53 protein-coding genes (1 of these 53 only partly in view) are annotated in these 56,796 nt (G+C 65.3%); 28 read left to right on the forward strand and 25 right to left on the reverse strand.

The genetic code is table 11. The features are described 5' to 3' along the window. Window positions 1-345 precede the first annotated feature (345 nt). Entirely contained in the window at window positions 346-627 is a 282-nt protein-coding gene (locus DVS29_RS22610) for an AbrB/MazE/SpoVT family DNA-binding domain-containing protein (RefSeq protein ID WP_118182749.1), read from the forward strand. A gap of 12 nt (window positions 628-639) precedes the next feature. Beyond that, a complete protein-coding gene (locus DVS29_RS22615) occupies window positions 640-978 on the forward strand; it encodes a type II toxin-antitoxin system PemK/MazF family toxin (RefSeq protein WP_118182750.1) in 339 nt (112 codons plus the stop codon). A 59-nt stretch (window positions 979-1,037) separates the two neighbouring features. Here DVS29_RS22615 and DVS29_RS22620 read toward each other — a convergent pair whose 3' ends face one another. Then, window positions 1,038-1,448: a VOC family protein gene (locus DVS29_RS22620; RefSeq protein WP_118182751.1), complete on the reverse strand. Its 411-nt coding sequence runs from the start codon at window positions 1,446-1,448 to the stop codon at window positions 1,038-1,040. 296 nt (window positions 1,449-1,744) lie between these two features. Here DVS29_RS22620 and DVS29_RS22625 point away from each other — a divergent pair, with 296 nt between their 5' ends. Continuing rightward, window positions 1,745-2,050, forward strand: a complete 306-nt coding sequence (locus tag DVS29_RS22625) for a hypothetical protein (RefSeq protein ID WP_118182752.1) — start codon at window positions 1,745-1,747, stop codon at window positions 2,048-2,050. 126 nt (window positions 2,051-2,176) lie between these two features. Beyond that, window positions 2,177-2,665 carry a cupin domain-containing protein gene (locus DVS29_RS22630; RefSeq protein ID WP_118182753.1) on the forward strand — a complete coding sequence of 163 codons (489 nt, stop codon included), beginning with the start codon at window positions 2,177-2,179 and terminating at the stop codon, window positions 2,663-2,665. A 19-nt stretch (window positions 2,666-2,684) separates the two neighbouring features. On the opposite strand, the gene rbsK is transcribed toward DVS29_RS22630, so the two are convergent. The 4 genes from rbsK to DVS29_RS22650 form a co-directional block, all read right to left on the reverse strand. Next, complete coding sequence (gene rbsK, locus DVS29_RS22635) at window positions 2,685-3,617, reverse strand: ribokinase (protein ID WP_118182844.1); 933 nt, start codon at window positions 3,615-3,617, stop codon at window positions 2,685-2,687. 41 nt (window positions 3,618-3,658) lie between these two features. Next, entirely contained in the window at window positions 3,659-4,660 is a 1,002-nt protein-coding gene (locus tag DVS29_RS22640) for an ABC transporter permease (RefSeq protein WP_118182754.1), read from the reverse strand. Window positions 4,661-4,663: 3 nt separating this feature from the next. Beyond that, window positions 4,664-6,259 carry a sugar ABC transporter ATP-binding protein gene (locus DVS29_RS22645; RefSeq protein WP_118182845.1) on the reverse strand — a complete coding sequence of 532 codons (1,596 nt, stop codon included), beginning with the start codon at window positions 6,257-6,259 and terminating at the stop codon, window positions 4,664-4,666. A gap of 201 nt (window positions 6,260-6,460) precedes the next feature. After that, entirely contained in the window at window positions 6,461-7,426 is a 966-nt protein-coding gene (locus DVS29_RS22650; protein WP_118182755.1) for a sugar ABC transporter substrate-binding protein, read from the reverse strand. 203 nt (window positions 7,427-7,629) lie between these two features. Here DVS29_RS22650 and DVS29_RS22655 point away from each other — a divergent pair, with 203 nt between their 5' ends. Beyond that, window positions 7,630-8,499, forward strand: a complete 870-nt coding sequence (locus DVS29_RS22655; protein WP_118182756.1) for a LysR family transcriptional regulator — start codon at window positions 7,630-7,632, stop codon at window positions 8,497-8,499. A 45-nt stretch (window positions 8,500-8,544) separates the two neighbouring features. Here the strand turns inward: DVS29_RS22655 and DVS29_RS22660 are convergent, their stop codons facing one another. The 5 genes from DVS29_RS22660 to DVS29_RS22680 all read right to left on the reverse strand — a co-directional run bounded on the left by DVS29_RS22660 (window position 8,545) and on the right by DVS29_RS22680 (window position 13,359). Then, complete coding sequence (locus DVS29_RS22660) at window positions 8,545-8,910, reverse strand: response regulator (protein ID WP_118182757.1); 366 nt, start codon at window positions 8,908-8,910, stop codon at window positions 8,545-8,547. Between the two features lie 32 nt (window positions 8,911-8,942). Further along, the gene (locus DVS29_RS22665; protein WP_118182758.1) at window positions 8,943-9,482 is read right to left on the reverse strand and encodes a hypothetical protein; all 540 of its coding nucleotides are present in this window, start codon (window positions 9,480-9,482) and stop codon (window positions 8,943-8,945) included. Beyond that, the gene (locus DVS29_RS22670) at window positions 9,479-10,210 is read right to left on the reverse strand and encodes a methyl-accepting chemotaxis protein (protein ID WP_118182759.1); all 732 of its coding nucleotides are present in this window, start codon (window positions 10,208-10,210) and stop codon (window positions 9,479-9,481) included. Before DVS29_RS22670 ends, DVS29_RS22665 begins: the two co-directional genes overlap by 4 nt. A 63-nt stretch (window positions 10,211-10,273) precedes the next feature. Beyond that, window positions 10,274-12,664, reverse strand: coding sequence for an ATP-binding protein (locus DVS29_RS22675; RefSeq protein WP_118182760.1), 2,391 nt, complete (start codon window positions 12,662-12,664; stop codon window positions 10,274-10,276). A gap of 407 nt (window positions 12,665-13,071) precedes the next feature. Next, window positions 13,072-13,359 carry a hypothetical protein gene (locus DVS29_RS22680; RefSeq protein ID WP_124800683.1) on the reverse strand — a complete coding sequence of 96 codons (288 nt, stop codon included), beginning with the start codon at window positions 13,357-13,359 and terminating at the stop codon, window positions 13,072-13,074. Between the two features lie 340 nt (window positions 13,360-13,699). On the opposite strand from DVS29_RS22680, the gene DVS29_RS22685 reads away from it, so the two are divergent. Then, the gene (locus DVS29_RS22685) at window positions 13,700-14,791 is read left to right on the forward strand and encodes an AraC family transcriptional regulator (RefSeq protein WP_118182762.1); all 1,092 of its coding nucleotides are present in this window, start codon (window positions 13,700-13,702) and stop codon (window positions 14,789-14,791) included. 93 nt (window positions 14,792-14,884) lie between these two features. Here the strand turns inward: DVS29_RS22685 and DVS29_RS22690 are convergent, their stop codons facing one another. Beyond that, complete coding sequence (locus tag DVS29_RS22690) at window positions 14,885-16,213, reverse strand: MFS transporter (protein ID WP_118182763.1); 1,329 nt, start codon at window positions 16,211-16,213, stop codon at window positions 14,885-14,887. 194 nt (window positions 16,214-16,407) lie between these two features. Between DVS29_RS22690 and DVS29_RS22695 the strand changes: the two genes are divergently transcribed. After that, window positions 16,408-17,274, forward strand: coding sequence for a S66 peptidase family protein (locus tag DVS29_RS22695; protein ID WP_118182846.1), 867 nt, complete (start codon window positions 16,408-16,410; stop codon window positions 17,272-17,274). Here the strand turns inward: DVS29_RS22695 and DVS29_RS22700 are convergent. Next, complete coding sequence (locus DVS29_RS22700) at window positions 17,271-18,191, reverse strand: GNAT family N-acetyltransferase (RefSeq protein ID WP_205962504.1); 921 nt, start codon at window positions 18,189-18,191, stop codon at window positions 17,271-17,273. The two genes, DVS29_RS22695 and DVS29_RS22700, sit on opposite strands and share 4 nt — an antisense overlap. 327 nt (window positions 18,192-18,518) lie before the next feature. Between DVS29_RS22700 and DVS29_RS22705 the strand changes: the two genes are divergently transcribed. The 3 genes from DVS29_RS22705 to DVS29_RS22715 all read left to right on the forward strand — a co-directional run bounded on the left by DVS29_RS22705 (window position 18,519) and on the right by DVS29_RS22715 (window position 20,283). Next, on the forward strand, window positions 18,519-18,968 hold the full coding sequence (locus tag DVS29_RS22705; RefSeq protein ID WP_118182764.1) for an Hsp20/alpha crystallin family protein: 450 nt from the start codon (window positions 18,519-18,521) through the stop codon (window positions 18,966-18,968). A gap of 26 nt (window positions 18,969-18,994) precedes the next feature. Further along, window positions 18,995-19,402: an Hsp20/alpha crystallin family protein gene (locus DVS29_RS22710; RefSeq protein ID WP_118182765.1), complete on the forward strand. Its 408-nt coding sequence runs from the start codon at window positions 18,995-18,997 to the stop codon at window positions 19,400-19,402. A 248-nt stretch (window positions 19,403-19,650) separates the two neighbouring features. Continuing rightward, entirely contained in the window at window positions 19,651-20,283 is a 633-nt protein-coding gene (locus DVS29_RS22715) for a LysE family translocator (protein WP_118182766.1), read from the forward strand. Window positions 20,284-20,398: 115 nt separating this feature from the next. On the opposite strand, the gene DVS29_RS22720 is transcribed toward DVS29_RS22715, so the two are convergent. Then, window positions 20,399-20,752: a hypothetical protein gene (locus tag DVS29_RS22720; protein ID WP_118182767.1), complete on the reverse strand. Its 354-nt coding sequence runs from the start codon at window positions 20,750-20,752 to the stop codon at window positions 20,399-20,401. Further along, on the reverse strand, window positions 20,724-21,143 hold the full coding sequence (locus DVS29_RS22725; RefSeq protein ID WP_205962505.1) for a helix-turn-helix transcriptional regulator: 420 nt from the start codon (window positions 21,141-21,143) through the stop codon (window positions 20,724-20,726). Before DVS29_RS22725 ends, DVS29_RS22720 begins: the two co-directional genes overlap by 29 nt. A 157-nt stretch (window positions 21,144-21,300) precedes the next feature. Here DVS29_RS22725 and DVS29_RS36965 point away from each other — a divergent pair, with 157 nt between their 5' ends. From DVS29_RS36965 to DVS29_RS22760, 8 genes are all read left to right on the forward strand, one after another. After that, window positions 21,301-21,624 carry a hypothetical protein gene (locus DVS29_RS36965; RefSeq protein WP_124800684.1) on the forward strand — a complete coding sequence of 108 codons (324 nt, stop codon included), beginning with the start codon at window positions 21,301-21,303 and terminating at the stop codon, window positions 21,622-21,624. A gap of 269 nt (window positions 21,625-21,893) precedes the next feature. Further along, on the forward strand, window positions 21,894-22,628 hold the full coding sequence (locus tag DVS29_RS22730; RefSeq protein WP_118182769.1) for a helix-turn-helix domain-containing protein: 735 nt from the start codon (window positions 21,894-21,896) through the stop codon (window positions 22,626-22,628). Between the two features lie 138 nt (window positions 22,629-22,766). After that, the gene (locus DVS29_RS22735; RefSeq protein WP_118182770.1) at window positions 22,767-23,276 is read left to right on the forward strand and encodes a DUF6622 family protein; all 510 of its coding nucleotides are present in this window, start codon (window positions 22,767-22,769) and stop codon (window positions 23,274-23,276) included. A 20-nt stretch (window positions 23,277-23,296) separates the two neighbouring features. Next, window positions 23,297-24,313 (forward strand): sterol desaturase family protein, encoded by a 1,017-nt coding sequence (locus DVS29_RS22740; protein WP_118182771.1) that lies wholly within the window; start codon window positions 23,297-23,299, stop codon window positions 24,311-24,313. After that, complete coding sequence (locus DVS29_RS22745; RefSeq protein WP_240655746.1) at window positions 24,310-25,425, forward strand: sensor histidine kinase; 1,116 nt, start codon at window positions 24,310-24,312, stop codon at window positions 25,423-25,425. The genes DVS29_RS22740 and DVS29_RS22745 overlap by 4 nt, the downstream gene beginning before the upstream one ends. Continuing rightward, complete coding sequence (locus DVS29_RS22750; protein WP_118182772.1) at window positions 25,425-26,279, forward strand: LytR/AlgR family response regulator transcription factor; 855 nt, start codon at window positions 25,425-25,427, stop codon at window positions 26,277-26,279. The genes DVS29_RS22745 and DVS29_RS22750 overlap by 1 nt, the downstream gene beginning before the upstream one ends. A 169-nt stretch (window positions 26,280-26,448) precedes the next feature. Further along, window positions 26,449-28,827, forward strand: coding sequence for a DNA polymerase II (locus DVS29_RS22755; RefSeq protein ID WP_118182848.1), 2,379 nt, complete (start codon window positions 26,449-26,451; stop codon window positions 28,825-28,827). A gap of 109 nt (window positions 28,828-28,936) precedes the next feature. Beyond that, a complete protein-coding gene (locus DVS29_RS22760) occupies window positions 28,937-29,998 on the forward strand; it encodes a phytoene/squalene synthase family protein (RefSeq protein ID WP_118182773.1) in 1,062 nt (353 codons plus the stop codon). Between the two features lie 106 nt (window positions 29,999-30,104). On the opposite strand, the gene DVS29_RS22765 is transcribed toward DVS29_RS22760, so the two are convergent. Then, a complete protein-coding gene (locus tag DVS29_RS22765; protein ID WP_124800685.1) occupies window positions 30,105-30,308 on the reverse strand; it encodes a hypothetical protein in 204 nt (67 codons plus the stop codon). A 397-nt stretch (window positions 30,309-30,705) separates the two neighbouring features. On the opposite strand from DVS29_RS22765, the gene DVS29_RS22770 reads away from it, so the two are divergent. Next, window positions 30,706-30,897 carry a hypothetical protein gene (locus DVS29_RS22770; protein ID WP_118182775.1) on the forward strand — a complete coding sequence of 64 codons (192 nt, stop codon included), beginning with the start codon at window positions 30,706-30,708 and terminating at the stop codon, window positions 30,895-30,897. A gap of 85 nt (window positions 30,898-30,982) precedes the next feature. Here DVS29_RS22770 and DVS29_RS22775 read toward each other — a convergent pair whose 3' ends face one another. Further along, on the reverse strand, window positions 30,983-32,413 hold the full coding sequence (locus DVS29_RS22775) for an MFS transporter (RefSeq protein ID WP_118182776.1): 1,431 nt from the start codon (window positions 32,411-32,413) through the stop codon (window positions 30,983-30,985). A gap of 541 nt (window positions 32,414-32,954) precedes the next feature. Between DVS29_RS22775 and DVS29_RS22780 the strand changes: the two genes are divergently transcribed. Continuing rightward, on the forward strand, window positions 32,955-35,159 hold the full coding sequence (locus DVS29_RS22780) for a DUF6600 domain-containing protein (RefSeq protein WP_118182777.1): 2,205 nt from the start codon (window positions 32,955-32,957) through the stop codon (window positions 35,157-35,159). Window positions 35,160-35,696: 537 nt separating this feature from the next. Here the strand turns inward: DVS29_RS22780 and DVS29_RS22785 are convergent. The 5 genes from DVS29_RS22785 to DVS29_RS22805 all read right to left on the reverse strand — a co-directional run bounded on the left by DVS29_RS22785 (window position 35,697) and on the right by DVS29_RS22805 (window position 41,821). Further along, entirely contained in the window at window positions 35,697-37,124 is a 1,428-nt protein-coding gene (locus DVS29_RS22785) for a glycosyltransferase family protein (RefSeq protein ID WP_118182778.1), read from the reverse strand. A 398-nt stretch (window positions 37,125-37,522) separates the two neighbouring features. Then, a complete protein-coding gene (locus DVS29_RS22790) occupies window positions 37,523-38,968 on the reverse strand; it encodes an NAD-dependent succinate-semialdehyde dehydrogenase (RefSeq protein ID WP_118182779.1) in 1,446 nt (481 codons plus the stop codon). A gap of 200 nt (window positions 38,969-39,168) precedes the next feature. After that, the gene (locus tag DVS29_RS22795) at window positions 39,169-40,224 is read right to left on the reverse strand and encodes a sulfonate ABC transporter substrate-binding protein (protein WP_118182780.1); all 1,056 of its coding nucleotides are present in this window, start codon (window positions 40,222-40,224) and stop codon (window positions 39,169-39,171) included. Between the two features lie 184 nt (window positions 40,225-40,408). Then, window positions 40,409-40,972 (reverse strand): hypothetical protein, encoded by a 564-nt coding sequence (locus tag DVS29_RS22800; protein WP_118182781.1) that lies wholly within the window; start codon window positions 40,970-40,972, stop codon window positions 40,409-40,411. 72 nt (window positions 40,973-41,044) lie between these two features. After that, window positions 41,045-41,821 carry a DinB family protein gene (locus DVS29_RS22805; protein WP_118182782.1) on the reverse strand — a complete coding sequence of 259 codons (777 nt, stop codon included), beginning with the start codon at window positions 41,819-41,821 and terminating at the stop codon, window positions 41,045-41,047. 187 nt (window positions 41,822-42,008) lie between these two features. Here DVS29_RS22805 and DVS29_RS22810 point away from each other — a divergent pair, with 187 nt between their 5' ends. Beyond that, entirely contained in the window at window positions 42,009-42,398 is a 390-nt protein-coding gene (locus DVS29_RS22810; RefSeq protein ID WP_118182783.1) for an MAPEG family protein, read from the forward strand. 67 nt (window positions 42,399-42,465) lie between these two features. Continuing rightward, window positions 42,466-43,155 (forward strand): alpha/beta hydrolase, encoded by a 690-nt coding sequence (locus DVS29_RS22815; RefSeq protein ID WP_118182784.1) that lies wholly within the window; start codon window positions 42,466-42,468, stop codon window positions 43,153-43,155. Between the two features lie 16 nt (window positions 43,156-43,171). Here the strand turns inward: DVS29_RS22815 and DVS29_RS22820 are convergent, their stop codons facing one another. The 3 genes from DVS29_RS22820 to DVS29_RS22830 form a co-directional block, all read right to left on the reverse strand. After that, complete coding sequence (locus tag DVS29_RS22820) at window positions 43,172-44,608, reverse strand: glycosyl hydrolase (RefSeq protein ID WP_124800686.1); 1,437 nt, start codon at window positions 44,606-44,608, stop codon at window positions 43,172-43,174. Window positions 44,609-45,073: 465 nt separating this feature from the next. Continuing rightward, window positions 45,074-45,667, reverse strand: coding sequence for a DUF4337 domain-containing protein (locus tag DVS29_RS22825; protein WP_118182786.1), 594 nt, complete (start codon window positions 45,665-45,667; stop codon window positions 45,074-45,076). Between the two features lie 152 nt (window positions 45,668-45,819). After that, on the reverse strand, window positions 45,820-46,383 hold the full coding sequence (locus DVS29_RS22830) for a TetR/AcrR family transcriptional regulator (protein ID WP_118182849.1): 564 nt from the start codon (window positions 46,381-46,383) through the stop codon (window positions 45,820-45,822). A gap of 171 nt (window positions 46,384-46,554) precedes the next feature. On the opposite strand from DVS29_RS22830, the gene DVS29_RS22835 reads away from it, so the two are divergent. Together DVS29_RS22835 and tssF are read left to right on the forward strand one after the other, a co-directional pair. Next, window positions 46,555-47,343, forward strand: a complete 789-nt coding sequence (locus tag DVS29_RS22835) for an SDR family NAD(P)-dependent oxidoreductase (RefSeq protein ID WP_118182787.1) — start codon at window positions 46,555-46,557, stop codon at window positions 47,341-47,343. Between the two features lie 223 nt (window positions 47,344-47,566). Further along, the gene (tssF, locus tag DVS29_RS22840; protein WP_118182788.1) at window positions 47,567-49,384 is read left to right on the forward strand and encodes a type VI secretion system baseplate subunit TssF; all 1,818 of its coding nucleotides are present in this window, start codon (window positions 47,567-47,569) and stop codon (window positions 49,382-49,384) included. Window positions 49,385-49,486: 102 nt separating this feature from the next. Here tssF and DVS29_RS22845 read toward each other — a convergent pair whose 3' ends face one another. Next, a complete protein-coding gene (locus DVS29_RS22845; protein WP_118182789.1) occupies window positions 49,487-50,422 on the reverse strand; it encodes a hypothetical protein in 936 nt (311 codons plus the stop codon). A gap of 127 nt (window positions 50,423-50,549) precedes the next feature. Here DVS29_RS22845 and DVS29_RS22850 point away from each other — a divergent pair, with 127 nt between their 5' ends. From DVS29_RS22850 to DVS29_RS22865, 4 genes are all read left to right on the forward strand, one after another. Beyond that, window positions 50,550-51,416: a M15 family metallopeptidase gene (locus DVS29_RS22850; protein ID WP_118182790.1), complete on the forward strand. Its 867-nt coding sequence runs from the start codon at window positions 50,550-50,552 to the stop codon at window positions 51,414-51,416. 153 nt (window positions 51,417-51,569) lie between these two features. Then, window positions 51,570-55,454 carry a type VI secretion system membrane subunit TssM gene (tssM, locus tag DVS29_RS22855; protein ID WP_118182791.1) on the forward strand — a complete coding sequence of 1,295 codons (3,885 nt, stop codon included), beginning with the start codon at window positions 51,570-51,572 and terminating at the stop codon, window positions 55,452-55,454. Next, window positions 55,451-56,440 carry a type VI secretion system-associated protein TagF gene (gene tagF, locus DVS29_RS22860; RefSeq protein ID WP_118182792.1) on the forward strand — a complete coding sequence of 330 codons (990 nt, stop codon included), beginning with the start codon at window positions 55,451-55,453 and terminating at the stop codon, window positions 56,438-56,440. Before tssM ends, tagF begins: the two co-directional genes overlap by 4 nt. A 10-nt stretch (window positions 56,441-56,450) precedes the next feature. Next, window positions 56,451-56,796, forward strand: the start of a protein-coding gene (locus tag DVS29_RS22865) for an OmpA family protein (protein ID WP_118182850.1). 611 nt of this gene lie beyond the right edge of the window; the window shows 346 of its 957 coding nt (coding positions 1-346); its start codon is at window positions 56,451-56,453; the stop codon falls past the right edge of the window.

Raw genomic sequence — 56,796 nt, forward strand, 5'->3', positions numbered from 1 at the left:
GCTGCGCCGCCCCAACCCCAGAACAAAAGAAAAAGCACAGCAAAACCGGACATTTCTATCTAGCCAGCACCCCGACATTTGAATCTGGCTTTGACACACACACACACACACACTGTAGGTCCCAAATAGAAATGTCGGGTTTCCGCTAAATAGAAATGTCCGACTTGCTCGACGTATCTACGCGTTGACACATCCCGAACCGCGACGTACGATCAATGTATCGACGCGTATCAACGCGACTTGTCTGGTGCGTGGAAGATCCGCCGGGGTCGACCGGCGGCAATAAGTTTTCGTTGAGCCATTCGGCCTGAAGGCTCGACGGATATCGGAAAAGGCGGACATCTAATGGCTACGCAAACCCTCAAGCGCTGGGGGAATAGCCTTGCGGTGCGAATTCCGGCGAGCGTCGCCACGGAGGCGGCGTTTTCGGAAGGACAGGAGGTCGACGTGGAAGTTGAGGATGGACAGGTGCTGATCCGGCCGCATCAAGGTATCAAACGGTTCTCACGCGAGCGCTATCTGCAGCAGTTGCGCGAGGCACGGTTGCAGCAGCACGATCTCGTCGACTTTGGTGAACCCCAGGGCTCGGAGCTGGGAGGCCCCGACGACCCGACGCGCTTCGAATGATGGTGAGTGGCAATGATCAACGAAGTACCTGAAACAGGCGACATTATTCGGCTATACACAGGACCAGCAAAGGGCACAGAACAGGACGGCTATCGCGCTTTCCTGGTCCTGACCGACAACGAGTTGAACGAACTGACGGGGCGCGTATCGGGCGTACCGATCACCACCACGGTCAGAGGCTGGGAAACGGAAGTTCCGATCGCCAGCCTGGAGCGTCCTGGCGTCGCTCTTTCGGATCAGATAACCACACTGGACTTCCGCGCTCGCGGCTTCAAATTCCGCCGCGAACGCGCGACGGGAGAGGAACTCGACGCAATACGCTACGCGGTCCGATCCTATCTGGGCTTGTGACGACCAAGGCACCCTCGCGGTGCCTTTTCGTGTCTACGCATCGTCACGACACCCTCACCTCACCCCGGCACCACATCAAACTCCACCCGAATTCCACCCGGCTCATAAATCATCATGTGCCGCTTCGGACCTTGGCCGAGCAGTTCCGGCGGAAACTCCACCTTCACGCCGGGCCAGTTCGACACGCGTTGCAGGATCTCGTCGAACGCGCGTTCGTCTTTGGCACGTAGTGCGACGTGATGCAGCCCGATGTGCGACCGCCGGTCGAACTCCGAACCGGGCTCCGCGTTCTTCAACTGCCACAGCGTCAGCATGATCCGGCCGTCCGATACGAACACGGCCGGATAGTCCGGCTTCTCGCCAACCTTCTTCCAGCCCAGGCATTCGATGAAAAACGCGCTGGTCACTTCGATATTTCTGACGGTGAGACCGAGGTGGTCGATCCCGCTCGTGAGCGAATCCGGATTCATGTCGTCACTCCTCGTGATATAGCAGATCGTGAGCCAATCAGCGTAGCCGCATCGCGTCACCGCACGTACGCTCGTACGGCTCAAAAATACGCTCATTCGTCTCGAATCCGCAGGATACGTACGAGCGACCGGCGAGACGCGCGAGAGAAACCCGCTAGCGCAAACCCTCCCCCGCTGTCATCAAAACGCCGCCACGCGCCGCTAGCCTTGACGATTAAGCCAAACGCCGAATTGGCGGGGAAAGTGTGCTCGTTTTGCGCGATCGAAATGCCCTGCGCCAGCGTACATTGACAACCATGATGCAGTGGCACGCAAGGGCGGCGCCGCTGCCGGCAAACCAGATTTCCGAGAACCAGCCAGACATGTTTACCAGCAGACCTTGCAAGGCGACGTGCGTCGTCGACGGCTCCGCCGTACAGATCAGTTTTTACTCGGACACGGGCGTTCTCCGTATCGCCGATGCGGCTCGCGCGTCGGTGCGCGAAACGCGCTGGGGCGCGTCGTGGAACGAGCTGCTCAAAGCTTTCGCTGAATTCAGCCATCGCGGTCAGGACGACCTCGCAGTCGAATCGCTTTTCTCCGGCGTGCTGTTGGCCCAGTAACTGGTCCACACGCGCCGCGTTGCGCGGCAGAAAGAAAGCAAGGAAGCAAGGCAGCAGCCCTCGCCGCCCGGCATTTTCGTCCGGTCGCAATGCCGCTACCATGGCGGATCCCACAAGGAGATCCCGATGGAGCGACCATCCTTCATTCGCCACTGGCAAGAACTGGAAGGCGAAGACAACGCGCATTACACCGGCGACACCGAACTGCTCGCGATCGGCGCACCGCTCGCCGCCCGCCTCGGTTTGACCCGCATCGGCATTCACCATAACCGGCTTCCGCCGGGTCGCCGCACGTCCTATCCGCACGCCGAAAGCGCCGAAGAAGAGTTCGTGTTCGTGCTGGAAGGCCACCCCGACGTGTGGATCGACGGACATCTGCACCGGCTCGCGCCTGGCGACTCCGTCGCGTTTCCGGCGGGTACCGGCATCTGCCATACGTTCATCAACAACACGGACGACGAAGTGCGGCTGCTCGTGATCGGCGAAACGCCGAAGGACGAGAACCGCATCCGCTATCCGATGAACGAGGCGCACGAAGCGCGTCGCAAGGACCGCTGGCTCGACTGGCCGACGCGCCCGCTCGGCCCGCACGACGGCAAGCCGGAACCACGCTGACGCGCTGCCGCGTTTTTGGCTACGCGAAGCGCTCGACTTCTTCCCGCGTCGGAATCGACGGCTGCGCGCCGGCGCGCGTCACCGAAATCGCGGCCGCGCGTTGCGCGAGGCCGATCGCCGCGTCGAGCGGCTGACGCGCCGCGAGCTGCGACGCGAACACGCCGATGAACGTGTCGCCGGCCGCGGTGGTATCCACCGCCTGCACTTCGGGCGCGGCAAAATGCGCGCCCTCGCCGCCTTCGCGCAGCAGATACGCGCCCTGCGCGCCGAGCGTGACGATCACGTTGCGCGCGCCCGCGCGCTGCAGTTCCATCGCGGCGCGCCGCGCGCCGCTTTCCGATTCCACCGGCAGACCCGCGAGGATCGCCGCTTCCACTTCGTTCGGCACGAGGTAGTCGATCAGCGGCATCCATTCCGCCGGCAACGGCTCGGTGGCGGGCGCCGGGTTCAGCACGGTGGTCTTGCCGAGGCGCCGCGCGAGCGCGAGCGTTGCGTGCACCGCGTCCCACGGAGATTCGAGCTGGCACACCACCACGTCGGCCGCGCGCAGCATCGCTTCGTGCCGCTGCACGCCTTCCGGTGTCAGCTCGCCGTTGCTGCCCGCCACCACGACGATCGTGTTCTGCCCTTCATCCGATACCGTGATCAGCGCAACGCCGGTGGGTTGCGATTCGCTCGTTTCGATGCCCGCGCAGTCGATGCCCTCGGCTTCGAGATCGCGCAGCCGCTGGTCGCCGTTCGCATCGCTGCCCACGCAGCCCACCATCGCGACGTGCGCGCCGATGCGGGCCGCCGCGACCGCCTGATTCGCACCCTTGCCGCCCGCCACCTGCGAAAACTCCTGCCCGCTGATGGTTTCGCCCGGACGCGGCAGATGCGGCGCGCGCGCCACCAGATCGGTATTGATGCTGCCGACCACGACAACCCGGCCCTGCTTTGCTGCTTTAGACACGATCAATCTCCTGACAGACAACCATGACGGTCACCGGCCGATTATGCGGCACGGCGCCGGCTCCGGTAGGTATCCAGCACGACCGCGATCACGATCACCGCGCCGGTGATGATCCGCTTGGTCGGCTCGCTCGCGCCGATCTGCGCGAGGCCCGCGGCCAGCACCGAAATAATCAGTACGCCAAAGAACGTGGTGATGACCGAACCGCGCCCGCCCATCAGGCTCGTGCCGCCGATCACGACCGCCGCGATTACCTGCAGCTCGATGCCGGAGCCCGCATTCGGGTCGGCGGCTTCGAGGCGCGAGATCTGGAACAGCGCGGCGAGCCCGGACAGCAGCCCCATCAGCGCGAACACCGCGACCTTGTACGGACGCGTATTGACGCCCGCGAGCCGCACCGCTTCCTCGTTGGTGCCGATGCCGACCAGATAGCGCCCGAACACGGTGCGCGTCAGCACCCACTGCGCGACGACGATCACCGCGATCGCGATGATGAACGCGGGCGAGATGCCGAACGCGATCGGGTTCGACAGGAAATCGAGCGAATCGCCGATGTACGCGGTGCGCGAGTTCGTCAGCTGGTACGCGATGCCGCGCGCCGCTTCGAGCACGCCGAGCGATACGATGAACGACGGAATCCGCCACGCCACGGTGATCGTGCCGGTCACGCAGCCGGTCAGCGTCGCGCCCGCCATGCCGAGCAGCGCGGCCGGAATGGCCGGCCAGTGCCACTGCAGCGCGGCGACGCTGGTCAGCGCCGCGCCGAGCGCGAGCACCGAGCCGACGGACAGATCGATGCCGGCGATGATCAGCACGAAGGTCATGCCGACCGACATCACCACGAGATCGGGAATCTGGTTTGCGATCGTGCTGAACGTGTCGTACGTGAGGAAGTGCGAGCTCAGGCACGAGAACAGCACGATCATGCCCGCAAGCGCGCCGATCAGGCCGATGTAGTTCGAGAAGCCGAAGCGCGTCCGCGTGGGCTTCGACTGTTCGGGCGGTTCGTTCTGCACCGTCGGCAGGCTGGTTTGTGCTGTCATACGTCATTGCTCCATCAGGTTCTCGGCGGGCGCCGCGCCCGCTTCCGTCATCTGTTCCGCGCTCGCGTAGCCGGCGAAGGCCGCGGCCAGCAGCGCATCCTGGCTCCACGCGCCGCGCTCGAAAACGCCGGTCATCCGGCCGGCCGACATCACGCCGATCCGGTCGCAGATCGCCATCAGTTCTCGCAGGTCGCTCGATACGACCACGAGCGCACGGCCCTCGCGCGCGAGCGCGCCGAGCAGCATGTAGATGTCGAAGCGCGCGCCGACATCGATGCCGCGGGTCGGTTCGTCGAACAGCAGCACGTTGCAGTCGCGCGCGAGCCAGCGGCCGATCACCACCTTCTGCTGGTTGCCGCCCGACAGTTCCGCGACCGCCTGCGCCGGGCCCGCGGTGCGGATCCGCATCGCGTCGATCATCTTCTGCGCGAGCGCGGCTTCACGGCGGCTGTCGATCACGCCGCGTTTCGATACCGCGCCCAGGTTGCCGAGCGACACGTTCGCCGCGATCGGCTGCGGCAGCAGCAGGCCTTCGCCCTTGCGGTCTTCGGTGATCAGCGCAATGCCCTGCTGCACCGCGTCGACCGGCGAACCCAGCTTCGCGGGCACGAGCGGGCCGCCATTCTGCGCCAGCGACACGGTGCCCGCGTCCGCGCGATCGGCGCCGAAGATCAGCCGCAGCAGTTCCGTGCGGCCCGCGCCGATCAGTCCGCTGATGCCGAAAATCTCGCCGGCCTTCACTTCGAACGACACGTCGCGCACCGCATGGCCGCGCGTCATGTGCTCCACTTTCAGCGCGACGCCGCCGATACGCCGCTCGCCGAGATCGATCTGCTCGCCGATCTCGCGCCCCACCATCAGCGTGACGAGCCGCTCGCTGGTGAGGTCCTGCATCGGCCCGATGTGCACGAGCCGGCCGTCGCGCAGCACCGCCGCGCGCTCCGCGATCCGTTGCAGCTCTTCGAGCCGGTGCGAGATGTAGGCCATCGCGACGCCGCGCGCCTTCAGTTGCGCGATCTGTCCGAACAGCAGGTCGACTTCGCGCGCGGTCAGCATCGCGGTCGGTTCGTCGAGGATCAGCACGCGGCAATCGCCGATCAGGTTGCGTGCAATCTCGACCATCTGCTGATGGCCGATGCCAAGCTCGCCGACGAGTGTATCCGGATCCATCGCATCGAGCCCGACCTGCGCCATCGCGCGGCGCGCGTCGTCGCGCAGCTTCGCGCGGTCGATACGGCCCGGCAGGCCGCGGCGCGGCAAGCGGTTCAGGAACAGGTTCTCGGCGATGGTCAACGTAGGCAGCAGGTTCAGCTCCTGCATCACCATCCGCACGCCGAGCGCCTCGGCTTCCGTGCGGCTGGCTGGCGCATACGGAACGCCTGCCAGCGTCATCGAGCCGTCGGTGGCCGTGACGAGCCCGCCGACGATCTTCGACAGCGTGCTTTTGCCCGCGCCGTTCTCGCCCGTCAGCGCGAGCACTTCGCCCGCGTAGAGCGGCAACGAGATATCGGCGAGCACGGGAGCAGCGTAGGTCTTGCCGACGCCCTGCACGCTCAGCACGGGCGCGGCATCGTGAGAGGACTGGAATGAAGTAGGCATCGCGTAACGGCTGCGAAAGTGCGGGTAGAACGGGATCCGGACGCTGGCGCTGCGGTGTGCCGCGCTTCGATTGCGCAGGCGCCACGCGGACGGCTCCGGCAAGGCGCCGGAGGTGACCTGCAACGCGGCCGGCTGGCCGCGTCACACGATGGTCAGATGCGCGTGAATGCGCCCGGATGCGGGAGGCTTACCTGGTGACGGTTACTTCGTGACGAGATCGACCGGCGTTTCCACCACGCCCGCCAGATCCGACTGCTTCCTGTGCTCGGACAGCGCCTTCAGCGCCGTATCGATACCGAACACCGCCTGCTTCGCCGCATACTGGTTCGCGGTGGCGAGCACGCGGCCATCCTTCAGCATCGGCTTGATCGCGTCGATGTCGTCGTAGCCCACCACGTACACCTTGCCTGCCTTGCCGGCCGCACGCACGGCGGAGACTGCGCCGATCGCCATGTTGTCGTTGCCGCACAGCAGCGCCTTGATGTTCGGGTACTCGTTGAGCATCGCGGAAGCCACCGCATTGCCCTTGTCGATCTCCCATTCGCCCGACTGCACCGAGTCGATCTTCGCGCCCACCTTCTGCATCGCTGTCTTGAAGCCGGCCGTGCGCTGCTGCGCGTTGGTCGTGGTCGACACGCCTTCGACGATCCCCACCTCGTCACCCGACTTCAGCTTCTTCGCGAGAAAATCGCCGACCTTCTCGGCGCCCTTCGCGTTGTCCGGGCCGACGAACGGCACGTTCAGGTCCTTCGACTTCAGCACGTCCGGATCAAGCCGGTTGTCGATGTTCACGACGATGATGCCCGCGTCCACCGCCTTCTTCACCACCGGCACCAGCGCCTTCGAGTCGGCCGGCGCCAGCACGATCGCATCCACCTTCGACACGATCATCTGCTCGACGATCTGGATCTGCGCCGCGGTATCGGTCTCGTTCTTGATGCCGTTCGTCACCAGATCGAACTTGCCGGTGTTGTGCGCCTGGTAGTCTTTCGCGCCGGTTTCCATCGTCAGGAAGAACTCGTTCGCGAGCGACTTCATCACGAGCGCGACTTTCGGCTTGTGCGGCGTCTGTGCGAAGGCGGAGCTTGCCGGCAGGACCGTGCAGGCGAGGAGCGTTGCGGTTGCCACGAGGGCGCGGCGGCGTGCGGGTTTGAATGTGCGATTCATTGAAGTCTCCGTGTCGCCCGTGCGTTTCTACCGGGTGGTAGTGACGAGTCGTCTGATGGATTCGAGTTGCGAGCCAGGGCGCCGTGCGCGTGCAGCACCCCTGAACGCTTGCTACGGCAACGGCCGGGGCCCGACCCGGAGTGAATCCTATCCCCGCAAATCGGGTTATGCTATGCCCGTTTTCAAAACGGGCCGTTACAAAAATGGAACAGCTGGACTGGGACGATCTGCGGATTCTGGTCGCGATCGCCCGCGGCGGCACGATGCGCGCGGCCGCCACGGCATGCGACCTGAGCGCGCCGACGCTGTCGCGCCGCCTCACCGATCTCGAGCGCCGCCTGGGGGAACCCCTGATCGATCGCGTGCCGTCAGGGTGTACCCCTACCGCGTTCGGCGCGAAGGTGCTCACGTGGGCCGAGCAGATGGAAGACCTTGCGCACCGCATCGCGCGCGCGGCCGATGCGACGGACGGCGGACCGCGCGGCACGGTGCGGATCAATGCGCCGGAGTGGCCGTCGTACATGCTGCTGAAGCTGCTCGGTTCGTTCCAGGACCGGCTGCCCGGTCTGTCGATCGAGGTGCTCACTTCACGCCGCCCGTACAGCCTCGCAAGACGCGAAGCGGACATCGCGCTATGGCCGGAATGCCCGGACGAAGGCGATCTCTACGTGCGCCGCATCGGCCGGATCCGCTTCGGGCTCTATGCGTCGCGCGACTACTCCCTGCGTCACAAGCAGGCGATTGCGCGCAAGGAATGGGACAAGCTGTCGTTCGTCGGGCTCGACGACCGTCAGGCCGATCACAAGGTCACGCAGTGGCTGAAGAGCCTGCCGGGCGCGCCGGCGCCGTCGCTGCGCAGCAGCTACGGGATGGGTGTGTTCGACGGCGTGCTGGGCGGCTCGGGGCTCGGCGTGCTTGCGCAGCTCGCGGGCAGCACGACGAGCGAACTCGTCTGCGTCGAGAAACACATCAAGACGCTCGACGAAGACGTGTGGCTCGTGCAGCATCCGGCGCTGCGCGACAGCGAACGGATGCGCACGGTGGCCAACCTGCTGGTGGAGATCTTCCGCTAGTGCGACGCGCGCTTGCGTGATCCCGCACGCGGCCTGGGCGTGAACTTATGCGGCCAGCTTCCTGAACGTTTCCAGCACCGCGTCGCCCTTGAACGGCTTCACGATCCAGCCTTTCACGCCCGCCGCCTTGCCGCGCTCCTTCATCGCCGGGCTGCTTTCCGTGGTCAGCATGATCACGTTGACGGTCTTGTTCGCGAGTTCGCCGCGAATCTTCTCGACCATCGTCAGGCCGTCCATGTTCGGCATGTTTACGTCGCTCACGATCAAGCGAATGCCCGCATCCGCCTTGAGCTTCGCGAGACCGTCCTTGCCGTCGACGGCGATCGCCACGTCGAGGCCCGCTTTCTTCAGAAAGCCCGCCACTTCGTCGCGGACCGTGCTCGAATCGTCTACTACCAGAACCTTGGCCATGTTGATGTTCCCTGTTGCAAATACCTGATCGTTCAGAAAAGCTCGAGTTCGCCTTCGCTCTGCGCTTCGTCGGCCACGTTGGCGACGAAGTCGAGCCGCGCCTTCGCGCACACGCACAGCGTGACGCCGAGCCGCGCCGCGCCACCCATCTGCAGGTCGTACGCCCACACGTGGTCGGGCTTCAGCTCGCCGAGATGGTCGACGCAGCGGCTCGCGAGCTCGTACGGCGTCGACATGCCAAGATCAGGGAAGTACGTCACGAGCTGCTGGTTGATGTAGCCGCAGCACAGGTTGCCGGTTTCGGTCAGCACCTCGGGCAGCGTGCGGCTCGTGTCGTTGCCCACGTAGTACGCGCGGGTCGCGTCGTCGTCGCTGAAGTGCAGCACGAACAGCAGACGGAATGCGATCGACGAGATCGTCAGCACGATCGCGCGCGGGCCGAGCGTATCGGCGCGTCCTTCGACGGCCACCGGCGTAGTCGTGCAGCTGTCGCCGGCCGTCGCGGTCAGACGGCTCTTCGCCGCCTGTTCGAAGATCGCTTCGATGCTGCGTTTCGCTTCGTTCGTGATCACGCTGCAACCTGCTCGAGCTTCGACTGGAACTGGTTCGCCAGCATCTCGACGCTGCCGAGCGACGCCGTGATCATCTTGCCGCCGGCCTGGATGTCCTGGAACGTCGCGGCCGTCGTCAGATCGTTGCGATGCAGGCTGTCGCGGTAACTCTTCGACAGTTCCTGCGAGCGCGACGCCAGCGTGCGCACCTCGCTCGCGACGATCGAGAAGCCCTTGCCCGCCGCGCCCGCGCGCGCCGCTTCGATGGACGCATTCAGCGACACGATCAGCACATGCTGCACGATCGACGACAGCTCCTGGTTCTTCGCGTGCATGTCGCGGTTCTGCGCCATCAGCGAGATCATCTGCTCGTGCCAGCGCTCGAACGTGATCGACAGCGCTTTCAGACGCGCCGCTTCGCCCGAGATGCGCGCCGCGTGCTGCAGCCACTCGTCGTTCTGCGTGCTCACGGTCGCGAGCGCCGTGCGCAGCTCGTGCCCGTCGTGTTCGTTGCGCTCGAGCTGCGCCTGCAATGCGGCGAGCTGCGCTTCGAGCGCCGCGCGTTGTGCGGCTTCTTCGCCAAGGCGCGCCTGCTGTGCCTGCTCGGCGCTGCGCGCGCGTTCGTCGTCTGCTGCGATCAACGCCTGCCGCGCACGCGCCGACTGCGCGCGATGCCAGCGATCAAGACCCCACGCCGCGAGGGCGACGAGTGCGCCCGCGGCGCAGGATGCCACCAGATAACTGTTCATGCCTGACTGCTCCCTAACCCTGCAAATGCTGCTTGCTGTGTCTAGTGTGTCTGCGATTACCGCTTACGTAGCCGCGCGTTCGTTGCGCCCGGCCACGTCCTGCCGTTCCTGTTCCGCTTCAGCCGAATCAAGACTATCGACCGCCCACGTCTCCGGCAGCCAGACCACCGTCTGGAAGCGGCGGAATTCCGCGCCCACGCGGTCGTCGGTGAAGCGCAGTTCGATGCGGCCGTGCTCGCGGCGGATGAAGTCGCGCACCGCGTCCATGCCGACGCCGCGCCCGGACACTTCGCTCACCGTCGACGCCGTCGAAAAACCAGGACGGAAGATGTAGCCGGCAATCGTCTCGTCGCTCGCGGCTTCGTCTTCGTCCAGCCAGCCGCGCTCGATCGCCGCGCGGCGGATTTTCGCGAGCGCGAGGCCGCGGCCGTCGTCGCTGATCGTGATCTGCAGCGCGCGGTCGTCGACGCCCATTTCCAGCTCGATCGCGCCGGCTGCGGCTTTGCCTTGCGCAACGCGTTCGGCCGCCGGCTCGATGCCGTGGTCGACGCAGTTGCGCAGCAGGTGCGTGAACACGTTGCGCAGCGTGCCACCCGCCTGGCTCTTCACGCGGTAACCGTTGTCGTCGATCCGAACGACGGGCGCGTCCTTGCCGAGCTCATGCGCGAGCGACGGCAGCGAGCCCAGCACGCCGCCGAGCGCTTCGCCGAGCGTCTCGGTACCGAGCAGGCGCAGCGTGCGGTGCATCGATTCGCGCATCGACAGCAGCGCGTCGGTGTCCGACGGATCGGCGCTTTCGAGCATCTGGATGTGCTGCTGGATCAGCTGGATATCGACCATCAGGTAGCGCTCGGCACTCGTCGCGCCCTTCGCGCCCTTGCGGCCGAGGCTCACTTCGCTGATCGTCGCGTACGCTTCGAGCGCCGCCTTCACGCGCTCCAGATCCCCGATCAGCGCCTGCTGGTCCCACTCGTGACCGCCTTCCGCCTGGCGCAGCGCGTCGTAGCGCTGCTCGGCGTCGTGCACGATGCTCGTCAGGTGCTGGAAGCTGTAGGTGCGCGCATTGCCCTTCACGGTGTGCATGTTGCGGAACAGTTTCGCAACCGCTTCGAGGTCCGGCGTGTCGTGCTGGCGGATGATGCGTTCGTTCTCGTGGATGAAGCAGTTGGCGCTCTCCACGAACTGGTGGAACTTCTCTTCGCTCACCGCGAGAATCTCGCCGATCATCTCGAGGCGGCGGCGCTGCTCTCCCGCTTCGGCGGCAAGCGCGCGCAGTTCGGTCACGTCGCGCACGCACAGCATCAGACGCACGACGATGTCGTCTTCATCGGTAATCGCGGACCAGCTGAGGTCGAGGATCTTCACGCGGCCGTCGGCCATCGGCTTCGAGATCTCGTTCACGAGCAGGTGCTCGTTGAACGCGAAGTTCATGCTGTCTTCGCCGAGGCACGCATCGAGCGCGGCTTCGATCTGCGAGCGCGCGTCGCTGCCCACATCGGTGCCGTCGAATACGAGCGACAGCAGCGGCTGGCCGGCAATCTCGCTGGTCTCGAAGATCGCTTCGAGGTACGCCGAGTATTCCGGGTGCACGATGCCGCCGTCGACCACCGTCAGGATGCCCTGCTGCATGTTCTGCAGCATCGCCTGGATGTCGGCGGTCTTCTGCTTCAGTTGCAGCGAGCTCTGCTGGATCTTCTCGATCATGCCGTTGAACGCGACGATCGAATGCCCGATCTCGTCCATCCGGCCCACCGGCACGCGGCGCGTGAAGTCCTGGCTCGACGCGATCTCGCTCATCATCGTCTGCATCCGCGACAGCGGGCGCGTGATCTGGCGATACAGCAGCAGGCTGATTGCGATCAGCAGCGCGATCGCGGCGCCGGTGGCGGCGGCGATCGCCGTCGTCGTGGTGGCGAGCGTGCCGTTCAGCGTGGAGATCGCGTCGTCTTTCTGGCGGTTCTTCTCGATGCGCAGCGTCTCGACGATGCCTTCGAGTTCGTCCCGATACTGCGCGACGTTCGCGAACAGGAACGCCTGCGCGAGTTCGTTCTTGCCGGCGGCCTTCATCTGCGCGGTCTGGTCGATCGCATCGAAGTAGTTCGCGAGGCTCTCGCGCGCCTGCGCGACGAGACCCGTCTGCGCCTGGCCCTGTGCGGCCTTCGCCTGCACGTCGAGCGCGGCTTGCAGCGATGCCTTCTTGCTCTTCAGCTGGTCCTGCGCCTGCTGGACCATGTTGGCGTCCGGCGCGTAGACGAGCGTCATCGTCGCGAGCTGCACGTCCTTCACCTCGGACACGAGGTCGGCGGATGCGAGCGCGCTCGGCACGACGCCTTGCGTGACCTGCCGTACGTCGACGGCACTGTTGCGTGTCTGAAGCACCGCGTAGCCGCCGATGGCGGACAGCGCGACGAGCATCAGCACGACGAGAAGCGTAATACGGTGACGGATAGTCATCTGTGTTTCCCCGAAGTCGGTCGTTTCGACCTGTGTTCGCCCGGTCTGGCGACGTGCCCGCTGTGGTTATGTTTGTCGGGCGCCGGGATTATCGACGGTGGGGTATGACAGAAGCGTGTCCGTTCTGGTGCAACGCGGCAAAAACTTGGCGTGTTGCGAACATGCATCGTTACCGCATGTTTATTTGCTGCCTCACCCTAAAGTCCGCACGGAAACAGCCGTTAAGCAGTGAGGTTTCGTGCGTACGTTCCGTACGTGCAAAGCGCGATGGTTGCGGGAGCAGCGGTCCGCCCGAAGCATTCGAGGGACCGCGTTCGCGGATGCAGTGAAATGCGGAGTGCGGGGTAAAGCGGAAGGAAGTGCAGGGTAAAAAATGCGGGGTAAAGCGGCCACGCCGCGTGCGGGCGTCAGATCGACTTGAAACGGCGCGCCTTGATGGTCGCGGTCTGCTCGAGCAGTTCGAGCAGCCGCTCGGCACGGCGCCGCTGGATCTGCACGAGGTCGTGCGTCGCGAGCAGTTCGCGCACGCGGTTCTCCCAGTAACGGTCGCCGAGTGCATCGAACACCGTGGCCGCATCCCCGCGCGCCACGTTCTGCACCATGCGTTCGAGATGGTCCAGCTGGCTGTCCACGAGGCTGGCGGGCAGGCGTCCGCCAGCCTTCGGGACAGGTTTCTTGTGGGTGGCGGTACTCATCGTTCTCTCAGGTCTTCTCTTGGTTTGGCGGCAATCCGGGACATCGGGCGCCGGTCCGCGCGGCTTCGAGGCTGCGCAGGTTTGTTTTTGACCGGCTACGCTGGGTCCGGTCGACGCGGCCTGATGGCCAGCCGTCGCCCGAAGAGCATGGCTCGAACGATAGCAGTTGCCTGCCGCGCGACTTGACCGTGCGTCTCACTTCGCATTCGACGAATCCCTCAAGTTGCCGCACGCGGCTGCCGACTATCCGGTATCGTGTCGCTTCGCCGCCAGGGTCGGGACTGGCGCCGAATTCGTTCCGTAACAACCCGAGTACGTATTTCCGCAAGCCGCTTTTCGCATGAACCCGCGCCGTTCGCCTTCGCCTCCTGATGCCGTAGCCGGCCCCTCCGCCGCGCGCGGCAGGCACAGCGCGTCCGTCGGCGGCGCCGCTACCGCCCAGCGCAGTCCCGCCATTGCCCATAGCCGCTTCAGCACCGCGACGTTCGCGCGCGGCGAGCAGGCGCTTGCGTGGCGCCAGCGGGTCGGCCACGTCGTCGACATGTTGCCCACTCAACAGCAGCTCGCCGATGGTTTTTACGGCGAGATCGAACGCTACGCGGTCGGCGACTTTTCCCTCACCGATGCACGCACCGATGCGATCCTGCTCGACCGGCCAGTCGCGCGCGTGTCCACCGACGGCCGGCGCGACTACGCGTTCCACGTGTATGTGGAAGGCGAAAGCGGCTACGTGAGCGGCATGCAGCGCAAGCGCAGCGCGCCGGGCTCGGTGCGCGGCATCGTCGCGCTGGACCTGAACCAGCCGTTCAGCACCGATCGCGCGGCCTGTCGCGTGCTGACGCTGTTCGTGCCGGAGGCACGCGTGCACGAAGCGTTCGCGGATGGCGAGTCGCTGCATGGGCGCATCATCGAATACGGCGCGCCGCTGACGAACCTCGCGTTCGCGCATCTTTCCGCCACCTTTGCGGACCTCGGATCGCTCGATGGCAACGAGGCGATGGAGTCGTTCGAGGCCGGCGCGCAGCTACTGCTGGCCGCGTACCGCAAGGATGCGAGCCTCACCGGCGCGGGCCGCGCCGCGATGCGGGTCGCGGTGATGGGTCAGGTGCGCCGTTACGTCGAAGCCAATCTGCACGATCAGGACCTGACGCCGACGAGCGTCGTCGACGCGCTGCAGCTGAAGCGCGCGACCATCTACCGCTGGTTCGAGCACGAGGGCGGACTGGGCACGTACATCCGGAACCGGCGGCTGCGCGAGGCGGCCCGCGAACTCGCGGCGTTTCCGCATCTGCGGGTCGCGGAAATCGCGTACGGGCTGGGCTTCAAGAGCCCGTCGGATTTCACCCGCGCGTTCCGGCGCGCGTTCGACATCAGCCCGCAGGACATGCGCGAGCAGGCGCTGAGTCTGCGTTACGCCCGCGAGGCGGCCTGAAAGCGGCTTGAAGCGGCTTGAAGCGGCTTGAAAGCCGCGGTCGCGCGTCGAACCTCAACCCCTCCGTCAAGCACGCAGTGCGCGACCCACACGTCAGCGCACCACAGCGCCCCACTCCCCCGCCCGCCCGTCGCGTTCCGGGAACCGGTTCAGCGCGAACAGCGTGAGCACGGTCGCACCGAGCAGATACCACGCGGGCATCATCGCGTCGCCGGTACGCGCGATCAGCCACGTCACGATGAACGGCGTGAAGCCGCCGAACAGCACCACGCCCACGCCGTAGATCACCGCCAGCGCGGAGGCGCGCCGGTGTGGCGGAAACGCTTCGAGCACCATCACCGAGTTCGGCCCTGCGTTGTTGAGCGCGAGCGCAACGTAACCGGTGATGATCGCGACCGACGCGACGGTGCCCGCGCCATGCGTGAGCGCCGTGAACGCCGGCCACGTGGCGACGAGACACGCGAACAGACCCGCGTACTGCAACGGCTTGCGGCTCTCGAAACGGTCGGCGAGCACGCCGACGAGCGGCGACATCACGAAGATCACAAAGCCCGACAGGCACGCGGTGAAGAGACTGATCGGCGCCGGCCGGTGCAGCGTGTGGACCAGATAGCCCGGCATGTAGAACACCGCGAGATAGATGCTCGTCGAGGTCGCGGCCATCATCAGCACGCCGTAGACGAGCGGCCGGATCGCGCCTTCGAACGGCCCCTGCGCGGGCGCGCCGGCGGCCGCGTTCGACGGCACCACCGGCTCGCCCTGCATGCGGCGGCGCAGATACCAGCCGACCGGCCCGATCAGTCCGCCGATCATGAACGGAATCCGCCAGCCCCACGCGTGCATCTGATCGGCAGACAGCCCCCAGGTGGTCAGCGCGCCCACCAGCGCGGCGACGCACGCGGCGGCGCCCTGGCTCGCGCCGCGCCAGCTCACCATGAAGCAGCGCAGCCGGTACGGCACGGATTCCATCAGCGAAGCGGACGCGGGCCCGATCTCGCCGCCGGCCGCGAGCCCCTGCAGCAGCCGCGCGGTCACCATCAGCCAGGTCGCGGCGGCGCCGATGGTCTGATAGCTCGGCAGGCACGCGATCGTCCAGGTGCCGGCGGTCATCAGCGCGAGCGCGACGATCATGCCGGCGCGCCGGCCCTGGCGGTCCGCGATGCGGCCGATCAGATACGCGCCGACCGGCCGCATCACGAAGCCCGCGCCGAAGGTGCCGAGCGACAGCAGCAACGACGACAGCGGATTGGCCGCCGGAAAGAACAGCCGGCCGATCAGCGCGGCGGAGAAGCTGTAGACGGTGAAATCGTAGGTGACGAAACCGTTGCCGATCACGATCGCGACGATGATGCGGGTGAGATCGGCTTTCGACTTCGGGGTCGGCGGATTCCATGAATGCGGGTGCTGCGGTGGATTCGACACGGCTGGAATGTCTGGGTGCTTGAGTGTTTTAGTGCTTGCGCGGCGTACGGCTGATCGATGTAGTCAACCTTATCAAGCGTTGACGGCCATTGCGCTGAAAACTTGACCCGTTGCGCATTCGCGATCGAAGGCACAATGCGTGATGCGATCGCGGCGCCTGGTTGCCGCACGACTTTCCGGATGGAGACACCGACGTGACATTGCAAGGCAAGACCGTAGCCGTCGTCGCCCCGGCGGGCATCCCCAACATGGACAACATCGCGCAAGCCGTGGCGCTGCTCGAAAGCTGGGGGCTGCGGGTGACGCTCGGCGCGCACGTCGCGGAGCGGTTCCGCCATCTCGCCGGGCCGCTCGAACATCGCGCCGGCGACCTGGCCGCGGCGCTCGCGGACCCCGCGGTCGATATCGTGTGGATCGCGCGCGCCGGTTATGGCTGTGCGCACGTGCTGCCGTCGCTGCCGGATGCCATCCCGCCCGGCAAGACCGTGATCGGGTTCTCGGACGTGACCGCCCTCTTCTGCGCGCTGCGGCACGTGCCCGGCATCCGGCTGATTCACGGGCCGACGCTGAACAGTCTCGCCGCTCAGGTCGACGACCTGTCGCGCCAGAGCGTGCACGACGCGCTGACCGGCGCGGCGCGGGCGCCGATTGCGCTCGACCTTCTGCACGGTCCCGCCGATGCGGTCGAAGGGCCGATCGCCGGCGGCAACATCACGGTGCTGGCGAGCATGGGCGGCAGCCGCTGGCAGCCGCAATTCCGCGACGCGATCGTCGTGCTCGAGGACGTCACCGAGCTTGCGTACCGGCTGGACCGCAGCATCATGACGCTGCGTCACGCGAGCATGCTCGACGGCGCGCGGGCGATCGTGCTCGGCGAATTCGTGCGCTGCCCGGTGCCGCCCGGCGCCGACTACACACTGAACGACGTGCTGCTCGACGTGCTCGGTCCGCTCGGCCTTCCGGTGTACGGCGGTCTGCCGGTCGGGCATGGCGACCGGAATCTGTCGTGGGTCTACGGGCAGCACGCGGCGATTCGCGATGGCGCGTTGCGGCTGGGTTAGGTCGGGTTGGCATTGCTCATGCCGGCGGGCTGTGCGTTTTCATCACGCTGCGGCGCGGGCTCAATATCGAGCTCCGGCATGCGGCACAGACTCGCTAGCCGGCCCTGCGCGCGAAAGCCCAGCGCTTCGTAGATGCGGCCGGCGTGGTAATCCTCGTCGGCAACCATCACCAGTTGGCTCGCGCGCTGTTCGCCTTGCGCGGTGGCCTTCGCAATGCGGATCGTTTCGCTGACCAGCGTCCGGCACACCTTGCGGTTGCGATACCGCTCGTCCGTCAGCACCGACTGGAAGCGCGCGATGCCGCCGACGAAAAACAGCCCGAGGCTACCCACCTGCTCGCCGTCGATGAACGCGCCCCACCAGTCGCCCAGTCCCCGCTCGATCATGCGGCGATACGCGCGCTGCTTGTGCGCGAGATAGCGGCGCGAACTGTCTTCGTGGCCGCGCGGCATGTCGTCGAAATGCATCCGCGTCCACGTGTCCCAGTCGATCTGCGATGTCAAGCGCCGCACCTGCACCGACGGATTCGTCTCCACGGCACGCACGTCACTCCATTCCGCGACGAGCACGCGACACAGCATCGCGTCGTATCCGTGTGCGGCGAACGCATCCAGCTTCAGGGCCTCGTCGTCGACAGACTCGGGATCGGGCGGCCAGCGCTCTGCCCAGATGAAGGTGCGATGCGCGATGCGCGGCGGCGCGCCCACCAGCGACGCGAAATCCGACTCGATATGCGAAAGATCGGCTTCGTGCGGCCGCTTCTGCAGTACGAGCATGTTGCCGAAGAAGTAGTCCGGCGCATCGTCGGTGCGAACGACGACGTAGTCGCCATGCGGCTCGACCGTGCCTTCCTGCGCGTGCAGCAGGAGGTCGGTTGCGAGGCCGAGGTTGGAGTGGAGGTCCGGCGTATCGTGCATGTCGTATGGAAACGGCGGATTCGGAGCAAGCCCGTACGCTATCAGAACGCTGTGGATTTGCGATACGTAGTGCGCCAGCCGATCATCACCCGTCGCCCAGATATCTAGTTGTACGGACGATCCAGAACCACCCTGAATCACGACACATAGTGGCATTTTCGCGCATTTCAAGAGCACAAAATTCGCACTAAAAGCTCTTGAAACCCGTCCGCCCCACTCCCATTTTTCGAACCAGACGACGGCGGCCCGTGACGACACAGCCGCCTCGACCTTCAACCTGTATGCGCGGCGTGGCACCGAAGCCGGCCGCCAGACGGAGATGGAACCATGAGCGATCTCTACTTCAGCACCGATCTGTTCGGTGAACTCGACCGTCTGCAGCGGCAGATGTCGGGCGTTTTCGGCGGCTTCCCGGCGAGCCTGCGCGCAAGCCGTTTCAGCTTCCCCCACATCAACGTCGGCACCACCGAAGATTCGATCGAGATCGTCGCGTTCGCGCCGGGCATCGATCCGTCGAAGCTCGACGTATCGATCGACAAAGGGCTGCTGACCATCGCCGGCGAACGCACCGCGGCTCCGGCCGCAACGAAAGGCGCGAACACCGAAGGCGTCCGCCAGTACGCGCAGGAGCGCTTCAACGGCACGTTCCGCCGGGTGGTCGAACTGCCGCAGCAGGCCGATCCCGACAAGGTGCAGGCGCGTTATGTGGACGGCTGCCTGCTGATCACCGTCGGCAAGCGCGAAGCGTCGAAGCCGCGCGCCATCACGATTCAATGAGCCATTCAATGAGCGGAGCAGACATCATGAGCGACATCAACCCGGTTGCTGAACGCGGCGACGCCCCTGTATCACGCCGTGGCGCGGACGAACCGTCGCGCCGCGCGACGCTGACGCCCAGCGTCGACATCGTCGAAGACCTTCATGCAGTGACGCTCTTCGCGGATCTGCCGGGCGTGCCGCGCGAGCGGCTCGACATCAAGGTACACGACGGCAGCCTGACGATCGAAGGCGAATCCGTCGTGCGGACGCCCGCGAATCTGCGGCTTTCGCATGCGGAAGTGCGCGCGCCGTACTTCGCGCGCCGCTTCACGGTCAGCGACGACTTCGATACGTCGAGGATCGACGCCACGCTGAAGGACGGCGTGCTGAAGCTGACCATTCCGCGACGCGAGGAATCGAAGCCGCGCCGGATCGACGTGAATATCGGGTAAACGCTGGGTCAGCACGGGGTCAACACGCGAGGCGGTTCGCCACCACCACCGTGATCGCGACGCATGAAGCGCCGGCGCTTTGCCGGCGTTTTTTTGCCCGCGCGTCGCACGCAGCTCACGCGCCGCGCACCAACTGTCCAGTTCGCTGCATCCGAAACCGTCCCGGGTCAGAATCGCACGACGCGCGCACAATCCGTGTTGCGCTTTCATCGTTTCCCTTCCCTGTGCGGTATTCGTCGAGGACGAGCATGCCTTCGGTCACGAGCCTCATCGCGTTCGGTTTCATCTCGCTGGGCATGGCGTTGACGCCCGGCCCCAACATGGTCTATCTGCTGTCGCGCTCGATCTGCCAGGGTCCGCGCGCCGGCATGATCTCGCTGGGCGGCGTCGCGCTCGGCTTCCTGTTCTACATGCTGTGCGCCGCGTTCGGCATCACCGCGTTCATGATGGCCGTACCCTTCGCGTACACGGCGCTGCGCGCGTGCGGCGCGCTGTATCTGCTCTATCTCGCGTGGCAGGCCGTGAAGCCGGGCGGCCGCTCGCCGTTCCAGGTGCGCGCGCTGGCCGCCGACGGGCCGCGCAAGCTGTTCGCGATGGGCCTCGTCACGAACCTGCTGAACCCGAAAATCGCGGTCATGTATCTGTCGCTGCTGCCGCAATTCATCACGCCGGGGCACGGCAGCGTGCTCGCGCAGTCGGTGGTGCTCGGTTCGGTGCAGATTTCGCTGAGCCTCGCGATCAACTCGATCGTCGCGTTGACGGCCGGTTCGATCGCCGCGTTTCTCTCGGGCCGGCCGCTGTGGCTCGTCGTGCAGCGCTGGCTGATGGGCACCGTGCTCGCCGGGCTCGCGCTGCGGATGGCGACCGAGGGCCGACGCTAGGCCGGCGCCAGATCGGCCAATCCGCAGTTTCGGCGCAACCGGCGGCGGACTCATGATCCGCCGCCGAAGGAACGCAAAAGCTACGCACCAGAAACTGCGTCAGTACTCGTGCTGGTCACTTCGCGCCAGTGTCAACGATATCGGTTCGGCTACCGGGAAAACTCTTCTGGTAGGTCGCGAACGCATGCTCCAGTATTTTTTGATGCTCCGGGTTATCGAGTGTCTTCGAGATTTCCCGCGCCAGGTGATGCGATGACGCCGTCGGCATGACCACCGTCATGGTCGGCCTGTTTTCTGGCTTCTTTCCCGCACCGCCTCCAACATTCTGTTGAACGCCGAGCGTCACTCTCGTTACGAAGGGTCCAAACGCCATGTTCGTGACCCCGTCGAAGTACGCGAGTGGAGGCTCTTCCGCGATCTGTGCCGAGGTAGCAGGCGCGTCAATCGTGTTCGGCGTCGTGGCCGCCATGGATTCTGGTTTCCTCTTCGTAGGGGATCACATACAGTGCCTCCGGACCAAGGTCCTCGCTATCGAGAGCGAGCTGTGAGAAGGGCACGAACCGCACCGAAAGTGCGCAGTCGAACGCGTGCGCAAGATCCAGCAACGTCTGGAGCGAGTGCTTTCCGTATTCTGGATTTTCGAGTCGCGCGATGCCGGTTTGCGTCGTACCGATACGCTCGCCGAGCGCCGCCTGCGTGAGTTCTCTACGTTCGCGATTCGCGCGAATTTGCCAGGCGACGCCTTCCTCAATGGAAGCTGCGAGATAACCCTCCCTGAACTCCGGATCGCTCCACTCCGATCGGTCTTTCAGCGCCTGCGCCGGACTTTTGATGCGAGGCGGTGCCGCGGGCAGATCCACTTCCACTATCAGGGCTGAAGCAGGAGCAGGCCCGAGTGGCGAAGTGCTTGTCACATATGGACTTGTTGCCGATTCCGTCACGCTGGTATGTCGTCGGGTAGTAGACATCGTCTTTCTCGTAGCCTGTCAACGTCATTACGAACCCGTTCGCCGGGTCATGGAAGTGTCCGAAAACCCGATGTTGCATCGAAGTTTCGTCCTTGAGGCGTATCACATATATGTGATTTCCGATATTGCTGGCCGGATTCGGCTTGCTCCAGTTCTGCTTCGGCTGGTCGCGCAACTGGTCGCGGGCGCGCACGAACCGGCCTCTTGCATTACCCGAAAAGTTCCGCAGCCAGTCGTTGACGACATCGTTGCCGCGGTGATCCTTGAAGCAATACCACTTCCAGGGAGGCGCCGCCTTCCCGGTCGTCAAAGTCTTTTCAGTCCGGGCCACTTCGTTACTGCTGCCCCTATCCGCCTCTTTGCTGGCGCGTGATTGCCGTTCCGGTTTCCTGGCTGCCCTCTTGCTCATTCGCTCTCCGCTGTGAATCGTTCCAACCGCTCCGGGTCAACTACTCCAGGTTCACCTACCTGAGTCCGAGGGCGAATTTTATTGCCCTCGCATCAGGGTGGATAGCCCTCCAGTTGGGGCATCGACAATTGACTCAACCGCCCTGGATGCGGACATTCCCGGCCATACACCTTGCGGTCATTCACCACCTCCGCTACCCTCCCCGGGTATCGAAAAACGATACCGAGGCGCCGATGACCGAAGTCGAACAGCTGCTCGCGGAAATCAAGCGGGAACTGCGCTCGCGCGGGCTGACCTACCGCGATGTGGCGAACGAACTGGGGCTGTCCGAGCCGTCGGTCAAGCGCGTGTTCGCAACGGGCGCATTCACGCTCGACCGCCTCGCGCAGGTCGCGGCGATGCTGAACCTGAGCCTCGCGGAACTGACGCAGGCGGCCAGTGCATCAATCGCGCGGCCGTCGCAGCTCACGCCCGCCCAGGAACGCGAACTCGTCGCGGATACGAAGCTGCTGCTGGTCGCCGTCTGCGCGATCAATCACTGGACCATCGCGGATATCACCCGCGCGTACCGCCTGACCGAGGCGGAGTGCGTGCAGCGGCTGCTTGCGCTCGACCGTCTGAAGCTGATCACTTTGTTGCCGGGCAACCGCATCCGGCTCAACGTGTCCCGCGATTTCGACTGGCTGCCCGACGGGCCGATCCGGCGTTTCTTCCGCGAGCACGGCGAAGCCGATTTCCTCGAAGGCGACTTTAACGGCGCGCGCGACGGGCACATCTTCATCCAGGGCATGCTGACCCGCGCCGCCGCCGATGAGCTGCACCGCCAGTTGCGGCGCTTTCGCCAGCAGTTCGCGACACTGCACGACGAGAGCCTCGCGCGACCGCTTGCCGAGCGGCACGGCACCGGTCTGCTGCTCGCGGTACGCGAATGGGAGCCGCAGATCTTCGCGAAGCTGCGGCAGAGCTGAAAACGGCTGCCGGTTCGCCGCGCTCCACGCCGCCCCGGCGCATTTCACGCCGCCCCGCTGCCGTTCGTCGCAATCCGCTCGCGGCACGGGCAGCCACCGCGGCATCATCGCCGGCATCGATCCCGACAGGAGGTATCCATGCTGGCCGACATCCTTCAGAACACCCCACTGTGGGTCTACGCGATCCTCGCGTATGTGGTTACGCTCGGTTTCAGGCAATCCGCCGACCATCGCAGAACGCTGCGCCGCGCCACGCTGATGCCGATCGCGATGGCCGCGCTGTCGCTCACCGGCCTGCAGACGTCGTTCGCACACGAGCCGATCGCGCTCGCGGCGTGGGCGCTCGGTCTCGTCGTCGCGCTGCTGCTGGCGCGCGCCTCGGGCGCATGGGCAGGTGTGCGCTGGCTGCCGCACGAGCGGCTGCTGTTCGTGCCCGGCAGCTGGATGCCGCTCGCGTTGATGCTCGGCATTTTCGTGGTCAAATTCACCGTCAACGTGATGCTCGCGATCCATCCGTCGCTCGCTATCGCAGAACCCTTCGTCACCGTGACGGGACTCGCGTACGGCGCGTTCAGCGGCGCGTTCGTGTCGCGCGGCATCGCGATGTGGCTCGCGACGAGAACGACCTGGCGCTCGACGCCCGCTTGAGGGCACCGGAACCCACCACCATGAACGCCTTCGACCACTTCCTGCTGTACGTCGCGACGCCCGCCGTGGTGGTGTTCGCGGCGATCGAAGCACTGCTGCTGTCGGTGTTTGCGCGCAGCCGGCAGTGCTACGGCCGCTACGACTGGCGCGCGTTCTGCGTATCGACGCTCGACCTCGCCGGGCGCGTCGCGGTGAACCTGCTGGTGCCGCTGTCGATCGCCCAGCCGGTGCTGCACTGGGCGTACGTGCACCGGCTCGGCAGGATTCATCTCGACAGCTGGTACACGGTGCTGCTGCTCTTCATCGTGCAGGAGTTCTGCTACTACTGGTATCACCGCGCCGCGCACGAGGTGCGCTGGTTCTGGGTCAATCACGCAGTGCACCATTCGCCGAACGAGCTGAATCTCTCGGCGGCGTTCCGGATCGGCATCTTCGGCAAGCTCACCGGCACCGGGCTCTTCTTCGCGCCGCTCGTGTGGATGGGTTTCGATCCGCGCATCGCTTTCGGCATGCTGTCGCTGAACCTGCTGTACCAGTTCTGGCTGCACACCACGTGGATGCCGCGGCTCGGCTGGCTGGAGGGGATCCTGAACACGCCGTCCGCGCACCGCGTGCATCACGCGACGAACCTCGACTATCTCGACGCGAACTACGGCGGCGTGCTGCTCGTGTTCGACCGGCTGTTCGGCACGTACGTCGCGGAGCGCGACGACCTGCCGTGCCGCTACGGCCTCGTTACGCCGATGACGAGCTACAACCCGCTGCGCGTCGAGTTCGACGGCTGGCTCAAGCTCGCGCGCGACCTGCTGCGCGCACGCAGCATCGGCGCGCTCGCCGGCTATCTGCTGCGGCCGCCCGGCTGGGCGCCGCACGGCGCCGGCAGCACCACCGCGGATCTGCGGGCACGAGCTTCATTAGCGACGGCGGGCATGGGCGGTTCGACACAGGCCGCCGCGCCCTTCGCGATCATGCCGCCCTCGTCGGCCGCGGGCGCGACTGGCCCCGAAGCTCAACCCTCATCGACTCTCGCGCCTTGATCGACTTCCATCTGATGCCGGGCGCCTCCGGCGTCCGCGCCCTGGTGATCCGCGAACTGCGCGTCGCGGTCATCATCACGCTCGCGATGAGCGCGTTCAGTTCGATCGGCTACCGGGAACCGTTCCACACCAGCCTGATCTACACGGCCTGCGTCGCGCCGCTGATCCAGGTGCTGATCGAGGCGGGCCGTTACGGTTTTGCCGAGCTGCTGCGCCGGCGCACGCCGGGCATCCCGCGCTCGCAGCGGCCATGGCCCGGCTGGGCCGTGATGGTGCCGTGGGTGATCGTGTCGGGCATCGTCGGCTATACGCTCGGCCACAAGCTCGGCGACCAGCTGAGCGGCTATCGCACGTCGCCGACGCTGATCTTCCACGATGCGCGCGCGCTGCTGTTGAGCGTGCTCGTGCCCGCGATCGGCATCACGTTCTTCTTCGAGGCGCGCGGACGGATCGCCGAGATGGAAGCGCGTACCCAGGCCGCAATGCGCGCCGCCGCGGAAAACCAGCTGAAGCTGCTCGAATCGCAGCTCGAGCCGCACATGCTGTTCAACACGCTCGCCAACCTGCGGGTACTGATCGGCACCGATCCGCCGCGCGCGCAGCACATGCTCGACCGGCTGATCGACTTCCTGCGCGCGACACTGGAAGCATCGCGGCAAGGGACCTATCCGTTGTCGTCGGAATTCGCGCGCATCGGTGATTATCTGGAGCTGATGCAGGTGCGGATGGGCCCGCGTCTCGCGTTTCGCCTCGATCTGCCGCCCGGGCTGGCGAATCTGCCGGTGCCGCCGCTGCTGCTGCAGCCGCTCGTCGAGAATGCGATCCGCCACGGGCTCGAACCGAAGGTCAGCGACGGGCGGCTCATGGTGTCGGCCGCTCGCGAAGGCGATATGCTGACGCTGACCGTGCGCGATACCGGCGTCGGGCTGGGCCCGTTGCCGCTGCAGCCCGGCGACGCGTCGTTCGGCACGCGCCACGTGCGCGAGCGGCTCGCGACGCTGTACGGCCACGCCGGCTCGCTCGAACTCGCGAACGCTACTGATGAAGAAGGCGGCACGCTCGCCGTCGTGCGTCTGCCCGTCGTCTACCAGAATCCTGACCGCTGCCCATGATGACCGCGACCGCGTTGATCGCCGAAGACGAACCGCTGCTGGCCGCCGACCTGCAGGCGTCGCTCGCGCGGCTGTGGCCCGGCCTGCGCGTCGTCGCGACCGTCGGTGATGGCGCGAGCGCGGTCGCGCAGAGCCTCGCGCTGCGGCCCGACGTGCTGTTCCTCGACATCCGGATGCCGGGAATGAGCGGCCTCGACGCAGCCGAGGCGCTTGCCGAAGACTGGCCGGAGCACGACGGCAAGTTTCCGCTGATCGTGTTCGTCACCGCCTACGATCAATACGCGCTCGCCGCGTTCGAGCGTGCCGCGGTCGACTACGTGCTGAAGCCCGTACAGCCCGAACGGCTCGCGCAGACCTGCGCGCGGCTCGAGGCGAGGCTCGCGCAGCGTTCGTCATCGCCGACGCACGACGCTTCGCTGGACGATGCGCATCGTGAACAGGCGTCTGCGAAAACGCATCCTTCAACGCTCGACCAGCTGCGCGCATTGCTGCACGCCACGTCCGTTGACGGCAGCGATCGAAGCAGCACGCCGCTGCGGATGATCCAGGCCAGCGCCGGCAACACGATCGCGATGGTGCCGGTCGACGACGTGCTGTTTTTCGAGGCCGCGGACAAGTACGTGCGGGTCGTGACCGCGACGCGCGAGCATCTGATCCGCACGCCGCTGCGCGAGCTGCAGCGGCAGCTGGATCCGCAGCGTTTCTGGCAGGTGCACCGCGGCACCATCGTGCGCTGCGACGCGATCGACAGCGCGGAGCGCGACGAGAGCGGCCGTCTCACGCTCGCGCTGCGCGGCCATCCGGCGCGGATCTGCGTGAGCCGTCTCTACGCGGAGCGGTTCAAGGGGATGTAGCGGCCTCGGTCTCATAAGCCGCACGGGCACGCCCGTCACGCGAACGCTAGAATCGCAGCTTAAGCGCGCATCGTTCGAAAACGAACGGCACGCGCAGCGAGCGAGGTGAGGTTTGACGGACGTACGGATGGACATGGAGCGGCACACGCAGCCGGAAACGCAGCCGCACATGCAGCGCGGCTTCCTGCTGACGCGTCACTGGCGCGACACGCCCGGCGGAACCGAGGTGGAATTCTGGCTGGCCACCGACGACGGTCCGCGCCATCTGCGCCTGCGCGCGCAGCCGTCGGTGGCGTTCATTCCGGCGCAGCAGCGCGAGCGCGCCGAAACGATCCTGGATCGCGAGCTGCAGGATCGGACCCGCCAGGTGCAGTTACGCCCGCTCGACCTCACCGATTTCCACGGCCGCCCGGTGCTCGGCCTCTATTGCGCGCAATACCGTCAGCTGACCGCACTGGAGAAGCGCCTGCAGGCCGGCGGCGTCGACGTCTACGAAGCCGACATCTTTCCGCCCGACCGCTACATGATGGAGCGTTTCATCACCGCGCCCGTGCAGTTCGGCGGCGACACGAATCCCGCGGCAGGCGGCCCGCTGCTGAACGCCGAGATGAAGCCCGACGCGACTTACCGGCCGGCGCTGAAGCTCGTGTCGCTCGATATCGAAACCAGCGCGCACGGTGAGCTGTATTCGATCGCGCTCGAAGGCTGCGGACAGCGCCAGGTCTACATGCTCGGCCCCGAAAATGCGGCAGCGGGCGAACTCGATTTCGACCTCGAATACTGCGATTCGCGCGCCGTGCTGCTCGAACGTCTGAACGGCTGGCTCGCGCGCCACGATCCGGACGCGATCATCGGCTGGAACCTCGTGCAGTTCGATCTGCGGGTGCTGCGCCAGCACGCGGAAGCGCTCGGCATTCCGCTGCGCCTGGGGCGCGGCGGCGCGCCGATGGAGTGGCGCGAGCACGGCATGAAGCCGAACCATTTCTTCGCCGGCGCGGCCGGCCGTCTGATCATCGACGGCATCGAGGCGCTGCGTTCGGCGACGTGGAGCTTTCCATCGTTCAGTCTCGAATACGTCGCGCAGGCGGTGCTCGGCGAAGGCAAGGCGATCGACAACCCGTACCAGCGCATGGACGAGATCCAGCGCCGCTTCGACGAGGACAAGCCGGCGCTCGCGCGCTACAACCTGAAGGACTGCGAGCTCGTCACACGCGTGTTCGAGAAGACCGACCTGCTGCGCTTCCTGCTCGAACGCGCAACCGTCACCGGGCTCGCCGCGGACCGCAGCGGCGGCTCCGTCGCCGCGTTCACGCATCTGTACATGCCGCGCATGCACCGGCAGGGTTACGTCGCGCCGAATCTCGGCGACGTCGCCGGCGCCGCGAGCCCCGGCGGCTTCGTGATGGATTCGCGGCCGGGCCTTTACGACTCGGTGCTCGTGCTCGACTACAAGAGCCTCTATCCGTCGATCATCCGCACGTTCCTGATCGATCCGCTCGGCCTGATCGAAGGACTGCGCGAACCGGACGACGTGCACTCGGTGCCAGGCTTTCTCGGCGCGCGTTTCTCGCGCGGGAAGCACTGTTTGCCGGCGATCGTCGAGCAGGTGTGGGAAGGCCGCGAAGCGGCGAAGCGCGAGCAGAACAAGCCGCTGTCGCAGGCGCTGAAAATCATCATGAACGCGTTCTACGGCGTGCTCGGCTCCACCGGCTGCCGCTTCTTCGATCCGCGCCTCGCGTCGTCGATCACGATGCGCGGCCACGAGATCATGCACCGCACCCGGGAGCGGATCGAAGCAGCCGGCTACGAAGTGATCTACGGCGATACCGACTCGACCTTCGTGTGGCTGCGGCATGCGCACGACGAGGACGCCGCCGCGCGCATCGGCCGCACGCTCGTCGAGTCGATCAACGCGTGGTGGCGCGACGATCTGCGCGAGCGCTTCGGGCTGACGAGCGCGCTCGAACTGCAGTTCGAGCGGCACTACCGGCGCTTCTTCATGCCCACCGTGCGCGGCACCGAGGAAGGCAGCAAGAAGCGCTACGCCGGTCTCACCGTGCTGCCGGATGGCCGCGAGGACGTCGTCTACAAGGGGCTCGAAACTGTGCGCACCGACTGGACGCCTCTCGCGCAGCGCTTCCAGCAGGAGCTCTACGGCCGCATCTTTCGCGCGGAACCGTATCAGGACTACATCCGCGACTACGTGCGGCGCACGCTCGCGGGCGAGTTCGACGAACTGCTCGTCTATCGCAAGCGGCTGCGCCGCCGGCTCACCGACTACGAACGCAACGTGCCGCCGCACGTGCGCGCGGCGCGCGTCGCCGATGAATTCAACCGCGCGAAAGGTCGTCCGCTGCAGTACCAGAACGGCGGCTGGATCAGCTACGTGATGACGGCGGCGGGCCCCGAGCCGCTGGAGACGCGCTCCGCGAACATTGACTACGACCACTACGTGACGCGCCAGCTGCAACCCGTCGCCGATGCGATCCTGCCGCTGATGCGCGACGACTTCGCGACGCTCGTCAGCGGCCAGGCGCAGCTGTTCTGAGCGGTTGCGTCGCGCGCCATGTGACGCCTTGCGCGCGGCGGACCGCCGTGTCGCGGCTACAATGCGGGTCTGCCGTTCTCCGTCCAATCCCGTTCCGTTCGCCCCATCCATGTCCAATGCGTCCCGGGCCTTTCTGCTTGGCCCGCTGCTCAAAGGTGTCTCGCGTTCCTTTTATCTGACGCTGCGCGTGCTGCCCGCCGGCATGCGCGACCCGATCGGGCTCGCGTATCTGCTCGCGCGCGCGGCCGATACGATCGCCGATACGTCGCTGATCGCGCCGTCGCAGCGGCTTGAACTGCTGCTCGCGTTGCGCGCGCAGGTGAACGGCAACGCGAACGCCAGTACCGCGCCGATGCAGCGGATCGCCGCCGAAGTCGCCGCGCACCAGCTGCAGTCCGACGAAAAGACGCTGCTCGAATCGCTCGACCCGGCGCTCGCCGTGCTCGCCCAACTCGACGACGCGGATCGCGCGGCCGTGCGCGGCATCGTGACGACGCTCACCGAAGGCATGGAATTCGATCTGCGCACGTTCCCCGACGAGCAGTCGGGCGAACGCGTCGCGCTGCGCGAGATCGCTGAGCTCGACCGCTATACGTATCTGGTCGCGGGCTGCGTCGGCGAGTTCTGGACGCGGATGACCTGCCTGCATCTGCCGGGCACGCTGAGGGCGCCGGAAGCGACGATGTGCGAGCGCGGCATCCGCTTCGGTCAGGCGCTGCAGATGACCAACGTGCTGCGCGACTGCGCGAAGGACCTGCGCATCGGCCGCTGCTATCTGCCGTCCGCGCTGCTCGAACGTCACGGGTTACAGCCGGACGATCTGCTCGCACCCGATGCGTCGCGGCGCGCGCAACCCGTGCTGTTCGAGCTGGTGCGCCACGCGCTCGGCCAGTTCCGCGATGCGCTCGACTACACGCTCGCCATTCCCCGCTTCTCGCTCAGGCTGCGGCTTGCGTGCATCTGGCCGATCGTGATCGGACTGCGGACGATGCGGCTGCTGGTCGACAACGCGCAGTGGCTCGACCCGGCGCAACCGTCGAAGGTACGGCGCAACGACGTGTATGCGGTGATCGCGCGCTCGCTGCCTTCGGCAATGTCCGATGCGGCGCTGCGCGGATGGATCGGCGGGTTGATCGGGGAGATCGAGGCGAGGCTGGCGCGGGCTACCTGAGTCCGCGGCGCTTTAACGAACACCGCGCGCCAGAAAGAAAAAGCCCGGCGCGAAGGCCGGGCGAAATCCATGCGAATCAATCATCGCGCGGAGGAGAAATGGGGGTTCAGTGCTTCAGTCCGAAGATGCTGAACGCGGCGTCGATCGGGTCGAGGCCGAAATCGTGCAGCTCGAGCGCATGCTGGAGCGTCTCGTCGTCAGCGGTATAAGGGGCGGTGATGAAACCGGCGGTGGCTGCTTCGGCGAGCCACAGTTGAACCCATGCCTGGAGTTCTTCCCTGCGTTGCTCGGTCAGATTGGAATAAGTCATCTCGCGAATCTCCGTCGAACGAATCACTGACGTCGCCTTCGGTGCCCTGCACCATGTTCGAAGGCGTTTGCCGTCTGTAGGTGTTTTAACGGCACGAAGCGGAAATTCCTGAGACGGGTTAACGCGATGCGGCAAAAATGCCCGCAACGCATGAGATGGCTTGCCAGGCGAGCCGCACAAGCATTTCGCGAACAGGCTCGCCGCGGTTCGAACAAACGTTTGTACGGCAAGTTTTTCCTGCCGCGCAAATCGGCAAGATTTAGTAAGGACTCCAACATCCCTGCCCGTTTTCGACCTTTTGTAATGCAGCGTGACGTGGATTACGGCCGGTAACAACGTGGTCGAAACGATGCACGAAACATGCGTTCCAAATCAATATTGAAGGAGGAGAACGGATATGATCAGAGCAACTCTTGCCGCACTCTTCGCGGTTACGCTCGCCGGCTGCGTCGTCGCGCCGGCCGACGGTGGATATGGCTATGCGCCGGACTACGGTTATGGCTACGGTCCGGGCTACTACGCGGCGCCGACCGTCGGAGTCGGCATCGGCATTGGCGGCGGCTGGCACGGCGGCGGATGGCGTCGCTAGCGGGATCCTGCAGCTTGCGCCCGATGCGCCCGATGCGCCGCTCACGGGCGGCGCAGCGTTCGCGCATCGTGCGTATTGACGCGAGTCAGCTCGTCGTCTGCCTGCGTGAGCCGCCGCCTACGCTCTCGCCCGCGTCGTGCGCGAGCCCCATGTAGCCGAGCACGGACACGAGCGTCAACACGCCGGCGCATGCGAACGCAAGCCGGAAATCGCCTAGCGTGAACACCTGCCCGGTGGTCTCGCCATGCAGCGACGCGGCCGCACGCAACGCCACCGCGCCGAACGCGATACCCAGACCGATCGTCATCTGCTGCGTCGCGCTCCACAGCGTGCTGGCGGCGCTCATCTGCGGCTGCGGCACGTCGGCGTAGGCGAGCGTGGCGAGGGTCGTGAACTGCATCGAGCGCGCTACGCCATAGATGAACACGACGACCAGAATCCATGCGAGCGGCGACGCGGGCGTCAACATTCCGCACAGCGCGATGAACACGCCCGCCACCGCGACGTCGACGATCGACACGCGGCGAAAGCCGAAGCGCCGCAGAATGCGCGTGGTAAGCGCCTTCATGCCGAGGTTGCCCAGCGCGCTCGCCAGCAGCAGCAAGCCCGAGCGGAACGCCGACATGCCGAAGCCGATCTGGAACAGCAGCGGCATCAGATACGGCACCGCGCCGATACCGATGCGCGTGAGCGAGCCCGTCACGATCGTCACCGAGTACGTCGGAATCTTTAGCGTCGACACGTCGATCAGCGGATGCGAATGACGCTTCGCATGCCAGAACGCAACCACGCCTAACGCGATGCCTGCCGCGAAAATGCCGGCGGCCTGCCACGGGTCGCGTCCGACCTGGCTCGCGAGTTCGGCGCCGTACAGCACCGCCGTCAACGAAGCGGCGCTCAGCAGCAGCCCCACCACATCGAGCGGCCGGCGGCCCGAATCGCGCAGGTTCGGCACCAGCATCGCGACCGCGACCAGCGCGGCGAGACCGAACGGCACATTCAGCAGAAAGATCCAGCGCCAGTTCGCGTAAGTCGTGATGAAACCGCCGACCGGCGGCCCCACCACCGGCGCGACGATCGCCGGCCACGTGATCGTGGAGATCGCCTGCATCAGGCGGCTCTTGTCGGTGCTGCGCACGACGATCAGCCGCCCGACCGGCACCATCATCGCGCCGCCGATACCCTGCAGCAGCCGCGCCGCGGTGAACTCGGGCACGTTCTGCGACAGCCCGCACAGCACCGAAGCCGCGGTGAACGCCACGATCGCGCTGGCGAACACGGTGCGCGAACCGCAGCGGTCCGCCACCCAGCCGCTCGCAGGGATGAAGATCGCAAGCGCGAGCATGTACGCCGTCATGCCCAGGCTCAGGCTGTTCGGCCCGACGCCGAACGAGTGCGCCATCTGCGGCAGCGCCGTCGCGATCACGGTCGTGTCGAGATACTCCATGAAGAAGGTGGCAGCCACGATATAGGGCAGCCAGCGGGCGCGCGAAGCTGAAAGAGCGCTGTGATTCATCGTGCGGATTGGTGTGGTCGCTGTGATCGGTGTTGTCGGGTCGTGCTGGCGGCGTGGCCGCGTGGTGGTACGGGCGGGCACGCGTGGGTACGCGCGTCAATGTACCTGAGAGCGGACCGGCGTGTCGTCCAGACGCGCCAGTAACGCGACAGAAGGTCAAACGAAAGCCGCTATCGGAGGCACTCGCAGGCGCTGTTTCGCAGTCCGCGTAGCGTGCGCCTTCCGCAACGGATGCGCCGCCTTACCAAATCGTTTCCATCGCTTACATATTGCATCCAGTTTCGCGCAATCTGTTTTTGCATCGTAATTCCAGCGTTTTTACGATCATGCGCAGAAGATTGAACCATTCTTCCCATCACTCACAATTCGTTGCAAACTCCCGGGTCGTTTAACGCCATTTCTGTCATCCGGTGTTTTCACGCGAACGTTAGGCCATTCGAGACGCGACGAATCGCGCAACAGGTAGCCGGTTCGCACCGCCTTGCCGCGCCGTCACCGGCGCCATCCAACAATCAACGAATCGCATCTCAGGGAGCCCATCATGACAACCTTTTCCACGCACGGACGCGTCAAGGCGCTCGTGGCCGCACTCGCCTTCGCGCTGGTGCCGCTGTCGGTCGTGGCCCAGGTGCCCTCGCCCACGTCGCCCGCCACGGCCGGCGGCGATCCGCCGGGACGAGTCGCGCGCCTGAACTATTTCGCCGGCACCGTGACGATGGAACCGGCCGGCGCCACCGACTGGTCGTACGTCGTGCTGAACCGGCCGCTGACGACCGGCGACCAGCTGTGGGCCGACGCGAACGCGCGCGCCGAACTGCATGCGGGCTCAACGGCATTGCGTCTCGACCAGCAGACCGCCGTCGACATCGTCGATCTCGACGACACCACGACGCAGCTCAAGGTCACGCAAGGCACGCTGTCGGCGCGCATCCGCGAACTGGCGAGCGGCCAGAGCGTCGAGATCGATACGCCGAACGTCGCGCTCGTCGCGAACGGGCCGGGTCTGGTGCGCGTCGACGTCGCGCCGGACGGCAGCTCGACCACCGTCACCGTGCGCGACGGCAACGCGACGCTGTATGGCGACGGCGTGTCGTACGCGATGGGCGCGAACCAGCAGATCCGCTTCACAGGCACGAACCTGCAGCAGCAGGCCGGCGGCGGCGCACCCGCGCTCGATGCGTTCGATCAGTGGGTAGCGGGTCGCGACCGCGCGGAAGACAACTCGGTCTCGGCGCGCTATGTGTCGCGCGAAATCCCCGGCTACGAAGATCTCGATGCGAACGGCACGTGGCGCAACGACCCGACCTACGGCGAAGTCTGGGTGCCCACGGTCGCGGTCTCGGCCGGCTGGGCGCCATACCACGAAGGCCACTGGGCGTGGATCGCGCCGTGGGGCTGGACGTGGGTCGACGATGCGCCGTGGGGCTTCGCGCCGTTCCACTACGGACGCTGGGCGTATGTCGATCGTGCGTGGGCGTGGGTGCCGGGCCCGGTCGTCGTCGCGCGGCCGCCGGTCTATGCGCCGGCGCTCGTCGCGTTCGTGGGCGGCGGCGGAGGCGGCGGCGCGCACTGGGGTATCGATCTCGCGATCGGCGGCGCGGTGGGCGCGGGCGTCGCGTGGTTCGCGCTCGGGCCGGGCGAAGCGTGGCATCCGGCGTATCACGCGAGCCCTGCGTACTACAGCCGCGTGAACAACGTGACCATCACGAACGTGCACAGCACGACGATCATCAACAACGTCACGAACGTCCACAACACTTACATCAACATGAATGCGCCGGGCGCGATCGCCGCGGTGCCGGCCAATGCGTTCGTGCGCGGCGAGCCGGTGGCGAAGGCTGCCCGGCCGATCACCGCGCAGCAGATCGCGCATGCGCAGATCGGTGCGGGCGCACCGGCCGTCGCGCCGGTGCGCGAGAGCTTCGCCGGCGGCATGCGCGCGGCGAACGTCGGCGCCCCGGTCGCGGTGGCCCAGCGACAGGTGGTGGCGACCCGTCCGCCGGTCGTGCCGGCCGCGTATCACGACGTGCTCGCGCAGCGCTTCGCCGGCAGCGGCGGACGGGTGGCGGGCGCGGGCGATCCCGTCGTGCGTACCGCCGTGCCCGCGAACTTCGCGCATGCCGCGCCGGCGGCTGGCAAGCCTGCCGCGGCGGGAACGTACGGCAATTTCCACGTGATCAACCGGGCGCAGGCGAAGCCGGTTCAGGCGCAGGCCGGGCACGGCAATGCGGCCGAGGCGCCGCGCGGAGAAGCGCCGGCGCCGCAGGAGGCGCACAACGCGGCGCATCCTGAAGCACCACAGGCACAGCAGGCGCAGGCGCACGAACCGCAGGCTCATGAAAACGGCGCCAACGGTGCAAACGGCTCAACCGGCGAACCGCATCCGCAAGGCGGCGAGGCAGCGCACGCCGGGCAGGAACACGGTCAGCCGGGTGCGGCGCCGCAACCCAACGCGCGGCCCGAAGAAAATCGTTCGCAGAACGATACGGCCACGCATGCGAACGAAGCACCCCGCGAGGCGCCGCGGGAAGCGCAGCCCGCGCCGCACGCACCCGCCGAAGCGAACGGGCAGCACGCGCCGCAACAGCATGCCGGCGAGCAGCATCCCCAGCAGCACGCGGCGGCGCGTCCGCAACCTCATCCGCAGCCGCAGCCGCATCCACAGCAACAACCGCATCCGCAGCAGCATGCGCAACCGGCGCAGCACAAGCCGCAGGAGGAGCATCACGAAGAGCATCCGCATTGAGGATGCACGTCGGGTGGCCGTTCACTGACGGCCACCGCCCGGCGCTCGATACACATGGCGAAGCCTCACCGCTTCGCCATTTTTATTTTGCGGGGAGGCAAAAAAAACGCCGGCTTGCGCCGGCGTAAGGGTTCTGGCTTTTCCGAGGGCCGTCCAGAACCTGAGAGATCGTCTGGCACCTTCCGGTTGCGTGTGGCGCCGCAGCGCCGGACGGATGGATACCTAGCGCGCCGAGTATATCGTCAGGATTTTGTTTAGTTAAGTCGGTTTCCAACCTAAATTGGTAAATTTTTAATGCAACGCTTTCGCCGCCTTCCGACGGACTTCGCCTGACGGTAGAAATGACAGCGGCGGCGTCGCCAGGCCGCGCTGCGGCAAACGTTTGCAAAGCCGTTCGGACGGCAGACGGTTCAGTGCCCGCGACTCGCACGACCGGTTGCGATTGCCATATTAAATATGCGCATAACTGCGAATGGTAATGCCGTGTAAGGGATGGCGTCGTCCGGTCGACTCCGTCATTCCGGATCACGCCGCCGCTCAACGGCCGGCCCGTTTCGCGAATTCCGCGAGCCATGCGACCGCATCGTCCCGCACGGTGCTCCAGTCGCCCATCACCGATTGCCTGAGCACGCTGACATCGTGCATCCATGGCGAGACCGGATCGTCGTGCCCCCAGCGCCACTCGCCCGTCGCGTTCGTCATGACCGCGGTCGGCCTGCCGATCATCGCGGCGAGGTTCGCGATGCCGGAGTCGACGCTCAGCACCGCATCCAGCTGCTCGATACACGCGGCGGTCTCGGCAAAGGTCTGGATGCCGGGCTCGTAGCGGCTCACGTTGCCGGCCCGATGCCCGGCTTCCGCCTCGACGCTCGGGTGGTGCAGATTGACGAAGTGGACCGCGCCGGCAATGCGCGGGTCCATCGTGAGCCGGTCGACCTCGGCGAGCGGCAGGCTGCGCAGCGCGGCCCAGCAGCGGTTCACGCTGCCCAGCTGCCCGACGTGACGCTGCCCGCAGTCCCAGAACAGGCCCACGATCGCTTTGCCTGGATGCTGCGCGCGCAATGCGGCCGCCCAGCCGGACGCCGTGTCGCGCTGGGTTTCAGGCGCGCGCAACCACGCGGGAAAGTACCGTTCCGGCAGCGGATCGTGCGCGGCAGCCAGCACCGGCAGATGCAGCAGCGACGCGTGCAGATCGGGCGCGAATGCACGCACCGCCGGCAGCAGCGCGTCGGGCAGCGGCGCGCCGTAGGGCAATGGCCGCGGCGCTGCGACCACGACACAATCGGGCAGCGAGGCTTCGACGAGCGCATGAATCTGCCGGTCGCAGGTGATCATCAGCGTCGCGCCCGCGGCACGCCAGTGCGCGATGCACGCGAACAGCAGGAACTGGTCGCCGAAGCCGAGCTGATGCGTGACGAGCACGCGCCGGCCGCGCACATCCTGCCCGCCCGACCAGGTTGGAAGGTCTGCGGGGCGATAGTTGCCGCTGTCGTCGGTATTGCGGATCAGCCAGTGCAGAAAGCCCTGGGTCTGGCCGATGCTCAGCAGCGCCTCAGCCAGCCAGTTTTCGGCGCGCGCGCCAACGGGATCGCCCTCCGCATGGCCAGTTCGCATCGCGCTTTCGAGCAACGGAATGGCCCGTTCGACGTCGCCCGCGAGGTACAGGTCGCGGCCGAGCTTCAGCTGATAGAACTGCGGCTTCCACGGCAGCGCGCGATACGCGAGCCAGGTCGCGACCGCGTCGTGGTGACGGCCCGCGAGACGCAGCGCCCGCGCGCGATCGTGCACGAACCACGGATTGCGAGGATCGAGCGCCAGGCCCTGCTCGGCCCAGGGCAGCAATTCGTCGTCGCGCCGCAGACCGCACAACGTGCGGCAGATGCGCAGCAACAGGTCCGCGCTCTGAGGGTCGGCTGCGTAAGCGGCAAGCGCATCGTCGAGTGGCTGCTCAAGAGACGCTGACATGCGGACACTCCATCGGGTTGGTCGGGCGCGCGAAGCCTAACACCGAGCGCTTCGATACGAGGCCCGACCTGCGGGCAAAACGCAATTCGTAACGGAAACGCCCTTTATTTGACGGGTTTGAGCATGAACCGTGACGGCTTCGTTGTGTCCCGTCAGCAAGCGTAGTGCACGCCGTGTGGATGCGCCAATGGCTTCTGGTGAATTTGATCAGTACTCCAACATTGATGATGCGAAGGGACATCCGTGCGATGAACGATGCGATTCTGGCAACGATGAAATCCAGGCTATTCGTTGTTCCCGATGCGGAAACGAAAACGCCTCGTCAACGGGTGACGAGGCGTTCGGGCTTGCCTTCGCTGCGACGTGCGGACCAGCTGCACCCGCCGATAACGTGACGATCAGCCGTTCATCACCGTCACGGACTTCGTGACGAGATAGGCTTCCAGCGCTTCCGGGCCGCCTTCGGAGCCGTAGCCCGAATCCTTCACGCCGCCGAACGGCATTTCCGGCGTCGGCGTGGCGGGCTGGTTGATCCACAGCATGCCGACTTCGAGATGCTGCGACAGCAGATGGACATTGCGGGACGATTTCGTGAACGCATAGCCCGCGAGACCGTACGGCAGGCGGTTCGCTTCCGCGATCGCCTCTTCGAGGTTGTCGAAGCCGCGCACCGCCGCGACCGGACCGAACGGCTCGTTGTTGAACACGTCCGCTTCGAGCGACACGTCGGTCAGCACGGTCGGCGCGAAAAAGTTGCCTTCGCTGCCCACCCGTTCGCCGCCGGTGGCGATCGTCGCGCCGGTCGAGCGCGCGTCGTCCAGCACCTTCGCCATGGCCGTCAGACGGCGCGCGTTCGCGAGCGGTCCGATCGTCGTGCCTTCGGCGAGACCGTCGCCCAGCTTGAGGCTTTCAGCGTGCTTGACGAGCGCCTGCACGAACTCCTGACGCACGCTGTTGTGCACGAGGAAGCGCGTGGGCGAAATGCAGACCTGGCCCGCGTTGCGGAACTTCGCGGCGCCGGCGGCCTTCACCGCGAGCGCGACGTCCGCGTCCTCGGCAACGATCACCGGTGCGTGTCCGCCAAGCTCCATCGTGGCCCGCTTCATGTGCTGGCCCGCGAGCGCGGCAAGCTGCTTGCCGACCGGCGTCGAGCCGGTAAACGTGACCTTGCGGATGACCGGATGCGCGATCAGGTAGCTCGAGATTTCCGCGGGGTTGCCGTACACGAGGCCGATCACGCCGGCGGGCACGCCCGCGTCGACGAAGGCCTGCAGCAGCGCGGCCGGTGAAGCCGGCGTTTCTTCGGGCGCCTTCACGAGGAACGAGCAGCCGCATGCGAGCGCGGCGCTCAGCTTGCGCACCACCTGGTTGATCGGGAAATTCCACGGCGTGAACGCGGCGACCGGACCGATCGGCTCCTTCAGCACGAGTTGCTGCGCGTTGATGTTGCGCGGCGGCACTACGCGGCCGTACACGCGGCGCCCTTCATCGGCGAACCACTCGATGATGTCGCACGCCGACAGCACTTCGATCCGCGCTTCCGCGAACGGCTTGCCCTGCTCCATCGTCATCAGGCGCGCGGTGTGGTCGGCGCGCTCGCGCAGCAGCGCGGCGGCCTTGCGCATCGTCGCGGCGCGCTCGTTGGACGGCACCTTGCGCCAGGTTTCGAAGCCGCGTTGCGCCGCGGCGAGCGCGCGGTCCAGATCCGCAATGCCGGCATGCGCGACCTTGCCGATCGGCTTGCCGGTGGCGGGATTGATGACGTCGAGAGTCTTGCCGCTTTCGGCGTCGCACCACTCGCCGTTAATCAAAAGTCGGGTATCGGTATAGCTCGAAGTGGTCATGGAGGGTTCCTGTTGCCTGAGGAGGGAAAGCGTCGCGGGCGCCCTCGGGAGAACCCGGGGCGCCGCGCATGAAAGTCAGACAACTGGCATCTTAGCCGATCGGGCCGGATCTTACCGGCGACCCCGCCGGCCGGTGCTCGGTGGCGCGCCGGTCTGGCCGGCGTCTTCTTTCAGCTTATTGAACTGAACTGAATCGAGGTTCAGACCGTTTTCCAGCGGGCATCCGCGACGTCGAGCTTGCGCGGAATCAGCTTCAGGTTCGTGAACGTGTCGGCGATCTGCTGCTGGTACGCGATCGTCTTTTCAGTGATCGGCTGAACGTCGTAGCTCTGGCGGTTCAGCGCGAGTTCGAGCGTGGGCACGTCGAGGCCAACGAGCGGCGACAGTTGCGCCGCCACCTCGGACACGTGGTCGCGCGCGTACACGTCCACCTTCTCGATCTCGTCGAGCAGCGTTTGCACGAGCGGCCGTTCCGCCTGTGCGAACTTGCGCGACGCGAGGTAATACTGGACGTTGTCGACCAGCCCCTCGCCATCCACGAGCACGCGCGCGTTCGCCTGACGTTGCACGGCTGCGAGATACGGGTCCCAGATCACCCAGGCATCGACGCCGTTCTGCGTAAACGCCGCGCGTCCGTCAGCCGGCGCGAGATACGCGGGCTGGATGTCGCGATAGTCGAGCTTCGCGCTTTGCAACGCCTTCACCAGCAGATAATGCACGTTCGACCCGCGGTTCAGCGCGACCCGTTTGCCGCGCAGATCGGCCACAGTACGAATCGGCGAATGCTCCGGCACGACAATCGCCTCGCCTTTGGGCGCAGGCGGCTCGCTGCCGATATAGACGAAGTCGACGCCGCCCGCCTGCGCGAAGATCGGCGGTGTTTCACCGACCGTGCCGATATCGATCGCGCCGGCGTTGAGCCCTTCCAGCAGTTGCGGGCCGCCGGGGAATTCGAGCCACTGCACGCTGATGCCTTGCGGTGCGAGCCGCTTTTCGAGTGTGCCTCGGGCCTTCAGTACGACGAAATTACCGTACTTCTGGTAGCCGATTCGGATCGTCTTGCCGCTTCCCTGTGCGTGAGCCGTACCGCTTGCGAAGAGCGATGCACCGGCCGTGAGCAGACCCGCGCCGTTGACGGCAGCGGCGCCTGCCATACCGGCCACTGCTTTCAGCAAAGTGCGACGGGTTGCGTCGTGTTGAAGGTTGGTCTGTTCGTGTGGATCGGCGTGCGCCGTATTGCGTCGATTGTGCGACATCGTTTCTACCCTGCCTGTGCCGGTTCAGCGCATGCGGCTGCATGCCTGCTGAATCATGCGGGGCCGGGTCTCGATGCGTCAACGCATCGCTTCGAAGAAATTCTGCTATCGATTTTCTGTTCGCTGCGGAACGTTCAGTGTGAGTGTGCGAGTGAATGAGCAGCGTGCCGGAATGAACGCGTGTTCATTCGCCCTGTTCAGTCGTTGGCTTTTCAGGATCCTGTTTCGTTCGGTACGGCAATCTTGCCGCAGCAGGATCCGTCGTGGTCTCGTCGATCACGCGATCGACGTCCGCCGTCTTCGCCAGCTCCGCGATGAACTGCTTCGTGTCGAAATCTTTTGCGACGCAGCCCTGCACATAGATGAACCGACGCTGCAGCATCAGCCACAATGAAGTCTTGTCGCGCCAGTGCGTTGCGTTGCTGATGGTGAGCAGCCGCCGCTGCACGGATTCGGCAATCTCGCGGTCGTACAGGTACGCATTCGCCAGCCTGCAACGCCCCTCGACCCAGCAGCTGTTCCCGCGTTCGATGCGATAGTGCGATTCGCCGAGCCACTCCTCGTCGGTTTCCATTGGTCCAAGCGGTTCCGGGCAATTCGGCACGGCCTGAGAAATACGCACGAACGGGTCGTTGCCGCGATTGGCGCGTGCGTTCTTTTCGTTGTTCGCGTCTGCTGCATGAACGTACTGCTGTGCGCTGAGCACGATCAGGATCATTGTGAAGAAGGACTGCCGGAACCGCTTCATGATTCTCAGTGCTCCTTTTTTTAGCGAAGCGAGCGCTATGCGGCCAACCGAAGTGCCGCGCTTCGCGACCCGCTACAGCAGCTCCGCGGCCAGTTCGTCCAGCTCGAGCCGGTGGGTCCTGTCATGGTCCAGCAGCTCGCGGACGAGGTCTTCGATTGTCATGCGCAGCGTACCGTCGCGCAAGCCGCAGCGCGCGAGCTGTTCGGGCTTGATGCGCCCGAATGTCTGGCACAGCCGCGCCCTGCCCGCCCGAAACGCGGCGAGTGCGTCGTCCAGATTCTGGCCGAGATAGCCGCGCTCCACGGCGAGCACCGAACCGTCGACCGACTCCAGTAACGGCAGCTTCTTCGTTCGCACCGCATGGACCCGCGCCGCGAATACTTCGTCGATGTCGCGAAGATGGCATAGGTGTTCGACGAGCGCGAAGCCGGTACCCTCGGGCTTGCGCTTCCACAGCGACGCTGGAAAACGCCCCACCTGCGCGCTCACCGCATCCGGCATCTCGCCCAGCCGCTCGACGACGTTCGCATATGACATCGCGACCGGCTGCGCGCTGAACACCGCGCCGTAGCTGAACAGCGGACCGCCGACACGGCCGCGCGCCTGCACGACCTCGTGCCCGTGGCGGCGCATCACTTCCGCCGCCATCGCGCCGCAGAACTGACGCGCTGTGGCGTGATCCCCGATTTCGGGAAACTTGAGCGCGAGTTCGTCGTGGACGGCCGCAATGGCCGCCACCCCGGCGCGCGACAGCGCCGCGAACTCGACGTAACGGCTGGGCGTATCGAGCAGCGCTTCGAGCTGCCGCCCGAGCGCCGTCGCCCTGAACTGATCGAACCTGGAATGCATCGCCCGTAACCGCGCTTTTTATAACGTATCAAAACGATACGTTACTGGCGACGGCGCAGTCAAGCGTAGCTGGATATCCAGGCTTACGGGTTGCCCGAACTGCGTGGCATGATGTCGTTCATGTGCCGCGGCCTCGACCCGGAATTCGTGACCGCGATTTTCCTTGTTCAGCGATAAACCTCACGCCATGACGATCGAACTGACGCTGCTCGGCTGGACGCTGGTGCTGGCGCTCGTGCAGGTGTTGCTGCCTGCGCTCGCGCGCAACCACGAAACCGGCCTGGGCTACAACGCCGGGCCGCGCGACGAAGCCGGGCCGCCGGTCGGCCGGATCACGGCGCGCCTGATGCGCGCGCAACGCAATCTGTTCGAAACCTTGCCCGTGTTCGCCGCCGCGGTACTGATCGTGCAGGTGACAGGTCGCGACAATGCGGTCACGCATGCGGGTGCGTGGCTCTACTTCGTCGCGCGGATCGTCTATGTACCGCTCTACGCGGCCGGTATTCCGTACCTGCGCTCGCTCGTGTGGGTGGCGTCAATGGCCGGTATCCTGATGCTGCTCGGCCGCGTGCTCTGATCGACTTCCCGGGGCCAGGCTTCACTGAACGGCATCTTCATTGCATTGAACCAGACTGAACGACATCATGAACGCTTCCACCACCTTCGTTGAACTCGAATCGGCGCCGAATCCCGAATTCGCGATCGTCCTGATGCATGGCCTCGGCGCGGATGCCAACGATTTCGTGCCGCTCGTGCCCGAGCTGCATCTGTCCAACCTGCCGGGCGTGCGCTTCGTCTTCCCGAATGCGCCCGAGATTCCGGTCACGGCCAACAACGGCTACATCATGCGGGCGTGGTACGACATCCTGTCCTTCGGCGGCATCAACCGGCAGGTCGACGAAGCGGGTATCGAAGCATCGTGCCGCACGATCCGGCATCTGATCGAAGCGCAGAACGATCGCGGCATTCCCACTTCGAAGATATTCCTGTCGGGCTTCTCGCAGGGCGGCGCGATGGCGTACTCCGCCGGCCTGACGCATCCGGACGCGCTGGCGGGGCTGATCGTGATGTCGGGTTATGTGCCTTCGCAGGATTTCATTGAACGGCATTTCAGCGAAGTGAATCGCTCGCTGCCGGTGTTCGCCGCGCATGGCACGCAGGACGATGTGTTGCCGTTGCAGCTCGGCCAGACCGCGCGGGACTACGCGGCGGCGAAGGGCTGCAAGGTTCAGTGGAGCGAGTGGGCGATGCCGCACTCGGTGTGCGCGGAGGAGATCGCCGCGATGCGCGCGTGGCTCGTGGCGCGCATCGCAACGTTGTCGGATCGGGACTAGCGACCGGTTTCGATCATCAAGCCTTGTTTGCGGCGGTGAAGCTCTTGAACGCCGCATAGCAAGGCTTCTTCGTCACGCCGTCCGCTTCCAGCAGGCCGTACGTGTCGCCGCCCGGCATGTCGATCAGTTCGTACATCAGCACCGACTGCAGGTTGTACGTGTCGCGCAGCGAGTAATACTCGTTGAGCGTGGTCGTCACGTACGACGTTTGCTGCGCGGCGGTATCCGACGTCATGTAGCCCCACTCCGTCAGCCAGATCGGCATGCCGAACGAGTCCTTCAGGATCTGCAGCACGTTCGTGAGGCCCTGCGAACCCGCGCGCACGATGTCGCCCGAGCTTTCGTACCAGTGGAACATCGTGATGTCCCACTGCAGCGGTGTCGCGCCCGAGGTCGGCGTCGCGGTACCGTTCGGCGTCTGGCCATTCCACAGCATCTGCAGCGCCGTGTAGTCGAGCGGAATGCCCACGTTCACGCCGCACTTGATGGTCGGGTCCACCGACTTCACGCCGTCGATCATGCCGCGGATCACGCCGCGGAACGCCGGCCAGTACGCCGGGTTGTAGTCGGCCGGCGAGTTGCCCGCGCCTGTCGACTCCACACCGTTCGCATCCAGTTCGTTGCCGCATTCAATGTAGCTGACGAGGCCCTTCAGCACCTGCGCGATCGATTGCGCGAGCTGGTAGCCGTACGCGTAGGACGTGCTTTCCGACGAGCTCTGATTCCAGTTCATCGGATTGATACACGGCAGGATCGAGATGCCGCTGCCTTTGAACGCGCCGTTCAGCGCATTCGCGACGACCTGGGCCATGCCCGAGTCGGCGACGTCGGCACGGTAGTTGGTCACGCCGAGGTCCTGCAGGATCGCGACCTGCTGCGCGGCCGTCATCGTGTCGTAGATGCCCGAGGTCCACGCCATGTGGCCGTTGATGCCGTAGAACAGCGACGACGCGGTCGTGCTGCCGGATGACGACGAGGACGACGACGAACTCGTGCCGCGCGGATCCGACGACGCGCTCCACACGCTCGCCTGGTTCACGTACCAGCCGCCGTTCGCGTTTTCCGCGTAGATCGTGTGGTTCCAGTACAGGATCAGCGTCGCCGTGGTCGGGCATTTGGTGTTCACGCCGGCGCGCAGCACGCGACCGCTCGAGAGCGTCCATTGAACGCCGTTACCGTCGGTGATCGAACTGCTCGGCGGCACCGTCGTGCCCGACACCGATTCCGCCGCCTTGCGGCGCTGTGCGTCCGCGACTGCGGCCGGACTTGCGTCGCTGCCCGAGCCACCGCCGCCGCAAGCGGCCAGCGCGATGCTGCCGGCGCCGGCCAGCAGACCCGTCAGGAACTTGCGTCGTGTCGCAGGCGCGCCAGCAAGTCCGAGAGGTGAAATCTTCTCATTGAGAAATGGCGCAGTTAAATCTGAAGATTTATTGGTACGTTTAGTGACAGCCACCCGTCTTCCCCCAGAGGATTATTGACGGGCGAAGTATAAGGTGGACTTTTTACTGATTCTTACCTGAATCGGCAAAAAATCGCAATTAGCAATGTCCGTTCTCGGAAATTAGGTCATGCGAGGAGGATCGGGAATCGGCTGAAATTACCGTGTTGCGCCGCGGCTATGTGCGCTTGACCACATAGAACGCCTATCAGCAGAGGAAATCGCGCAATCCGTGCCGATCGCGCGAGCGCTTTCCGGTGCATTTCCCGGAAAGGCGATTATTCTCAAAAGGGGGATCGACTGTAATCAGATCTTCAGGTAAAAAAGTCTTAAGGAAATGTTATTTCCTTTGCTTTTTAAAATTGATTTCGCTAAATTCCGCGCGAAATTCTTCTGATAAATGATCAGGAAATCACATAAAAGCCAGGTGAGCAGCCTCAAGGTGCACGTCGAGGCACCCCGAAGCGGCGTCCAGTCACATCAGATCGACAGCAACGCGAGCACGCCGAGCACGGCACCCAGCCCCGCGACGCCGACCGACACGTTGAGCAGCCAGCGCCGCCTCGTCAGCAACGTGATGGCCGTCAGCGCGATCGAGATCTGGATCAGCGTGGTGGCCTGCGCCCAGCGGTGGTGACCATGCAGCAGCGACTCGCTGCGTGCGTCGTTGTCGGCCACCTGCTTTTCCAGCGCCTCCGCTTTCTCGCGGATCGGCAGCTTGCGCTGCTTGTACTTGTCGATGTCGGCGAGGAATTTCTTCTGCGCGTTCGCATCGGCGGCGGACAGCGCCGCGCCGAGCTCCGCGAGGTTCTGCTTCTCGCCTTCCGCCTGGTAATACGCCCACTGGTTCGCGGCTTCAGTTTTCTGAATGCCCGCTTCATTCTTGTAATAGAGCGCGAGGTTCTCGCTGGTGCCGCTCTGATACGCGAAGATCGCGCCGATCGTCGCGAGGATCGCGGTCATCACCGCCATGCGGCTCGCGAAAGGATCCGGCGTGTGGTGTTCGCCGTGTGGTGCGCCTGCATGCTCGACTGCGTGATCGTGCAAGCCGTGCACTTCGTATTCTTCTGCCATGCAGTACGTTTCCTCAGATGGATTTTCGTGCGTGCCAGCACGCCGCGCGACGGCCGCGAGAACTGGACACCTCAGCGTGTCATTGTAGCGTCACGGCCTTGCACGAATCCGCCTGCACGAACCTCGGGCAGCGCGAACGTGACAATGCGGCGTCAATGCGCGCCGGCGTCAGGCTTCTTCTCGCGAATCCACGCGTGGGTCTGCTTCAGCACTTCGTCCGATAGCTTCGGATCGTCGGCGAGCCGCGCGAGCACGACCGCGCCCACCATCGCGGCCCAGCTGCCGATCGCCGCGCGCCGCGCCTGAGCGGCTGTCATGTCCGGCATGCCTTCGCTCAGCCGCTCGATCGTGCGGCGCAATCCTTCTGTCATCGCGGCACGCGCCTGCGGCGACTGCCGGATCGTCTCGCCCGCGAGCCCCGCGGTCGGACAGCCGCCGGCCAGGTCGTCGCGGTGCGCCGGCGTCAGATACGCCGCCGCAAATGCGGCCGGATCGATGGCGCGCTCGCCGCCCTGCTCCAGCACGTGCGTCAGCGTCTCCGCGATCAAGTCGTCTTTCGAACCAAAGTAGCCATAGAAGCCTCCGTGCGTGAGGCCGGCAGCCTTCATCACTTCCGCCACCGTGACCGCGTCGAACCCGCGTTCGCGAAACAGCCGGCTCGCCGCTTCGAGAATGCATTGCCGGTTTTCGGCCACCTGCTCGCGACTGACCTTCATCGGTTCCTCCTGCCGGTTCGATTCACGCTTGACATTATACATGACAGATATCATCATTGACTTTACATGATGAACATCATGATTAACAGGCAAGCGGTGCAAGCCGCCCGTTTGCGTTTGAATCCACTTTCCACTCTTCAGTCCGCTGAATCCTTCATTCAGGAGCAAGTCATGTCCGAAACCAGCACGGTCCTCGTCACCGGCGCCTCCACCGGCATCGGCGCGGTCTACGCCCAACGTTTTGCGCAACGCGGTCACGACCTCGTGCTCGTTGCGCGCAACCGCGAGCGCATGGAATCGCTCGCCACGCGTCTGCGCAGCGAGCACGGCGTCGCCGTCGACATCATCCAGGCCGATCTCGCGAACCCCGCGGATCTCGCAACCGTCGAAGCGCGTCTCGCCAGCGACTCGCGCATCGGCGTGCTGATCAACAACGCCGGCGCATCGCTGCCCGGAGGTTTTGCCGATCAGCGCGCGGAGCAGGTCGGCAACCTGATCAACCTGAACGCGGTTGCCGTCGCACGACTCGCGAATGCCGTCGTACCGCGCTTCATTCGCGAGGGCCGCGGTTCGATCGTGAACATTGGCTCGGTGGTCGGACTGGTGCCTGAATTCGCGATGAGCGTCTATGGCGCAACGAAGGCGTTCGTGCTGTTTCTCAGCCAGAGCCTGAACGTGGAATTCGGCACGAAGGGCCTCTACGTGCAGGCGGTGCTGCCGGCGGCAACCCGCACCGAAATCTGGGCGCACGCCGGCAAGGACGTGAACGCGATGCAGGGCGTAATGGAGGTGGACGAACTCGTGGATGCGGCGCTTGTCGGTTTCGACCGGCGCGAAACGGTCACGATTCCGCCGCTGCCCGACGCGGCGCAGTGGGATGCGTTCGACGCCGCGCGTCAGGCGATGCTGCCCAACTTCGGCCAGGAGCACGCGGCGGCGCGCTATCGAAGCGTGAACTGAGCGTGAACCGACGATGCGCGTGGATGCGTGCCCAGATGCATGTGGCACGCATCGAACGTGCGGTGACGACGCAGCCTTTTCAGGCGCACGTTCAAGATGCCGATACGATTTCATTGCGGTGATCGCCGACTGACGCGAGAATATTGAAAACGGGGCGTCGCGTTCAACGCATGCGTTCAATACGCTGACGGCTGCCACACACAGTTCAATCTCCCAGTCAGCGATGGAAGACCTCCTGCCTTACTACGAGCGCGAGCTCGCCACGCTACGTCGTCATGTCCGCGAATTCGCGCTGCGCAACCCGAAGATCGCGGCGCGTCTCGCGATGTCCGGCGACCGCTCGGACGACGTGCAGGTCGAACGGATGCTGGAGTCGTTCGCACTGCTCGCCGCCCGCGCCGGCGCCCGCCTCGAAGACGACTATCCCGAGTTCACCACCGCGTTGATCGAGATGCTGTATCCGCAGTATCTGCGGACGCTGCCGTCATGCTCGATCGCGCAGTTCGTACCGGACGTGTCCGCGAGCCGGCTGACCGAGGCGGTCACGATCCGGCGCGGTACGGGGCTCGAGGCGCGCGCGGAAGACTGCCGCTTTCGCACGGTCTACGACGTGGTCGTCACGCCGCTGCAACTGACGGCGGCCCGCTATTCGCAGACCGCCGTCGCGCCCGCGAGCGTGCGCCTGCCCGAGCAGACCAGCGGCGTGCTATCCGTGAGCTTCGCGACCTCCGCCGAAGCCACGTTCGATTCGCTGCCGTCCGTGTTGCGCGTTCATCTCGCCGGTGAACCCGCGTTCGCGTCCGTGTTGCTCGATACGCTGTTGATGCGCGCGCAGGCGGCGTTCATCGAGATCGATCGAAGTGGCCGCTGGAAAGCACTTGCGGACGTGCCCATCGCGCCGGTCGGTTTCGATCGCGACGACGCGCTGCTCGCGCATACGGCCGCGTCGTTACCGGCCTTCCGGCTGCTGCTCGAACACTTCGCGTTTGCCGACAAGTTTCATTTCGTCGACCTCGATCTTGGGCTGCTCGCGCGTACGGCGGGACCCTGCCGTACGCTCACGCTGCATCTGGCGATCGCCGGCGTGCCGGCGGATGCGCCGGTTGCCCGCTCGCTCGAAGCGCTCTGCGCCGAACATCTGAAGCTTTTCTGCACGCCGGTGATCAATCTGTTCGAACGCGACGCGCAGCCGGTGCCGATCCATGCGGACACCACGTCCTACCCGGTCGTGCCGCAAACCACGCGGCTTCACGATACTGAAATCTATTCGATCGATTCAGTCCGCATGGTCACGCAGAAGGGCGGCGCGACGTCGAGCATCGAGGTGCCGCCGTATCATTCGCTGCGCCACGACGAGTCATCGCAGCCTTCGACGATCTTCTGGGTCGCGCATCGCGACCGCTGGGCCGAACAGCAGCGTCCCGGCCACGAAACCACGATCTCGTTCGTCGGTATCGACGCGCAACCCGCGGGGCCCGGCGGCGATCAGGTCGAGATCGGGCTCACCTGCAACAACCGCGAATCGACCACGTCGCTGGCGCTCGGCGCACCGGACGGCGATCTGCTCAATGAAGATGCTTCGTTCGCGTGCACGATCTCATTACTGCGCGCGCCGACGCAGAACGCCAGCCCTTCGCAGCGTAACGGCGCGCTGTGGCGGCTGATTTCGCAGATCACGCCGAATCACCTGTCGCTCGATGCCGCGGGCCTGAAGGCCATGCTGCATCAGCATGCGGTTGCCGTGTCCACCGCGGCGGCGCGCCGTGTGAACGGCATTATGGCGCTCGAATACCGTCCCGCCATGAAATGGATGCCGGTAAAGCCGCTGCCCACGTTCGTGCGCGGCGTCGAAGTCGTGCTGACGATCGACGAGCAGGCGTTCGCGGGTGCGAGCCTCGCGACGTTCATCGGCGTGATGGACCGCTTTTTTGCGCCGTACGCGCACCGGAACAGTTTCGTGCAGCTGGTGGTGACGTCGGGCGTGGATGGCCGGGAAATCGTGCGTTGCGGCGCGCGTGAAGGCAGCACGCCGCTGATCTGAACGGCCTCGACTTCAATGAACGCCCACTGAATGCCCAATGAACGCTCATTGAACGCTCATTGAACGTTCAATGAACACTCAGCGAAAATATTCAATGAGCACTCAAGGCTGACGCGCCTGCGTCGCCGACGAGTTCGGACACGCGGGGTCCTTGCCCCAATGGCCGTCGCACACGCGCCACAGGCACAGCTGGTCCGAGAAGAAGCCGCGTTGCCCGCATGCCTTCACCTGCTCGGCCAGACTGCCGCTTGCGGGCGTCGACACTTTCGTCGCGGTGGCAGCGGGCTTTTCGCCGGACTTGTACGGCTCGGTATGCGCGACGAGCGCCGCGAGCAGATCGACATCCGAATCCTTGCCTTGACCTGCTTTCGCATCGGCCGGCTTCTTCGACTGCGCGACGACAGTGCGCTTCTTCGCATTCTCGTGCGCCTCGCGCATCTCGTGCTTGCCGCGCGCTGCCGCGACTTCCTGCTTTGACGCTTCGTGAGATGCATGCGATGCAACCGTGCCCGCGGCAGGCGCCGACGCGTCCTTCGCGCCATCGGCCAGCGCGCGCGACAGACGGCTGTTGTCGTTATCGCCCTTCGCGTCGGAGGAAGACGCAACTGCAGGACCCGACGCAGAAGCAGAGGCATTCGCCGCGGCCTTGTCGTCGCTATCGTCCGCGACGATCGTCGCGGGTTGAGGCTGAACCGCGGAAGCCGCGGACGCGGCCGCCGCAACCGCAACGGCCGCATTCGAAGCAGCAGCAGGTTTAGCCGCAGCCTGCACGGCATTAGACCCACTACCCGCTTCCGTCACCGCCACAGCGTGATGCTGCCGAACCTGCCACGCGCCAAAGCCGCCCGCGGCCACGACGAGCAGTGCGACCAGCAACCACGGCGCACGGGAACGACCGGGCTTGTCACTAGAGGCGGACGCGTCGACGCGCCCTTCCAGGTTCGCGAGGATACGCGAACCGCCAGGCTGTGCGTTTTTATCCGCACTGGGAAGCAGACTGGGAGGAGCTTTGGAATTCGAGCTTTCCGGCGCACTCATTCAATGTCTCGTTGAATTCTGGATTAATTCGCCGCGATAATACGATCCTGCTCTTTTCCGGGCAGGCCTGATTCTAAGAGCAAGCATTGCAAAATACAACGACGTTTCACAATCGGCGGGGGCGCCTTTGATCGCGATAGCACTTACCCTCTATTTCGCCATTGCCGTGGCCATTGCGGCGCTATTGCTGCTGCCCGGCTGGCGCACGTCAATCCTGCATAGCGCCGGTATATTACACGCGCGAGTCATGCGGCACGCATCGATTAAAGCGTCGAGCGCAAAACGTCAAATCTCGAGTTCGGCAAAAATTTCCATGTCGAATATGTCGGCAATGCAAAATGTACTGATCCAGCGACGCTTGCTGATTGGAGTGACTGCGGGTATTCTTGCGACGCCGCCATTAGTGGCCATTGCATTGCGCGGCAAACAGTTATTTCAGTTTGACGACAATTTAACAGTTCCCGACGAGAAGATTGCGGCGCTCCTGAACGGCGAACAGCTGGTTCCGCCGCAGCCCTTGCCGCCAGAGGTTTTCCAGACTCAGGAAGTCCAGCAGGTGCGCCCGGAAATCAAGGACGCGAGCCGCGACTGGAACCTGCTCGATCCGGACTTCCGCACGCGGCTGCTGCTGGTCTACAAGATTATGCGCGAGCAATACGGTTATGAAATGGCATTGCTCGAAGGTTATCGGAGTCCCGCGCGTCAGGACATGCTCTCGCATATGGGCGGAGCAAAGGTGACCAACGCCGCGGCTTATCAGAGCTATCACCAGTACGGGCTTGCCGCGGACAATGCTTTTTTGCGCGACGGCAAGCTTGTGATTTCCGAAAAAGATCCCTGGGCGATGAAAGGTTACGAACTCTACGGCCAGACCGCCGAGCAGGTCGGACTGGTGTGGGGTGGACGCTGGAAGTTAATGGATCTGGGGCATGTCGAGTACCACAAGCCCGGTTTCGTACTGGGACGCGACAAGCCGACCGTAAAGGTCCAATAGGGACCAATAGGCTGCCTTTAAGGCGGTCAATACAAGAGGTTGTAATGGGGCGTTCAAACATTTCGCGCGGCGCGCAGGGCGGCGCTATGGGTGGTCTCGGGGGCGTTCGGACCATGGCTTTAAATCGTCCTTTGCAGCGGATCTGACCGGCCTATGCGATCCTTTTTCAAAGCGCTGATCCATCCGCGCACGCTCACCGTCATCGGCGCGCTCGCGCTCGCCGCGGTGCTGTTCATCGCGGCCTGGCTGTTCGATATCCCGCTCTTCTGGCCCGCCGTCGTGTTCGGCACGCTGGTGCTGCTGTGGCTCGCCGTGTGGCTGGTCCGCCGCTGGCGCACGCGCCGCGCGAACCGCAAGCTCGGCGACATGCTGGAGCAGCAGGCCGAAGCCGGCGCGGGCCCCGCTCCCGCGCGCCAGGCCGAACTGGATGTGCTGCGCAAACGCCTCGCCGATGCGGTCAAGACGATCAAGACGTCGAAGATCGGTCAGCTGTCGGGCGGCGCCGCGCTGTATGAACTGCCGTGGTACATCGTGATCGGCAACCCTGCCGCCGGCAAGAGCAGCGCCGTGCTGAACTCCGGCCTGCAGTTCCCGTTCGCGGACAAGAACGATGCGGTGATTCACGGCATGGGCGGCACGCGCAACTGCGACTGGTTCTTCACGACCGAAGGCATTCTGCTCGATACCGCCGGCCGCTATTCGGTGCACGAGGAAGACCGCAGCGAATGGATCGGCTTCCTGTCGCTGCTCAAACGCTACCGTCCGAAAGCGCCGATCAACGGCATCATCGTGACGGCGAGCATCGCGGAACTGACGGGCGACCGCCCTGAAGTTGCGATCAATCTCGCGAAGAACCTGCGCCAGCGCGTGCAGGAACTCACCGAAAAACTCGAGGTGTTCGCGCCCGTCTACGTGATGTTCACGAAGGCGGACCTGATCACCGGCTTCACCGAATTCTTCAGCGGCAACGAACGGCAGGAATACGACCGCGTGTGGGGCGCCACCCTGCCCTACGAGCCGGACGAGAAACGCGACATCGTCGCGCTCTTCGACGAACGCTTCGAAGAACTCTATGACGGCCTGAAGGAAATCAGCGTCGCGCAGCTTTCGATGAACCGCGGCAACCGTCTTTCGCCGGGGCAACTGAGCTTCCCGCTCGAATTCTCGACGATCAAGCCCGCGCTGCGCACCTTCCTTGCCACGCTGTTCGAGAACAACCCGTTCCAGTACAAGCCGATCTTCCGCGGCTTCTATTTCACGAGCGCGTTGCAGGAAGGTGAAACCAGCAGCGCCGCCGCACAGCGCATCGCGAACCGCTTCGGGCTCGCAGCCGAAGGCATCGCCAAGCCGCACAGCGCGTTCTCGAAGAACGGCTTCTTCCTGCGCGACCTGTTCTCGAAGGTGATCTTCGCGGACAAGCTGACGGTGCGCCAGTTTTCGAGCCCCGCGAAAACGCGCCTGCGTTACGGCACGTTCTTCGGTTTCGTGATGCTGCTCGCGCTCGCGCTGGGCGGCTGGACGTGGTCGACGCTCGGCAACGAACAACTGACCGCGAACGTGCAGGCCGATCTCGACAACGTGATCCGCATGCAGCAGAACCGCACGGATCTGCAGAGCCGCCTGCAGGCGATGGATATTCTCGAGGACCGCATCGAGCAGCTCGAACGCTTCCGCGAGGAAAAGCCGCTGTCCGTTTCGCTCGGTCTTTATCAGGGCGATCGCCTCGAGCAGCATCTGCTGACCGAGTACTACGACGGCGTGAAGCAGATCATGCTCGCGCCCGTGTCGCAGAATCTCGAAGCGTTCCTGAAGGACGTCGACAATCACGCCGACCAGCTCGCGCCCACCAGTTCGACGCCGCAATCGGGCACGCTGCCGGTGTCGACGCACGCGGCGATGACTGCAAGCAGCGAAGGCGGCCGCTATAGCGATGCGTCGCCGACCAACGCGGAAGACGCGTATAACGCGCTGAAAACCTACCTGATGCTGTCCGACAAGCGGCACGTGGAAGCCGCGCATCTGACCGACCAGATCGCGCGCTTCTGGCGCGGCTGGCTCGAACAGAATCGCGGCAACATGTCCCGCGAGGACATGATCAAGAGCGCGGGCCGCATGATCACGTTCTACCTGTCGCGCGTGAACGACACCGACTGGCCGATGATCGACGCGAACCTCGCGCTCGTCGACCAGACCCAGGAAAACCTGCGGCGCGTCGTGCGCGGCATGCCGGCGCGTCAGCGCGTGTACGAAGAGATCAAGGCGCGCGCATCCACCCGTTTCGCGCCGATGACGGTTGCGCGCATCGTCGGTGACGGCGATACGAACTTCGTCGCGGGCAGCTACGCGATTCCCGGCACCTTCACGCGCGAGGCGTGGTTCCAGTACGTGCAGCCCGCCATTCGCGACGCCGCAACGAAGGAACTGCAGGCGAAGGACTGGGTGCTCAACACGTCCGCGCATGACGACCTCACGCTCGAAGGCAGCCCCGAGCAGATCCAGAAGGCGCTCGTCGGTATGTACAAGACCGAGTACGCGCAGCACTGGCAGAAGTTCATGCAGGGCATCACCGTGCAGGGTTTCGGCAGCTTCGGTCAGGCGGTGGATGCGATGAACCGCCTCGGCGACCCGCAGGATTCGCCGATCCGCAAGGTGCTCGAAACCGCGTACGACCAGACGTCGTGGGACAACCCGTCGTTCGCGAACGCCGCGCTCGCGCAGGCAAAGGGCAATCTGCTCGACCGCGTGAAGGGCTGGTTCTCGCGTGCACCGGCGCAGATGCAGAACGCGAACATCGACATCAACGGCAACCCGGTGCAGCTGCCGATGGGTCCGGTCGGCGCCGAGTTCAGCGGCCTTGCGCGCATCGTCGCGGTGCAGGACAACAACTCGATGCTGCGCGGCTACATGGATGCGCTGTCGAAGGTGCGCACGCGCTTCAACACCATCAAGAACCAGGGCGATCCGGGACCGGGCGCGCGCCAGCTGATGCAGCAGACGCTCGACGGCAACGGCTCCGAACTCGCCGACGCGCTGCGCTATGTCGACGAGCAGATGCTGACCGGTCTGACCGATCCGCAACGCAAGGCGCTGCGTCCGCTGCTCGTGCGGCCGCTCACGCAGTCGTACGCGGCGGTGATCCAGCCGGCGAGCGTCGAAGTGAACAAGGTGTGGAACGCACAGGTCTATCAGCCGTTCCAGACTTCGCTCGCAAGCAAGTATCCGTTCTCGGGCGACGCGAAGGTCGAAGCGGCCGCCGGCGAAATCGCGCAGGTGTTCGGTCCGGACGGCTCGATCGCGAAGTTCGTCGGCACGACGCTCGGTCCGCTCGCGGTGCGTCGCGGCGATACGCTCTCCGCGCGCACGTGGGGCGACATGGGCATCGCGCTCACGCCGGACTTCACCAACGGCTTCGCGCGCTGGGTCGCGCCGCTGGCTGGCGGCGCAGCGTCGGGTCAGAGTTCGAGCGAACCGCAGACCGTGTTCCAGATCCTGCCGCAGCCGAGCAGCGGCACGACCGAATACACGCTCGCGATCGACGGCCAGCAGCTGCGCTATCGCAATACGCCGCCGCAGTGGACCAACTTCGTGTGGCCGAATCCGTCGGGTTCGCCGGGCGCCACGCTCAGCGCGACCACGTTCGACGGCCGCACCATCCAGTTCGTCAACGAGCCCGGCCGCTACGGCCTCGAGAAGCTGATCAACTCCGCGCAGCGCTCGCGCCGCCCGGATGGCACGTTCGATCTGTCGTGGACGCAAGGCAACGTCACGGTGGCGGTCAGCATGCGTATCGTCAGCACATCGCAACCCTCCGCGGGAGGCGGAGGTGGCAGCGGCAGCGGTGATCAGCCGGCCGCGCAAAGTCTGCGCGGGCTGCACCTGCCGTCGTCGGTGGCGGACGTCGGCGCGGCGAATCAGGCAGTAGCCGTGACGAATCCGACAACCGCACCCGCCGCAGCCGCTACGCGCGCGTCCGGTACCGTGAACGTGAGCGCGCCGGCATCGGTGTCGACGGTTTCGAATTCTGGAGGCGCGCAATGACGCAGACCGTTCAGGCGCAGATCGCCTATTTCGGCAAGATTCCCTCGCGCGGCGACTTCGTGAAGAGCCCGCACAACCCGCAGCTGCTGCAGACGCTCGACCGCTGGATCGCGCAGGCCATGGAACTGCTCGCCGACGATCCGCGCTGGAAGATCGTGTACGAAAGCGCGCGGCCGATGCACTTCGCGTTTCTCGGTTCGCGCAGCAAGCTCGCGATCGGCGGCCATATGGTGGCGAGTCACGATCAGTCGTCGCGGCGTTTTCCGTTCCTCGCGGCGACCACGCTCGAAGTGGAGCGGCCGTTGCAGTTCCTCGCGCGCAGTCCGCTCGCATTCGCGCGGCTCTGGGCGCGCGCCGCATCGCAGATGACGCCGCTGCTGTCGGCGCAAGAACCCGCAGGCGCGTTGCAGGCGCTAGGCGACAGCTTCGTGCCGATTGACGTTGGCGGTCCGAACAATCCGCACGACGGCACCTTCAACGATTTCGTCGAGCACCAGACGCTCGCCGGCCTCGAACAGATGCTGCTCGCGAGCGGTCATCCGGTGCGGTTGCGCGGCGCGATGCTCGCGCTCGGTTCGCTGTTGCAGCCCGTGATGAAAAGCGGTTCGTCGCATCTGGAGCGCGGGCTTACACTGCCGCTGCCGGTCGATCCGTTCTATCGCAGCCTCGTCGCCGCATTCTGGCTCGAGCTGATCGCGCCGTTCGTGTCGCAGGCGGATTTCGAACTCGCGATCTTCATCGGCACGATCGCCGAACGCGAACGCCTGATTGTCGGCTTCAACGGCGCGTCGGCGAAAACGCTGTGGAGCGTCGTCGATCCGCAGGCGTACGCGACGCACAACATCGACATCGACGATCCCGAGTGGATCGACGGCCACACACAGAACGATCCGGCGATCAGCAAGCTCGTCAGCTATCTCGACCAACCGCAACTGTCGCTGCGCGTGAGCATCGACACGTTCCGCGAAGCCTTCATCGGAGCCTGACGCGATGCCGATGCGCTCTTTCCTTCGCAGCAGCACGCCACGCGGCCGTCGGTACGTGTTGACGGTTGCCACGCTTGCGACATTCATCGCGCCTTTCGCCATCCAGCACGCCGCGTTGGCCGACAGCACCGGCTCAGCATCGGTGACGCCAGTGGACAACAGCGGCACGCAGATCCACACGACGGTGCTGCCCGCTCAGTCAACCACGCAGGCATCGGCACCCGCTCCCGCCCCTACAGCCGCGCAGGCCACGCCGCCCGCCGCGAATGCGACGCCGGGGCAGGTCGTGGTCAGCGGCAAGGTGCCCGACGAAGCGACCAAGGCCGCGGTGCTGCAAAAACTGCGCGCCACCTACG

This window comes from Paraburkholderia phosphatilytica (genome assembly GCF_003443895.1).
Taxonomy (GTDB): Bacteria; Pseudomonadota; Gammaproteobacteria; order Burkholderiales; family Burkholderiaceae; genus Paraburkholderia; species Paraburkholderia phosphatilytica.

Excerpts from the sequence above, each read along its gene's own strand:
- DVS29_RS22610 (WP_118182749.1), top strand. The coding sequence starts at position 346 with ATGGCTACGCAAACCCTCAAGCGCTGGGGGAATAGCCTTGCGGTGCGA.
- DVS29_RS22615 (WP_118182750.1), top strand. The coding sequence starts at position 640 with ATGATCAACGAAGTACCTGAAACAGGCGACATTATTCGGCTATACACA.
- DVS29_RS22620 (WP_118182751.1), bottom strand. The coding sequence starts at position 1,448 with ATGAATCCGGATTCGCTCACGAGCGGGATCGACCACCTCGGTCTCACC.
- DVS29_RS22625 (WP_118182752.1), top strand. The coding sequence starts at position 1,745 with ATGATGCAGTGGCACGCAAGGGCGGCGCCGCTGCCGGCAAACCAGATT.
- DVS29_RS22630 (WP_118182753.1), top strand. The coding sequence starts at position 2,177 with ATGGAGCGACCATCCTTCATTCGCCACTGGCAAGAACTGGAAGGCGAA.
- DVS29_RS22640 (WP_118182754.1), bottom strand. The coding sequence starts at position 4,660 with ATGACAGCACAAACCAGCCTGCCGACGGTGCAGAACGAACCGCCCGAA.
- DVS29_RS22645 (WP_118182845.1), bottom strand. The coding sequence starts at position 6,259 with ATGCCTACTTCATTCCAGTCCTCTCACGATGCCGCGCCCGTGCTGAGC.
- DVS29_RS22650 (WP_118182755.1), bottom strand. The coding sequence starts at position 7,426 with ATGAATCGCACATTCAAACCCGCACGCCGCCGCGCCCTCGTGGCAACC.
- DVS29_RS22655 (WP_118182756.1), top strand. The coding sequence starts at position 7,630 with ATGGAACAGCTGGACTGGGACGATCTGCGGATTCTGGTCGCGATCGCC.
- DVS29_RS22660 (WP_118182757.1), bottom strand. The coding sequence starts at position 8,910 with ATGGCCAAGGTTCTGGTAGTAGACGATTCGAGCACGGTCCGCGACGAA.
- DVS29_RS22670 (WP_118182759.1), bottom strand. The coding sequence starts at position 10,210 with ATGAACAGTTATCTGGTGGCATCCTGCGCCGCGGGCGCACTCGTCGCC.
- DVS29_RS22675 (WP_118182760.1), bottom strand. The coding sequence starts at position 12,664 with ATGACTATCCGTCACCGTATTACGCTTCTCGTCGTGCTGATGCTCGTC.
- DVS29_RS22680 (WP_124800683.1), bottom strand. The coding sequence starts at position 13,359 with ATGAGTACCGCCACCCACAAGAAACCTGTCCCGAAGGCTGGCGGACGC.
- DVS29_RS22685 (WP_118182762.1), top strand. The coding sequence starts at position 13,700 with ATGAACCCGCGCCGTTCGCCTTCGCCTCCTGATGCCGTAGCCGGCCCC.
- DVS29_RS22700 (WP_205962504.1), bottom strand. The coding sequence starts at position 18,191 with ATGCACGATACGCCGGACCTCCACTCCAACCTCGGCCTCGCAACCGAC.
- DVS29_RS22705 (WP_118182764.1), top strand. The coding sequence starts at position 18,519 with ATGAGCGATCTCTACTTCAGCACCGATCTGTTCGGTGAACTCGACCGT.
- DVS29_RS22710 (WP_118182765.1), top strand. The coding sequence starts at position 18,995 with ATGAGCGACATCAACCCGGTTGCTGAACGCGGCGACGCCCCTGTATCA.
- DVS29_RS22715 (WP_118182766.1), top strand. The coding sequence starts at position 19,651 with ATGCCTTCGGTCACGAGCCTCATCGCGTTCGGTTTCATCTCGCTGGGC.
- DVS29_RS22720 (WP_118182767.1), bottom strand. The coding sequence starts at position 20,752 with ATGGCGGCCACGACGCCGAACACGATTGACGCGCCTGCTACCTCGGCA.
- DVS29_RS36965 (WP_124800684.1), top strand. The coding sequence starts at position 21,301 with ATGGAAGTGTCCGAAAACCCGATGTTGCATCGAAGTTTCGTCCTTGAG.
- DVS29_RS22730 (WP_118182769.1), top strand. The coding sequence starts at position 21,894 with ATGACCGAAGTCGAACAGCTGCTCGCGGAAATCAAGCGGGAACTGCGC.
- DVS29_RS22735 (WP_118182770.1), top strand. The coding sequence starts at position 22,767 with ATGCTGGCCGACATCCTTCAGAACACCCCACTGTGGGTCTACGCGATC.
- DVS29_RS22740 (WP_118182771.1), top strand. The coding sequence starts at position 23,297 with ATGAACGCCTTCGACCACTTCCTGCTGTACGTCGCGACGCCCGCCGTG.
- DVS29_RS22750 (WP_118182772.1), top strand. The coding sequence starts at position 25,425 with ATGACCGCGACCGCGTTGATCGCCGAAGACGAACCGCTGCTGGCCGCC.
- DVS29_RS22755 (WP_118182848.1), top strand. The coding sequence starts at position 26,449 with ATGCAGCGCGGCTTCCTGCTGACGCGTCACTGGCGCGACACGCCCGGC.
- DVS29_RS22760 (WP_118182773.1), top strand. The coding sequence starts at position 28,937 with ATGTCCAATGCGTCCCGGGCCTTTCTGCTTGGCCCGCTGCTCAAAGGT.
- DVS29_RS22765 (WP_124800685.1), bottom strand. The coding sequence starts at position 30,308 with ATGACTTATTCCAATCTGACCGAGCAACGCAGGGAAGAACTCCAGGCA.
- DVS29_RS22770 (WP_118182775.1), top strand. The coding sequence starts at position 30,706 with ATGATCAGAGCAACTCTTGCCGCACTCTTCGCGGTTACGCTCGCCGGC.
- DVS29_RS22775 (WP_118182776.1), bottom strand. The coding sequence starts at position 32,413 with ATGAATCACAGCGCTCTTTCAGCTTCGCGCGCCCGCTGGCTGCCCTAT.
- DVS29_RS22780 (WP_118182777.1), top strand. The coding sequence starts at position 32,955 with ATGACAACCTTTTCCACGCACGGACGCGTCAAGGCGCTCGTGGCCGCA.
- DVS29_RS22785 (WP_118182778.1), bottom strand. The coding sequence starts at position 37,124 with ATGTCAGCGTCTCTTGAGCAGCCACTCGACGATGCGCTTGCCGCTTAC.
- DVS29_RS22790 (WP_118182779.1), bottom strand. The coding sequence starts at position 38,968 with ATGACCACTTCGAGCTATACCGATACCCGACTTTTGATTAACGGCGAG.
- DVS29_RS22795 (WP_118182780.1), bottom strand. The coding sequence starts at position 40,224 with ATGTCGCACAATCGACGCAATACGGCGCACGCCGATCCACACGAACAG.
- DVS29_RS22800 (WP_118182781.1), bottom strand. The coding sequence starts at position 40,972 with ATGAAGCGGTTCCGGCAGTCCTTCTTCACAATGATCCTGATCGTGCTC.
- DVS29_RS22805 (WP_118182782.1), bottom strand. The coding sequence starts at position 41,821 with ATGCATTCCAGGTTCGATCAGTTCAGGGCGACGGCGCTCGGGCGGCAG.
- DVS29_RS22810 (WP_118182783.1), top strand. The coding sequence starts at position 42,009 with ATGACGATCGAACTGACGCTGCTCGGCTGGACGCTGGTGCTGGCGCTC.
- DVS29_RS22815 (WP_118182784.1), top strand. The coding sequence starts at position 42,466 with ATGAACGCTTCCACCACCTTCGTTGAACTCGAATCGGCGCCGAATCCC.
- DVS29_RS22825 (WP_118182786.1), bottom strand. The coding sequence starts at position 45,667 with ATGGCAGAAGAATACGAAGTGCACGGCTTGCACGATCACGCAGTCGAG.
- DVS29_RS22830 (WP_118182849.1), bottom strand. The coding sequence starts at position 46,383 with ATGAAGGTCAGTCGCGAGCAGGTGGCCGAAAACCGGCAATGCATTCTC.
- DVS29_RS22835 (WP_118182787.1), top strand. The coding sequence starts at position 46,555 with ATGTCCGAAACCAGCACGGTCCTCGTCACCGGCGCCTCCACCGGCATC.
- tssF (WP_118182788.1), top strand. The coding sequence starts at position 47,567 with ATGGAAGACCTCCTGCCTTACTACGAGCGCGAGCTCGCCACGCTACGT.
- DVS29_RS22845 (WP_118182789.1), bottom strand. The coding sequence starts at position 50,422 with ATGAGTGCGCCGGAAAGCTCGAATTCCAAAGCTCCTCCCAGTCTGCTT.
- tssM (WP_118182791.1), top strand. The coding sequence starts at position 51,570 with ATGCGATCCTTTTTCAAAGCGCTGATCCATCCGCGCACGCTCACCGTC.
- tagF (WP_118182792.1), top strand. The coding sequence starts at position 55,451 with ATGACGCAGACCGTTCAGGCGCAGATCGCCTATTTCGGCAAGATTCCC.